Origin of the sequence: Micromonospora sp. KC721 (assembly GCF_004348355.1) — a bacterium.
In the GTDB taxonomy this organism is placed as follows: domain Bacteria; phylum Actinomycetota; class Actinomycetes; order Mycobacteriales; family Micromonosporaceae; genus Micromonospora.
Genome location: NZ_SMJY01000013.1, coordinates 1 through 56,171, shown reverse-complemented (window position 1 = coordinate 56,171; position 56,171 = coordinate 1). Strand labels below are relative to the sequence as shown.

Below are 56,171 nucleotides of genomic sequence, written 5' to 3'. Positions count from 1 at the left end.
CGTGGGCTCGGAGATCTGTATAAGAGACAGGCGGCGGGCTTCGGCGGTCACGGCCGCGGCGAGTGGGTGCTCGCTGGGTGCCTCCGCCGCGGCGGCCAGGCGCAGCAGCGCGCCCTCGTCGTGGGTGGGGCCGATCGGATGGATGGCGGTGACCACGGGGGTGCCTTCGGTGAGGGTGCCGGTCTTGTCGAAGGCGACGGCGTCGATGTCGGCGAGGCGTTCCATCACGACCGCGGACCTGACCAGTACGCCGTGCCGGCCGGCGAGGGCGATCGCGGACAGCAGCGGCGGCATGGTGGCCAGCACCACCGCGCAGGGGGAGGCCACGATCATGAAGGTCATCGCCCGCAGCAGGGTGGGCTGCAGCGCCGCGCCGAGCATCAGTGGCACGGTGAACAGCGCGAGCGTGGCCACCACGACGCCCATCGAGTAGCGCTGCTCGACCTTCTCGATGAACAGCTGGGTGCGTGCCTTGGTGGCGGAGGCCTGCTCCACCTGGGCGACGATCCGGGCGAGCACCGTCTCTCCGGCGGGGCGGTGCACCCGGGCCAGCAGTGCCCCGGTGCCGTTGACGGTGCCGGCGAAGACCTCGTCGCCGGGCCGCCGGTCCACCGGTAGCGGTTCACCGGTGATGCTCGCCTGGTCGACCTCGCTGGTGCCGTCGACGACGACGGCGTCGGCGCCGATGCGCTCGCCGGGGCGTACCCGGATCAGGTCACCGACGCGCAGCCGTGCCGGATCCACCGTCTCCTCGTTCCCGTCCTGGCCGACCCGGGTGGCCCGGTCCGGGCTGAGGTCGAGCAGCGCGCGGACGGACTCGGCGGTGCGGGCTGTCGCGAACGCCTCCAGCGCCCCGGAGGTGGCGAAGATGACGATCAGCAGCGCTCCGTCGAAGACCTGGCCGATCCCGGCGGCGCCGAGGGCTGCGACGATCATCAGCAGGTCCACGTCCAGGGTGCGCTCGCGCAGTGCGCGCAGGCCGGACAGCGCCGGCTCCCAGCCGCCCGCCAGGTAACAGGCGAGGTACAGCGCCCACCACAGCGGCGCCGGGGCGCCGGCCAGCTGGGCGGCGCCGCCGAGGGCGAACAGCACCAGCGCCGCGGCGGCCCACCGCACTTCGGGCAGGGCCCAGAGGCGGTGGGTGAGGGGCTTGGCCGGTGGTGGGGCCGCCGAGGGAGTGCGCGTGGCTTCCCGGGTCATCGTCACGCCAGCAGCATACCTGCGCATCTTCGCATGCAGTAGATCAGGCAGGGATCCGTGGCCGGTAGAGTGAGAGCGTGCACACGTCGTTGCCGGATTTCCGCATGCCGCACGACGAGCAGGTCCAGCTCGCCGCCGAAGGCTTCCGGCTGCTCGCCGACCCGACCCGCATCAAGATCCTCTGGGCGCTGCTGCAGGGGGAGTCCTCGGTCGCCTGCCTGGCCGAACTGGTTGGTGCGGCACCGACCGCGGTGAGCCAGCACCTGGCGAAGCTGCGTCTCGCCGGGCTGGTACGGGGCCGACGGGAAGGGACCTTCGTCTACTACTCGGCCGCCGACGTGCATGTGCAGCGACTGCTGACCGAGGCACTCTTCCACGCCGACCACCACGACGGCGACACCGCCGGGCACGGCACCGCCGGGCACACCTTCGGCCCGGTCGGCGGCGAGGCAGCCACCGGTCGCTGACCACCCTCCCTGCCGCGTCTCACCACCCCATCCAACGACAACCAGGCCGGCGCGGCACCCGTGCATGCGGGGCCGCGCCGGCCGGATCCGTCCGCCCAGAGATACCCCCCACTCTCGGCGGATTCTGGTAATGGTAACGGCTTTCAGTTACGGCAGGGCGTCGCCCTCCAGCGTCGACGTGAAGCCCCCGGCCGCCGGTAGTTCACCAGGACGCCTTGCGGATGCCGGGGAGTTCGCCGCGCAGCGCCATCTCGCGGAACCGCAGCCGGGACAGCCCGAAGCGGCTCAGCACTCCGCGTGGCCGCCCGTCGACCACGTCGCGGTTGCGCAGCCGTACCGAGCTGGAATCCCGCGGCAGGCGGGCCAGTTGGCGGACGGCGTCGTCCCGGACGGCCGGATCGGTGTCCGGGCGGGCGATGGCCCGCTTCAGTCCGGCGCGGCGCTCGGCGTGCCGGGCGACGAGTTCGGCGCGGCGGGCCTGCCGGTTGCCCAGGCTCCTGCGGGCCATCTCAGCGTGCCTCGCGGAACTCGACGTGCCGGCGTACCACCGGGTCGTACTTGCGCAGCACCAGCCGGTCGGGGTCGTTGCGGCGGTTCTTGCGGGTGACGTACGTGTAGCCGGTGCCGGCGGTGCTGCGCAGCCGCACGATCGGGCGAACGTCGGTCTGGCGGGCCATCAGACCGTCACCCCACGGGCGCGCAGTTCGGCCACGACCTTCTCGATGCCCTTGCGGTCCACGGTCTTCAGCGCCTTGGCGGTCAGGGTCAGCCGGATCCACCGCCGCTCGGAGGGCAGCCAGTAGCGGTGGTTCTGCAGGTTGGGGTTCCACCGGCGGCGGGTGCGCCGGTGGGAGTGGGACACGGCGTTGCCGAAGCTCGGCTTCGCCCCGGTGACGTCACAGCGTCGGGACACGGGTCACTCCTTCACAACGAGCCTTGTGGTCGATCACGTGCCTATAATGACAACCGTTTTCAACTTGGTCGAGAGGACTGTGATGTCGACGTCACCGCTCGCACCGGCCGACGCCGGAGCCCCGGCGGCCGGCACCCGGCCGTCGCTGACCGTGCTCAGCGGCTTCTGGCCGGCCGCCACGTACGCCGTCGCTCGCGCGCTCCTCGCCGCCGACCCGGCACTGCTGCTGGTCCGCCACGATCTCGCCGAGGTCCGCGAGGGCACCGTGCACCGGGTGGTCCGCGACGCCGCCGGGGTGTGGGAGGACGAGCGGATCACCCTGGCGCACGGCTGCGTCTCCTGCACCCTGCGGGAGGACGTGCTGCCCACCCTCGCCCGGCTCGCCCGCGCGCACCCCGGTCGGGACCTGCTGCTGATGCTGCCCGAGGTGGTCGAACCCGAGGCCGTCGCCGCCGCCTGCGCGCACTGCCTCGTCGACGGCACGTCCCTGGCCGACCTGTTGCGGATCGACTCCTACGTCACCGTCGTGGCCGCCGAGCACCTGCTCGACGGCCTCGCCAGCACCGACGAGCTCCGGGCCCTCGGCATCCAGGCCGCCGACAACGACGACCGCGCCCTCGCCGACGTCGTCGTCCGGCAGATCGAGTACGCCGACACGCTGGTCCTCTGGGGAGACTCACCGGAAGGGGCGTACGACACCAGCCGCCTCGCGGTGCTGCTGGAACGGATGACCCCCTGGGCGACCCTGGTGTCCGTCCAGGGCGACCACGTCGACGCCGGGGAACTGACCCGCCAGCTACGCGGCACCGGCCGGCACCGCCCCGAAACCCCCGGCGTGCTGGCCCGCGGCCTGGAGGGCTACTCCCTCGGGGTGCACGAGCCGCACCCGGACTGCGGCGTGGTCTCGGTGGTCTTCCGTGCCCGGCGCCCGTTTCACCCCGGCCGGCTGCACAACGTCCTGGAAGAGGTCAACGCCGAGATCATCCGCTCCCGGGGCCACCTCTGGCTGGCCAGCCAACCCGAGACGGTGGTCGCCTGGGAGTTCGCCGGCGGCGGCCTCGGCCTCGGTTCCCTGGGCCGCTGGCTGGCCGTCCTGCCCGACCAGCACTGGGACCACGTCTCCGACCACCGTCGGCTCGCGGCGGCGCTCGACTGGGACCCCTACTACGGGGACCGCCACCAGCACCTCGCCTTCATCGGCCTGGACCTCGACCCCGCCGACCTGCACCGCACCCTCAGCCGCTGCCTGCTCACCGACGCCGAACTCGCCGACGGCGAGGAGACCTGGCGTACCTACCACGACCCGTTCGCCGGCTGCTTCCCGCTCGCCGGCCTGGACCCGACCGACACCGAAGGAGAACCCACGTGAAGCCCGGCATCCACCCCACCTACCGGCCCGTCGTCTACCGCGACCGCGCCGCCGACTTCGCCTTCCTCACCCGCTCCACCGCCACCAGCGACCAGACCGTCGAGTGGACCGACGGCAAGACGTACCCCGTGATCGACGTGCAGATCTCCTCGGCCAGCCATCCCTTCTGGACCGGCCGGCAGCGCCTGCTCGACACCGAGGGACGGGTGGAGAAGTTCCGCGCCAAGTACGCCCGACGCGGGCCACAGCGCTCACGCTGAGCCGGTTACTCATCGACCGGCCCGGCCCGTGGCCTGCCTCGCCGACACGGGCTGGCCGGTCGATGACCGGTGACCGACCACCACAACGCCGACCGGGCGCGACGAGGAGCCGGTTACCGCCCGTCCCCGGACGCCGGCAGGGCCAGTAGCGCGTGGCCGCCGTCCCGGCGGAGCGTCACGGCGGGACCGAACCCGGCCCGAGACGCCGCCTGCCGGTGCCAGCGGACCGGCGCCACGAACTCCGCGCTGGTCAGCCCGGCCAGGAGGGCGGCCCGTCGGCGCAGCAGTGGCTCCAGGACCGGATGCCCGACGAGCTGACGCCACCAGTCCGTCCACGGATCGCCGGCGCTGTCTCGCCGCTGCTGGGGCGCTTCCGCCGGGCGTGCAGCCGGCTGGTCGTCCGCTACGGGATCGGCCAGCAGGAGCAGTCCGTGCGGACGCAGCACCGTGCGTGCCTCGGCGTACCAGTCCCGGAGTCGCCGCTCCGGCAGGTAGTGCGCGGTCATGATGGCCAGGACCAGGTCGAACGGGCCGCCGGCGAGGGCCGTCCAGCCCGGTGAGCCGAGGTCCGCGGACACGGTGTGGACGCGGCCCGGCAGCGCGGCATCGGCGAGCGCCAGCAGCACCGGGTCGACGTCGAGCACGGTGACCTGCGCGTCGGGCCAACGGGCGAGGACGGCCTCGGCGGTGGTGCCCGGTCCGCCGCCGACATCGAGTACCCGCTGTGGCGGCCGGCCGGTCAGCGCCTGGACCGCGTCCAGCCCGGCCGTCAGGAGGGCGTCCCGGCCGGGCTGGTAGTGGCGCATCATCGCCTCCCAGTCCCGCCGCCATCCGGCCACGTCCTCGGGTACGAGGTGAGTGGACACGTCAGCGCCGACCCGGGACGGCGACCGGTTCGGGGTGCGCGTGCTCGTCACCGTCACCGAAGTCCCATTCCGGGAACGGGTCGGGCAGCGCCCGCCAGCCGTCCTCACCGACGGCGATCTCGGCCTCGGTGAGCAGGCAGTCCTCCAACGCCGCGCGTAGGCCGCCGGCGTCCAGCCCCACTCCGATCAGGACGAGTTCCTGCTGGCGGTCGCCGAAGACCGGATGCCAGCGGGAGGCCAACTCGGCCCGGTCGACGGGATCCTCCGGCCACTCACCGGAGACCGCGACCGGTACGCCGGCCGGGTCGCAGCGCCCGGACGGGCCAGCCTGCGACCAGAGCGCCTGCACGTCCGGGCGGCTGGCCAACCAGAGGAAGCCCTTGGAGCGCAGAACGCCGAACCGGTCCAGCCCGTCGGTGAGCAGATCCCACAGCCGCTGCGGGTGCAACGGCCGGTGATCGCGGAAGACGATGCTGGAGATGCCGTACTCCTCGGTCTCGGGCACGTGCTCGCCGTTGAGTTCGGCCACCCAGCCGGGGGCGGTCTCGGCACGTTCCAGGTCGAAGCGGCCGGTGTGCAGGATCTCCGCCGGCGGCACCCGTCCGTGCACCGTGCGGACCTGCCGGGCCGCCGGGTTGAGCCGGGTCAGCAGCGCCTCCAGCACACCCAACTCCTCCGTGGTGACCAGGTCGGTCTTGTTGACCACCAGTACGTCGGCGAACTCGATCTGGTCGACCAGCAGGTCGGAGATGCTGCGGTCGTCCCCCTCGTACGCGGCCAGTCCGCGCGCCTCGAGCGTCTCGCCCGCCTCGATGCGGGCCAGCAGCCCGGCCGCGTCGACCACCGTCACGGTGGTGTCCAGCCGGGCCAGATCGTCGAGGACCTGCCCGTCCTCGACGCCGAAGGCGAACGTGGCGGCCACCGGCATCGGCTCGGAGATGCCGCTGGACTCGATGAGCAGGTAGTCGAAGCGGCCCAGCCGGGCGAGCCGGGCCACCTCGTCGAGCAGATCGTCGCGCAGCGTGCAGCAGATACAGCCGTTGGTCAACTCGACCAGCCGTTCCTCGGTCCGCGACAGCGCTCCCCCGTCGCGGACCAGCGCCGCGTCGATGTTGACCTCGCTCATGTCGTTGACGATCACCGCGACCCGCAACCCGTCCCGGTTGGCCAGGACGTGGTTGAGCAGGCTGGTCTTGCCGGCGCCGAGAAAGCCGGACAGCACGGTGACCGGCAGCCGGCCGGTCACGGCTGGTCCACCACCTGGCGGCCCTTGTAGAGCCCGCAGTGGGCGCAGGCCCGGTGCGGCACCACCATCTCCTTTCGCGGGCACGGGCAGGGGGTCAACTGCGGCACACTCGCCTTCCACTGCGCCCGCCGGTGCCGGGTGTTCGACCGGGAGGTCTTCCGCTTGGGTACGGCCACGAGAGGTTCTCCTTCGACGACGGACCCACAGACTATCGGAAGTGATTTTCGTTTCCAGCAAGGGCCACCGGCCGGGCGGCAGGAGCAGCGCGCGTACGGGCGGGCCGCCACCCGGCGGCCCGCCCCCGTCAACGGCGGAGGCGCAGCACGACCAGGGCGACGACGTACGCCACCCCGGCTGTCGCGCCGAGTGCGGCGAACGGCTGCCCGTCCTGCCCGCGCGCGACCTCGATGACGAAGCCGACGAGCACGGCGGCGATCAGCGTCATCCCGGCGAAGGTGCTGGCATCGCCGTCGATGCGGTTGATCCGCTCGTCGCGCCGGTCGAGCAGGCCGGCGACGGTCTCGCTCGTCCGGGCGAGGACGGTCGCCGGCTCTTGACCATCAGGAAAGGAGCGTGGATCAGCAGGGCGATCACCTGCCCGAGGGACCCGCCGGCCTCCCGGATGACGTTCAGCAACTGCTCGGAGACGGTGTCCAGGTGGGTCGTCTGCCGCCGGGCCTCCATACGCTGGGCCACCAACCCGTAGTAACCGAACACGCTCGGGAAGAGCCAGTACGGTGCGACCTGCACGAGCCTGGTCTCCGACAGGCTGTCGAACAGGACGGTGTAGATCACCGTGGCGGACCCGAGGCCGAGCACGAGCAGGGCGATGTAGAAGGCGCGCTGCATCCCGTTGACCGGCGCCGACTGTTCCGGCACCGGCTCGTGCGGGCAGCCGCAGCGGGGGCACGCGATCGCCTCGACCGAGATCCGCCACTGGCAGGCCCGACACGGGCGGAACAGGCCCGGCGGGCCGGCGTCGTCCGCGGCGACATCCTGAACCGGTTGTTGGGCGGTGCCGTCCTGCGCCGGTTCCGCGGCGGCGTCCCGCGCCGGTTGGGCGGGGTCATCCGACGCCGGTTCGGCGACGGGCCGGCGACGGATCGGCAGGAGCAACGCGATGCCACCGCCGGCGCCGAGGACGGCGACGGTCAGGAGCCAGTTCCGGGTTCTCTCCGCGCTCTGCTGACGGTCCAAGGTGTATTTCGCGTATTCGGCGAAATCCTCCCGGTCCTTCGGGTCGGCGGCGGAGGCGGCCTCCTCGAGCTGCCACGCCCGGACACCCGCCTCGTGGTTCGCTTCCCTCCAGGCGGTGATCCCGAGCATCAGCAGCGGGAAGCTCAGGGTCAGCAGCACCAGGCCAGACATCCGACGCGACATGGGTCCCCCAGAAGTCGACCCTTGCCAGTCTGTCAGGGAGGTTCCAGCCCGACGCCGCCCGACCGTCCGGTCACGGTGACGTCAATCGGACCGTGCCGCAAGCGATCCTGGGCGGTCTCATGGTCGGTACCGGTAACCCATGCCGGGCTCGGTGATGAGGTGACGGGGGCGGGCGGGGTCGGTTTCGAGCTTGCGGCGCAGTTGCGCCAGGTACTGGCGTAGGTAGTTGGTCTCGTTCTGGTACTCGGGCCCCCAGACATCGCGCAGAAGTTGCCGCTGGGTGATCAGCTTGCCGGGGTTGCGCAGCAGTTGTTCCAGTACGCCCCACTGGGTGGGAGTCAGTTTGACGTCGGCGCCGTCGTCGCGGGTGACGGTGCGGGCGGCGAGGTCGACGGTGTGACGGCCGATTCGCGCCGTCGGCCCGGACACCTCGCCGCCCTGACCGTGGCGACGGGTGACGGCGCGGATGCGGGCCAGGAGTTCGTCGATGCCGAAGGGTTTGGTGACGTAGTCGTCGGCACCGGCGTCGAGCGCCGTCACCTTGTCGTCGCTGCCGGCGCGTCCGGAGAGCACGACGATCGGGACCGTGGTCCAGCCACGCAGCCCTCGGATGACGTCCACGCCGTGCAGGTCCGGCAGGCCGAGGTCGAGCACGACCAGGTCAGGTGGGCGGCTGGCCGCGGTCTTGAGCGCGGCGGTGCCGGTGGCGGCTAGGTCGACGTCGTAACCGCGGGCACGCAGGTTGATGCGCAGGGCCCGCAGGATCTGTGGTTCGTCGTCGACGACGAGGATGCGGGTCATTCCTGCGGGCCCTCCGTCGGCTCGGTCGGCGTGGCGGCGGGCAGCCGCAGGACCATGGTGAGTCCTCCGCCGGGGGTGGTCTCGGGGGTGATGCTGCCGTGCATGGCCTCGACGAGCCCGCGGGACAGGGCGAGACCGAGACCGACACCGGTGGTGTTGTCCCGGTCCCCGAGCCGCTGGAACGGCTGGAAGACGTGTTCCCACTGGTCTTCGGGGATGCCGGGCCCACGGTCGATGACCCGCAGCTCGACCTGGCCGGCGTGCGCGCTGGCGGTGATGGCCGGTGGCTGGTCGGGTGGGCTGTGGCGCAGGGCATTGGCGACCACGTTGACCAGGACCCGCTCCAGTAGGCCCGGGTCGGCGCTGGCGGTGGGCAGGTCGGCGGGGATGTCGGTGGCCACGTGGGCCGCGGCCGGGCCCAGTTCGTCGAGCGCGCGGGGTACGACGTCCTCCAGCCCGAGTGCCACCGGGTGCACGCCGAGGGCACCGGCCTGCAGGCGGCTCATGTCGAGCAGGTTGGCGACGAGCCGACCGAGCCGGTCGAGGGACTCGTCCGCGGTGGCGAGCAGTTCGTGCTGGTCGGCGGTGTCGAACTCGACGTCGTGGCTGCGCAGGCTGGAGATGGCGGCCTTGGCGGAGGCGAGTGGCGTACGCAGGTCGTGGCTGACGGCGGCGAGCAGTGCGGTACGCATCCGGTTGGCTTCGGCGAGGGGCCGCGCGGTGGCGGCTTCCGCGGCGAGGCGTTCCTGGCGCAGCGCCAGGGCGGCCTGGGCGGCGAACGCCTCGACGATGCGCCGGTCGGAGGCGTGCAGCGGACGGCCGGCGAGGACGACGGTGAGCCGATCGTCGACCGGCACCGCGGTCTCTCCCTCGTCCGGGCGGTTCGGTGGTCGCTCGCCCACGGCGGCCACCGCCTGCCAGACGGTGTCACGGCCGAGGTCGGGGCGGCCGGCTACCTCGTCGGCGCTCTCCAGGACACTCACCGCGCGCAGCCCGAACGTCTCCCGCAGCCGGTTCAGCAACGCGGGCAGGGGCCGCTCGCCGCGCAGCACGCTGCCGGCGACGGTGGCGAGGGTCTGGGCGTCGGCGGACGCGCGGGCCGCCTCCCGGGTACGCCGGGCGGCGACGTCGACGACACCGCTGACGGCGATGGCCACGCCGACGAAGACACCCAGGGCGAGCAGATTGTCAGCCTCGGCGATGGTCAGGGTGTGGAAGGGCGGGGTGAAGAACCAGTTGAGCAGGAGTGACCCGCCGAGCGCGGCGAGCAGCGCCGGCCACAGCCCACCGGTCAGGGCGATCCCGACGACGGCGGCGAGAAAGATCAGGATGTCGTTGGTGAGGGTGAGGTCGGGCAGGACCCTGAGCAGCGCGGTCAGGGCGGGCATGCCCAGGATGGTGAGCACGAAGCCGAGCAGCCGGCGCCGCCGGGACAGCGCCGCCGGGACAGGGGACCGCCGGCCCCGCCCGGCCTCCGGATGCGTGACCAGGTGGACGTCGATGGCGCCGGATAGCGCGGTGGTGGTGACGCCGACCCCGCGGGACAGGATCTGGGCGAACCGCCCGCGTCGGCTGGCGCCGAGGACGAGCTGGGTGGCGTTGACGCCGCGGGCGAAGTCGAGCAGCGCGGCGGGGATGTCGGTGCCGAGCACCTGGTGGTAGGTGCCGCCGAGGCTCTCCACCAACAGCCGCTGCCGGGCGAGTTGGGCCGGGTCGGCACCGGCCAGACCGTCGCTGCGGGCCACGTGTACGGCCAGCAGGTCGGCGCCCTTGCTCCGGTCGGCGATACGGGCGGCGCGCCGGATCAGCGTGTCGCCCTCTGGGCCGCCGGTGAGCGCGACGACGACCCGTTCCCGGGTCTCCCAGGTGGCGGATATGCCCTGCTGGGCGCGGTAGGCGTCGAGCTGGTCGTCGACCTTGTCGGCGAGCCAGAGCAGAGCCAGCTCACGCAGGGCGGTGAGGTTGCCGACCCGGAAGTAGTTGCCGAGCGCGGCGTCGATCCTGTCCGGGCGGTAGATGTTGCCGTGGGCCATCCGCCGACGCAGCGCCTCGGGCGTCATGTCGACGAGTTCGACCTGTTCGGCGGCGCGGACGACGGCGTCCGGGACGGTTTCCCGCTGGGTGGTGCCAGTGATCTGGGCGACGACGTCGTTGAGGGACTCCAGGTGCTGGATGTTGACCGTGGTGAGCACGGTGATGCCGGCGTCGAGCAGCTCCTGGACGTCCTGCCAGCGCTTGCCGTTTCGGGAGCCGGGCACGTTGGTGTGGGCCAGCTCGTCGACGACGGCCACCTCGGGCCGCCGGGTGAGCACCGCGTCGAGGTCCATCTCGGTGAACTCGGCGCTCCGGTACGTCATCGTCTTCCGGGGCACCTGCTCCAGATCGCCGATCATCGCCGCCGTGTGGGGGCGGCCGTGGGTCTCGACGAAGGCGATCGCCACGTCGGTGCCCCGTCCGGCCCGCCGGTGAGCCTCCTCGAGCATCGCGTAGGTCTTGCCGACGCCGGGTGCGGCGCCGAGATAGATGCGCAGCTCTCCCCGCGCCACCCGCGTCCTCTCCTCCGCCGAAGTGCCTCTTGTCATCATTCCGCCCAGGACGGGGGCCGCCTCAGCGAACGGGAAACCGCTGGTCGAGTGCCAGGTTGAGGTCCAGCACGCGCACCGCCGGCGAGCCCAGGAAACCGAGCAGCCGGCCGGTGGTGTGCTCCCGGACCAGGCGGCGGACCGCCGCCGGGTCCACGCCGCGCTCGCGCGCCACGCGGGCGACCTGGATGTCCGCGTACGCCGGGGAGATGTGCGGGTCGAGGCCGCTGCCGCTGGCGGTGACCGCGTCGGCCGGCACGGCGGGCTCGGCCGGGGCGTCGCCCCGGATCGGGACAACCAGCCCGCCGGCGGACACGTAGTCCTCACCGGGGCGGGCCAACTCGACCGGCACCCCCTGGTAGCTGCCGAGGAACGGGGTGGCCGGGGCGACCTGGTTGACGCTGACGACCCGGGTGACCGGGCCGGTCAGCCCGTCGCGGCGGAACACCGCGAGCACCGCCCCCACCCCGTCGGCGGTGCAGTACGGGCGCCGGCCGTCGACGCCGTCGAGTCCCCCCACCGCCTTGCTGCGCGCGCACACCCGGGTGAGCAGGCTCGGCCTCGACGCCGCCGGGTCGGCGGCGATGGTGTCGACCACGCTCTCCGGGCCGAGGTTGCTGGCGCCGGTGGCGGTCGGGTCGTAGCCGTCGCCGGCTGCCGACGGGCGGGACTGGAAGTAGCGCGCAACGGGGTTGCCGTCGGCGTCGGTGAAGGACTGGCCGATCAGCGTGCTGCCGACGGCGCGGCCGTCGACCGTCACGAGCGATCCGCCCGTGTTGCCGGCGAGGCCGGGCATCCGGCCGACCGCGACCATGGCCAGCGGGTACGCCAGCCCGAGCAGCACGGTGAGGACGAGCAGGGCGCGCAGGGCGGCCAGGTGTCGGGCGAGCCAGCTGGGAAGACGCATCAGGACACCCCCGGGACGAACTGGACGAGCAGGTCGATGAGCTTGATGCCGACGAACGGCACCACCATGCCACCGAGGCCGTAGACCAGCAGGTTGCGGCGCAGCAGCTTCGAGGCGGATGCCGGGCGGTACCGGACGCCGCGCAGGGCCAGCGGGATCAGCGCGACGATGACGAGTGCGTTGAAGATGACCGCGGACAGGATCGCCGACTCCGGGGTGGCCAGCCGCATGACGTTGAGGGCGTTCAGTCCGGGGTAGATGCCGGCGAACATGGCCGGGATGATCGCGAAGTATTTCGCGATGTCGTTCGAGATCGAGAAGGTGGTCAGCGCGCCGCGCGTGATCAGCAACTGCTTGCCGATCTCCACGATCTCGATCAACTTGGTCGGGTCGGAGTCGAGGTCGACCATGTTGCCGGCCTCCTTCGCCGCCGACGTGCCGGTGTTCATCGCGACGCCGACGTCGGCCTGGGCGAGCGCCGGCGCGTCGTTGGTGCCGTCGCCGGTCATCGCGACCAGCCGGCCGCCCTCCTGCTCCTTCCTGATCAGGGCGAGCTTGTCCTCCGGGGTGGCCTCGGCGAGGAAGTCGTCCACACCGGCCTCGTCGGCGATCGCCCGGGCGGTACGCGGATTGTCACCGGTGATCATCACGGTGCGGATGCCCATCCGGCGCATCTCGTCGAACCGCTCCCGCATACCGGCCTTGACCACGTCCTTGAGATGGATGACGCCGAGCGCACGCGCCGGCTGGCCGTCGACGTGCTCGGCGACCACCAGCGGGGTTCCGCCGATGCCGCTGATCTCGTCGACGATCTGACCGACCTGCTCGGTGGGGTCGCCGCCGTTCTCGCGTACCCATCTCATCACCGCGGCGGCGGCACCCTTGCGGATCCGCCGCGCCGGCCCGGCGTCCTTGGGGGTCAGGTCGACGCCGCTCATCCGGGTCTGCGCGGTGAACGGCACGAACGTGGCGTGCGGGACGAGGCCCGGTTCGCGCTCGCGCAGCCCGAACTCGTTCTTGGCCAGCACCACGACCGAACGTCCCTCCGGTGTCTCGTCGGCGAGGCTGGACAACCGCGCGGCGTCGGCGACGGTCGCCCGCTGCACGCCTTCGACCGGCACGAAATCGGCGGCCTGCCGGTTGCCGAGCGTGATGGTGCCGGTCTTGTCCAGCAGCAGCGTGTTGACGTCGCCGGCGGCCTCGACGGCCCGGCCACTCATCGCCAGCACGTTGCGCTGCACCAGGCGGTCCATGCCGGCGATGCCGATCGCCGACAGCAGCGCCCCGATGGTCGTGGGGATCAGGCAGACCAGCAGGGAGACCAGCACGATCCCGCTGATCCCGGTGGCGGTGATCGCCTGGCTGTCCGGCGCGGCTCCCTGGTAGCCCTTCGAGAAGATAGCCAGGGGCTGAAGCGTGACCACCGCCAGCAGGAAGACGATCGTGAGCGCGGCGAGCAGGATGTTCAGCGCGATCTCGTTCGGGGTCTTCTGCCGGTTGGCACCCTCGACCAGGTGGATCATCCGGTCGACGAAGCTCTCGCCCGGCTTCTGCGTGATCATCACGACGATCCGGTCGGAGAGCACCTTCGTACCGCCGGTGACCGCGCTGCGGTCCCCGCCCGACTCCCGGATCACCGGGGCGGACTCGCCGGTGATGGCGGACTCGTCGACGCTGGCGATGCCCTCGACCACGTCCCCGTCACCGGGGATGACCTGGCCGGCCTCCACCACGACGACGTCGCCCCGCGCCAGATGCGCGGCCGGGACCTCTTCGGCGCGGTACATGTCGGGGGCAGCACCCGGCGTCCAGCCGAGCAACCGGGTGGCGACGGTGTCCTGCTTCGCCTTCCGCAACGTGGCGGCCTGCGCCTTACCCCGGCCCTCGGCGACGGCCTCGGCGAGGTTGGCGAAGAGCACCGTCAGCCACAGCCAGGCGGTGATGGCGACCGCGAACACCGACGGGTCGGTCACCGCGAGCACCGTGGTGAAGACCGCGCCAACCTCCACGATCAGCATGACCGGGTTGCGCCACAGGCTGCGCGGGTCGAGCTTGCCGAGGGCATCCGGGAGGGACCGGATCAACTGTCCGGGGTCGAGCAGGCCACCGGCGCGGTCGCCGTGGGTGGCCGGCGTACCGGCGGTCGCCGCGTCGGCGGCGCCGTGCGGCGCCGGCGTGGTCATGTCGCGCTGTTTCATGGTGCTCACAGCCCTTCGGCCAGCGGGCCGAGCGCGAGTGCCGGCAGGAACGTCAGCGCCACGAGGATCACCGTGACACCGACGACCATCCCGACGAAGAGCGTCCGGTCGGTCGGCAGGGTTCCCTCGGAGGTGGGGGTAGGCTGCTGGCGGGCCAGCGAGCCGGCCAGCGCGAGCACGAAGACGATCGGCAGGAACCGGCCGAGTAACATGCAGACGCCCAGCGCGATGTTCCACCACGGCGTACCGACCGCCAGGCCGGCGAACGCGGAACCGTTGTTGTTGCTCGCCGACGTGAACGCGTACAGCACCTCGGAGAGCGCGTGCGGGCCGACGTTGAGCGCGGTCACGTCGTTGCCGGTGGCGAACGCCGCCGCCGTGCCGACCAGCGCGAGGGCCGGGGACACCAGGAAGAACAGCGACGCGAGCTTGACCTCCCGGGAGCCGATCTTCTTGCCGACGTACTCCGGGGTCCGGCCAACCATCAGCCCGGCGACGAACACGGTGACGACGGCCAGGACGAGCATGCCGTAGAGCCCGGCGCCGACACCGCCGGGCGCCACCTCGCCGAGCATCATGTTGACCATGGTCATCATGCCGCCCAGCGGGGTGTACGAGTCGTGGGCCGAGTTCACCGAGCCGGTGGAGGTGAGCGTGGTGGCGGCGGCGAAGGTGGCCGAGCCGGGAACGCCGAACCGGACCTCCTTGCCCTCCAGCGCGGCACCCACCGCCTGCGGCACGGTGCCGTCGCCGGCCAACTCGAACGCGTTCGTCAGGGTGATGCTGGCGATGGCCAGCACGGCCATGACGGCGACGACGGCGTGCCCCTGCCGGACCTGGCCGACCATCCGGCCGAAGACCCGGGGCAGGCTGAACGGGATCACCAACAGTAGGAAGATCTCCAGCCAGTTCGTCCAGGCAGCCGGGTTCTCGAACGGGTGGGCGCTGTTGGCGTTGTAGAAGCCGCCCCCGTTGGTGCCAAGATCCTTGATCGCCTCCTGGCTGGCCACCGGCCCACCGGTGATGATCTGGCTGCCTCCGGTCAAGGTGCCGACGTCGGTGCCCGTAGACAGGTTCTGCACCACGCCGCCGATCATCAGCACGATCGCGGCGAGCAGCGACAGCGGCAGCAGGATCCGCAGGGTGATCCGGACCAGGTCGACCCAGAAGTTGCCCAGGTCGCCGGTGCGGCGGCGGGCGAAGCCGCGGACCAGCGCGACGGCGACGGCGATGCCGACGGCGGCGGAGACGAAGTTCTGCACCGCCAGCCCGGCCATCTGCACCAGATGGCCCATGGTCGACTCGCCCGCGTACCACTGCCAGTTGGTGTTGGTCACGAACGACACGGCGGTGTTCCACGCGCCGTGGGCGACCACCGGCCCGAATCCGAGCGAGAGCCACAGGTGGTTCTGCAGCCGTAGGAAGGCGTACAGGAACAGGACCGAGACGGCGGAGAAGGCGAGCAGGCTGCGGGCGTACACACCCCAGGACTGCTCGACCGTCGGGTCGACCCCGACCAGCCGGTAGACGCCCCGCTCGACGCGGGAGTGCCGGGTGCCGTCGACCACCCGGTACAGGTAGTCACCGAAGGGCCGGTGGACGGCGACCAGCGCCACCGCGAGCGAGAGGACGAACAGCGCCCCGGCTGCCGTGCCGGACATCAGAACCGCTCCGGAAACAGCAGGGCGACCACCAGAAACACGGCCAGGCCGACGGCCAGTACCAGGCCGACGGCGTTGACGGGGTTCACAGCTTCTCCACACCCCTCACCACGAGGGCGAGCACCGCGAACAGTCCCACCGTCACCAGCACGAACACCACGTCAGACACGGCTGACTCTCCCTCACCGGACTCGTTCGCGCGGCCGCGTCCCGAGCCGCGCGGGGCAATCACACGCCGCTCGTCGGGTCACGGACAGGGTTCGTGACGCGGCCATGACGGCCAACGCCGGATTTTTGACGCCGTTTTCACACGGACCTCGCGGCTTGCGGCAGGTGGGGGTGTCCGGCTCGACGGACACCGCGACGTGCCGCCCGGCACGGGTCCGCGCGGCCGGTTTCGTCCCACCCCCTCGTTAGCCTCGCGCCGAGTCCATTGCGGTCGGGGTTCGGAGGCGGATGGTGCACGAGGTTCCTGACGAGTCCCTGGTTCCTGACCCGGTCGTGGCAGAGTTGGCGACAGTGGTCACGGCAACGCTTCCGCTGCTCGCCAGCCGCGTCCCGGCCGGGCCCGCAGCCTTGCTGGGGCGGCTGGGCACACCTCACGAGGCAGTCCCTACTTCACCAAGGCTCGGCCACACCCTCCGGACACCCCGCCACGGGCAGGTGCCGACGGATCCGGAGGTGCTGGTCGCGCTCCTCGCGGTGGAGCGGTTCACCGGCCGTGGTATCACCCCCGACGATTTCGCCCAGATCCAGGCCGCCGGGGTCGGTTTCCGCATCACCGACCCCGGCTGACCCGCACCGAGCGGGCCTCACCGGATGTCGTGGGTCTGCAGCCAGAGTTCCAGCAGGCCGAGCTGCCACAGCTTGTTGCTGCCGGCTGCTGCCCGCGCCGCCTCCGGGTCGGTGAGCAGTTCCTGCACGTACCCGGGCTGGAACAGCCCCCGCTCCCTGGCCGCCGGCGCCCGCAGCGCCTCGATGATGAGGTCCCGAACCGCCCCGTCCGCGTTGCGCAGCGCGGGCACCGGGAAGTACCCCTTGGGCCGGTCGATCACCTCGGCGGGCAGCACCTCGCGGGCCACGTCCTTGAGCACCCCCTTGCCACCCTGGGCCACCTTGTGCTCCGGTGGGCAGGCCGCTGCGAGCGCCACCAGGTCCTGGTCGAGAAAGGGGGTACGGACCTCCAGCCCCCAGGCCATGCTCATGCTGTCCACCCGCTTCACCGGATCGTCCGGGAGCATCCGGTGGGTGTCCAGGCGCAGCACCGCGTCCAGCGCGGTCTCCGCGCCGGGCGCGGCCAGCTCCGCGACGAGCAGTTCGTGGCTGACGTCGGTTTCGCAGACGTACCCGGGGCCGACCACCTGGATCAGTTCGGTGTGGTCTCGGTCGAAGAAGGCCGCCGCGAACGCCTCCACCGCACCGTCGCGGGGCACCGAGGCCAGCGGCTGGTGGTAGCCGTACCCGGCGAACACCTCGTCGGCGCCCTGCCCCGACTGGGCCACCTTGACCTGCCTGGCCACCTGCTCACTGAGCAGGTGGAAGGCCACCACGTCATGGCTGCCCATCGGTTCGGTCATCGCGCCCACCGCCGCCCGTACCGCCGGCACCAGGTCGTCGTTCGCCAACCGGATGCGCTGGTGGTCGGTGTCGTACGCGCGGGCGACCAGGTCCGAGTAGCCGAACTCGTCGCCGGCCTCCCCGCCCCGGCTGTCGAACCCGATGCTGAACGTCCGCAGGTGGTGCTGACCGGCCTCGGCGAGCAACGCGACGATGAGGCTGGAGTCCAGCCCGCCGGAGAGCAGAACCCCGACGGGTACGTCCGCGACCAGTCGCCGCCGTACCGCCGTGCGCAGCGCACCACCGACCGCCGCCTGCCAGTCCCGGGCGTCCATGCCGGTGTGGGCGGGCTGCCGGGCGTACTCCGGCTGCCAGTAGACGCGCTCCCGGCTGCGCCCGTCCTCGTCGATCACCCGCAGCGTCGCCGGGGGCAGCTTGCGCACGCCACGCAGCACGGTCCGGGGCGCCGGCACGATCGAGTGCCACGACAGGTAGTGGTGCAGCGCCACCGGATCGATGCCGGTGTCGACGTCCCCACCGCGCAGCAGCGCCGGCAGGGTCGAGGCGAACCGCAGTCGTCCCGGTGTCTCGGCCAGGTAGAGGGGCTTGATGCCGAGCCGGTCGCGGGCCAGCACGAGCCGCCGTCGCCGCCGGTCCACCAAACCGATGGCGAACATGCCGACCAGGTGGTCGACGAACGCCTCACCCCACTGCGCGTACGCCACCAGGATGACCTCGGTGTCGCTGGTGGAACGGAAGGTGTGCCCGGCGGCCAGCAGTTCCTCGCGCAGCTCCGGATAGTTGTAGACGCAGCCGTTGAAGACCAGTGCGAGACCCAGGTCCTCCCGGACCATCGGCTGCGCGCCGGCGTCGGACAGGTCGATGATGGTGAGCCGGCGGTGTCCGAGTGCTATCCACCCGTCGCTCCACGTACCCTCGCCGTCGGGTCCCCGCGAGCGCATCGCGTCGCTCATCCTGGCCACCGCGTCGGCGTCCGGCGGCGAACCGTCGAACCGCGCTTCCCCGCTGATGCCACACACCAGTGGCCACCCTTTCCGTCCTCGGGTCCGGTGATTCGGTCACCACGCGCCGCTGCGATCCGGACCCCGCCGACGACCACCGACACGGTCCGCCGCCGGGGGGCTACCCGCTGAGGCGAGGCGCACACCTGAACTCCGTGACGGCGTTTCCCCGCGCTGGGCGGCACGGCCGTCACCCTGCGTTGACCGATCCGGCCCTAAAGCGGGGCTGTGGATCGTACGGTGAGGGCATGACGCCGTCGGGTGACGGCCCAGTCGTCGACGAGCAGGCGTGGTCGACGAGCCTCAACCCGGAAGGGCCGGCCCTCGATCGGGAGACCGCCGGCACCACTGGCCGGGGCCAGCTCTGGAAGCAGGTGCCGATGACGTCCCATCCGCCGCGCGCCACCACCACGGACACCGCTTCCAGGCTGATGACCTTGGGGGTGGAGGAGGAGTTCCTGCTGCTGCACCCGGTCACCGGGGAGAGTCTCCCGGCCGCCGACCGGGTCCGCGCCGCACTGTCGACCGCGGCGCGTGAGCAGAGCCGGCAGGAGTTCCGGCACAGCATGGTCGAAATGGTCACGCCGGTCTGCGCCGACCTCGGTGAACTCCGGGCCCACCTGTTGGAGTTGCGCGGGCGTGCCGCCGACGCGGCCCGGGCCGTCGGGGCCCGGCTGGTCGCGGTCGGGGCCACGCCCGTACACGAGCGGCACCGTTCGGTGCCGGACGAGCCGCGGTACCACGCCATGTCCCGCCGTTTCGGCCCGGTCGCCCACGACCCGGCGGTGTGCGGCTGCCACGTGCACGTCGGCGTACCGGACCGGGAGCTGGCCGTGCAGATCTGCAACCACCTGCGCCCCTGGCTTCCGGTGGTGCAGGCCATCACCGCCAACTCGCCCCTGCACGACGGCCATGACACCGGGCACGCCAGTTGGCGGTCCATGCAGCTGGAACGCTGGCCCAGCATCGGACCCACCCCGCACTTCGAGTCCGCCACCGACTACGACGCCACCGTCGGAGAGTTGATCAAATCCGGCATCCTGCTCGACGCCGCGATGGTCTACTGGTACGCGCGCCCGTCGGCCGCCTATCCCACCGTGGAGGTCCGGGTGGGCGACGTCTGCCCGACGGTGGACGACACCGTGCTGGTCGCCGGGCTGGTCCGGGCGCTGGTGGCGACGCTCGCCGACGACGTGCGTGCCGGGGTGCCGGCTCGTCGGATCAGGGACTGCCTGGTCTCCGCCGCGCACTGGCGGGCCGCCCACGACGGTCTCGCCGGCGATCTGATCGACCTGCGCTCCGGCCGCGCCCGACCCGCCTGGGACCTGGTCGATGAGCTGCTCGCCACGGTCGCCCCGGCCCTGGACCGCCACGGCGACCTCGACCGGGTACGCGAACAGCTCACCCGGCTGCGTCGCGACGGCAACGGCGCACAACGGCAGCGCCGCGTCCTGTCCCGCACCGACGGTGACGTACGCGCCGTCCTCGACTACCTCACCGCCCAGACGGTCGGCGGCTGACTGGCCCCGGTTCCCGGGCCTACGTCGTCTGCCGGTGCGGCCAACCGAGGAGTCGGGCGCCGAGCACGGCGGCGTGCAGGGTGAAGCGTTGGGTGGGTTCGTTGGGGTGGTAACCGGTCAGGCTGTGGATGCGGTCGAGACGGTAGGTGACCGCCCGGACGGACAGGTGCATCTGGCGCGCGGTGGCGGTGTGGTTTCCCTGGTTCTCGAAGAGCACAGCCAGGGTGTCCAGGTAGGGCTCGACGCCGCCGCGGGCGGTGGTGAGCGGGCCGAGGACGGTGGTGACCAGGTCGGTGATGGCTTCCCGGTCGCGCAGCAGGACGGGAAACACCAGCAGGTCGGCGGCGTTGAGCACGGGTGCGGTGAAGCCGAGTTTGGCGGCGTGGTCGAGGGCGTTGCGTGCCTCCTCGAGGGAGGTGGCCAGGCCGTGCACCCCGGGGTGGGGACGGCCGACGGCCACCTGCCAGCCCTCGGCACCCAGCTCGGTGAGGAGCAGGTGGGCCAGTTCGGCACCGATGCCGCGCAGCCCTCCGGCGCTGATGCACACCAGATCGCCCTCGCGGAGGGTGGTGAGGATGTTGCCCTCACCGAACCGGGCGGCGAGCGCCGCGTCGACGCGGTGCGTGATGTCGGCGGTGAGGTGGGCGGCACGGGCGACCAGCACGGTGTGCGTGGCGGACAGTCGGATGCCGTAGCGGTGGGCCCGCTCGACCAGGCTGCCGGGCTCGGCCCGACCGGTCAGCAGTTCGGTGACGAACGCGGCACGCTCGGCGTCGTGGCGTACCAGCTCGGCGCGGTTCTGCTGGAGGTAGCCGTCGAGGACGGCCCGCAACACCCCGCGCGCGGCGTCCAGCAGCGTCGCCGTCCGGCGGTGCACGGCGTCCGTGGTGTCGGTGGAGTCGAGGGGCGGCGTATGCCAGCAGACCGTGGCGGCGGCGAAAACGCCGTCGACGAGGTCGTCCAGGTGCAGGCCCTCGTCGGCGGCCCGCGCTCCCAGCCGGGCGGCGGTTCGCCCGCGCCACTCGCCGGCCGGGGCGCGTAGCAGTTCTTCGCAGTCGTCGGCCAGCCAACTGTGGTCGCTCATCGGTAGGTCCTTGTCCGCGTTCCGATGACCCCCGGGTGGAGGCGGGGACGAGAGCCGGTTGCCGAACCCGGTGGCGCCGACCGTGATCGGCGGTCACCAGGTTCCGCGTCAGACACCGACGTCGCGACGGTCGAACGCCCACACTCCGGTGAGGGCCGTTGCGGCACCGACGGCCACGAGGGTGAGCAGCTCGACCGGGTGCCAACCGGTGTGCAGGGGATCGGTGCCGATGAAGTAGTGGAACGGCGACAGCCAGCGTATCCAGTGCCAGCCGTCGGACATGCCCGAGATGGCGTTGGCCATGTAGGCGGCGACGGCGAGCACGCCGGTGACCGCCAGGACGGTGCTCCGCCTTCCGGAGACGGCACCGGCGAGGAAGGCGATGCCGGTGAAGCACCACACCAGGGCGATCAGGCCGACACCGGCGGCGGCGACGTTGGACAGCGGGATGTCCATACCCGCCCGGGGGACGATGACGAGCAGCAGGAGCAACGGGATGGCCGCGACCAGGGTGACGGCGGTGCCGGTGGCGGCGAGACGCTGGCCGGCGAAGGCGGTACGGGACAGCGGGTTGGCCAGCAGGAGTTCCATGCCGCCGTCCTCCTCCGGCCGGGCGATCGTCCGGGTGGTCAGGGTGATCGCGCACATCAGGACCAGCAGCGGACCCACCAGGCTGAAGATCGTCGCCTGGAGGTAACCGGCCGGCGAGAACATGTCGGCGATGCCGAGGAAGTCCAGCATGCCCTGGGGCAGCGTCTCCTGCTTCAGTTCGGCCGCTCCCCGGAACTGGCTGTAGAACGACGTGTAGATGATGGTGAAAACGGCGACGCCGGTGGCCCAGCCGAGCACGGCACGGCGGTCGTCGCGCCAGGTCTTACGCACCAGCGCGGGAAGCATCGCCGGCTCCTTCCGAGTGGTAGTAGAACGACAGGAACGTCTCTTCCAGGTCGGGCTCGGCCGACAGCATGTCCACGACCTCGTGCCGCGCCGCCGCCTTGATCAACGGGTCGAGGCGGCCGTTCACCGTGCACCGGAGCACCGGCCCGGACACCGTCACCTCACCGACGCCGGACAGGACGTCGAACTCCGCCGGGTCCACCGGATCACTGAAGTGGATCTCCACCGACCGGACGGCCCGCTTGCCGAGCGACTCCACACGTTCGACGGCGACCAGCCGGCCGTCCCGGACGATGGCCACCCGGTCGGCGGTGTGCTGCACCTCCGCCAGGACGTGCGAGGACATGAAGACGGTCTGCCCGGCATCGCGGGCCTCCCGGACCATGGCCAAAAACTCCTGCTGCATGAGCGGATCCAGGCCACTGGTGGGCTCGTCCAGGATCAACAGCGCCGGCCGGTGCATGAACGCCTGGACCAGACCGACCTTCTGCTTGTTGCCCTTGCTCATCGTGCGTACCGGGCGGGACAGGTCCAGGTCGAGCCGCTCGGCCAGGTCGGTCACCTGGGACCAGGCCACGCCGCCGCGGGCCGCGCCGAAGAAGCGCAGCAGGTCTCCGGCCGTCTCCCGGCCGGGAAACGCCAGCTCACCCGGGAGGTAGCCGATCTGCCGGTGCAACGCGGCCTTGTCGCGACGCGGGTCGAGCCCGAGGACGGTCGCGCGGCCGGAGGTCGGACGCAGGAAATCCAGCAGCAGACGGATGGTGGTGGTCTTCCCGGCACCGTTCGGGCCGAGGAAACCCAGCACCTCACCGGCACCGACCTGAAGCGTGAGACTGTCGATGCCGCGACGCTGGCCGTAGAACTTCGTCAAGTCCTCGGTGAGCACGGCAAAGTTGCTTGTCATGCCCATATCGTGGCGCTCACGCCCATCCGCCATCCAGGGCGGCACCCGGCCGACATCGGCCGACATTCTTGCCGGCGTCCGGCAATCAACCCCTGACCGATCACCTACCCGGCGGCGGGCCGGTGGTGGCCTCCCAGAGCCCGGGAGGCCACCGCCGGCCCGCCTGCCGTCAACCCTTCCCCTCGGACGGCTTGCGCACCGCGTCGCGGATCCGGTCGATGACCGCCAGCGCCGGGCCCATGGCCAGGTTGGCCGTGGCGGACTGGGCGCCGGGGTGAGGCCGGGTGGGGGCGGTCGCCTCCGCGGCCCGCACCGCGGCGGCCAGCCCGCGTAGCTGCTCGGCGGGCACGTGCTGGCGCAGCCGGGGGAACTCGTGGCGCTCCTCGTACCGGGCGTGGGTGAGCACGGCGTCGCGCAGCAGGATGATGCCGGTTTCGAAACCCTCGGCGTCCACCCCACCCGCGACCAAGGTCCGCAGTGTCTCCTTGGCCTGGCGTTCCTCGGCCAGTCGCTCGTCCACCATGGCGTCGCCGCCGCTGCCGGGCAGGCCGCGGGCCAGCGGATGGACCACCTCCTCCTCGGCGGTCTCGTGCGCCGCGAGCAGTTTGACCAGGTCGTCGAAGGCTTCCCGGCGGATGTCGCCGGTACCGCCGATGACGAGCAGGAACAGCTGTTCGATCCGCGCGTGCTGGGCGAGCAGCAGGTCGACCACGTCTTCCTCGTACCTGGTCCGGGCGCCGGTGTCAGTCATGGCTGCCTCCCCGGGCGCGCAGACCCGCCACCGGGTGCGGGCCCTCGGTCTCGATCCGGTACTCGTCGCCGAAGCGGTCCCGGTGCAGGTCGATGACCTGCTCGCTGGGCGGCTGCTGGCCGTCGTGCACCTGCTGCTGCATCCACTCGAAGCGCTCGTGTGCCTCCCGCACGTACCCCTCGCCGAGCTTGGTGAGGTCGATCTGGGTCGCCAGCAGGTGGCGCAGGTACTCCTTGTTGGGTTCGAAGGTCAGTGGCTCGGGCAGGCCCGCGCTGCCGACGATCTCCTCCGGCTCCCGGCCGTCGTGCCGGCGCAGCAGGTCGGCGGCCTGTTGGAGGTGCGCCAGTTCCATCTGCAGGTGCAGCTCCCACACCGCCTTGATCCGCGGGTCGCTCTCCTGCTGGTGGAAGGAGTAGTAGAGCCAGCATTCGTTGTACTCGTGGGTGAGCAGCCGCTCCCACCAGGTCTCACCCGGGTCGACCAGCGACTCGTAGTGGGTGACGTGTTCCTGCTCGATCAGGCTGATCTCCTGGTAGAGCTGGCGGGCGATCGGCTCCATGTACTGCGGGCCGACGTTCATGTAGTAGAACATCACCTGCTGCTCGGCGGAGAGGATCGTCAGCGCGTTCAACTTCGACCGCGGGTCGACGCTGTTGCGGTCGTACGGGGTACGGACCTCGTCGAACGGGTGTCGGTGCTCCTGCACGGTGGGCCGCCCCGGCATGACCTCGGTGAGCCCGTCGACGATCTTCTCGGCCTTGCGCCGCTCCACCATCTCGTACAGGTTGGCGTAGCGGTACAGGTGGTCGAAGTCCTCCAGGACGCCGAACTCGTACGCCTGCCTCAGGTACGGGTCGGGTTCGTGGCGGGCGACCCAGGCGGTAAGGTCCACCGCGACCTGTTCATAACCCAGGGTCGTCTCCAGCACGCTGGCCACGCCGGGCAGCAGCCAGTTCACCACCCGCTGCTGCTGGCTCTCGACGTACCGGACGTACGCCAACTGGCGGCGGACCTCCTGGTCGGAGCAGTTGCGGGCGAACTGGTGCTGGAAGTTGATCGCCTCCACCTCGATGCCGTTCATGGTGATGATCCGGCAGCGGGTGTAGGGGTCGACCGCCTCCGGGTCGATCGGCTCCACGTTCAGCTCGCGCCAGTTGCGGATCTGGCTCTCGAGGGGAAGCCCCTTGTGGTCCAGTGGATTGAACATCGCCTCTCCGTTCGCTTCGGGGGTTTCCGCGGGGGCACCCGTGCCGCCCGGTACCGGCCGTCCTCGCCGGGGAATCTGCGAGCCTCAGTCCTGTCCGTGACGTTATGCCCCGTCTCCGCTTCTACCCGCAGCGATGCGTCCTACACGGAAAGCATCGGACCCTGCGGCAGGAAGTCACCGGCACCTGCCCTGCGCGCGGGTACCGGCCTGGGGCCTGGGGCCAGGGGCGGTGAGCAACCCGGCCACACCCGGACAGGGCCGCGATCTCAGCGCATTTTCAGTGCGCGATCAGCGACGCACGCTACGTTCCCCCGGCCCATCGGGCGTGTCGCGGCGTCACCCGCGCTCCGTCCACGACGGTACGGACCGGGTTGCCTGGTCGACGAGGTCCTGACGTCAGCTTCCGCACGCTGAGTGCGACGCCACGCCCGCCCGGTGCGCCCGTTTTGCCCATCCCCGGCAGCGAGGAGCAGCGTGAGACACATCCTGGCAATGGGTACGGCCGCGGTCACCCTGGCCGCGGCCGTACTCGTCGGCGGCCCGTCGCAGGCCGCGCCCCCCGACGGCACCGGACGCCGCGTCGGTGACGGTTCGGCCCGACCGGCACCGACGGCACCCGCCCCGACCCACGACACCGATCAGTACGTGCCCCAGCGCCCGCAGCCGTACCGACCGGTGACGCCGGACCGCAAGGCCGCGCGACCGAAGGCGACCCCGCCGGACTTCGGACCACACGAGAAGATCGTCCGCGCGTACCACCGCGGCCAGCTGTCGCTCGACGAGACCGTGCGGTACGGCACGATGGTCGGTTCCCCCGCCTCGGTACCCGCGCACCTGCGTCCCACCGGCGCCATCAAGGACCCGACAAGGTACCTGACGTACCTGTCGATGCTGTCGGCCAAGGCGACGCCGGCTGCCTCCCGCACCCTGACCCCGACGCTCACCGCACCCGCACCCGCCGCCGGGCCCACCGGGTACGACGACTGCGCGGCCGAGGACTACGAGTATCTCGACGTCAACTACAAGTGCCGGGCCAGCGCCGGCGAGTTCCTCATCCTGTACAACGTCGCCGGCAGCGGCCAGCCCGGCATTCCGCCGGTGTACAACCCGAACGGGCGGCCGGAGGCCGTGCAGCACATGCTGAACTCGCTGTCGATCGCGGTCGGCGAGTACCGGGAGATGGGGTACCCCCTGCCGGTTCGCGCCGACAAGCCGTACGTGCTCGTGTACGGCGTGGACAAGCTCGGCCGGGCGGAGGTCACCGCGCCGATGGTGTTGCCGTTGGGCATGAACCAGCAGCCCACCATCCTGGTGCCGACCAGCGAGACCGAGTGGGACTACATGCCCCGGCACGAGCTGTTCCACGTCATGCAGTACCAGTACTGGGACCGCTCCGACGTCGTCGCGGACTGGCTCTGGGACTTCGTGGGCGGCAAGGAGTTCGGCTCGATGAACTGGTGGATGGAGGCCACCGCGGAGTGGGCGACCCACCAGACCTACGCCCGCACCGGCGGGTGGAGCCCGCTCGGTGAGGACGACAACTACGCCCGCAACGTGGACGACGTGCTCTCCAAGCCCGGGCAGGCGTTGAACTCCTGGGGTGGCCTCGGCGGCGGCCCACAGTACGGCTCGTTCCTGCTGCCCGCGTACCTCACCGAACGGACCGATGGCGCGTTCGTGCGGCACACCTGGGAGAGCGTGCGGGACCACGACCACCTGCCGATCGAGGCGATCCGCAACGCGGTGGCGGGCTACGGCATGGACTTCAAGCACATGCTGCTGGGCTACCACATCGCCAACTACCGGCTGGCGAAGGCGAACAATCCCTCCCTGCCGACCCCGCCGGGCAGCTGGGATATCTACGGCTACCAGGACCCCGACGCCAGCCTGTGGCGATCGGAGCTGTACGGCGTCACCGCGACCGACGACGACGGTCTGGGAGATGCCCGGCCGGCGCGCAAGAAGCACACCGTCGCGGCCGGTACGCACACCGAGTACCAGGACATCCTGCGCAAGGGTGGGGCGGTCTACCACGACTTCTGGGCAAAGGCGCAGTCCGGCGACCCGAGCTGCGGCTACTGCTCCACCCTGCTGGTGGACACCACCAAGGACAAGAACCGCAGCTCCGCCATCATCATCTGGTCGCCCAAGGGCAGCCCCGGCTCACTGGCCGAGTACCCGACCATCCAGACGGTGAAGTACCCCGACGCCGGCGGCCTCATCACGGTGTCGAACTTCGCGTACCCGATGGTGGCCACGCTGGTGACCACCTGGACCGAACTGGACGTCCACTCCCAGGACGCCGCCGAGTCCCCCAAGACGTTCAGCACCTACATGGAGACCACACTGCCGATCAAGGAACGGCAGTGCTCGTTGCGGGCGCCCAACGTCACCAGCCTGCACCTGAACGCCGCCCCCGAGGCGACGTTCAACAACTACGCGGCCAGCACCCCGGACGGCTGGACCGGCGGCGACTCCACCTACTCGGTGAAGCTGCCGGACGGCCGCATCATCTGGCTGTTCTCCGACACCTGGCTCGGCCCGCTCAACGACAACGGCACCCGGCCGACGACAGCGCCGCTGGTCAACAACACGTTCGTGGTGCAGAACGGCAACAACCTCACGACGTACCACGGTGGAACGGCCGGAGCGCCCAGGGCCATCATGGGTCCCACCTCCACGACCACCTGGTTCTGGATCGGCGACGGGCACCTCTCCGGCGGTAAGTTGCAGGCGGTGTACCAGGAGTACCTGAAGTTCGGCCCCGGGTCGTGGGACTTCCGGTTCAACCGCAACGTGGTGGCGGACTTCGACCTGGGCAACCTGCGCACCCCCGTCCGCGTCCGCGACCTGCCGTCGGCCAGTGGAGTGGCATGGGGTTCGGCGCTGCTGCCGGCCAGCCGCAGCGGTGACGGCTACACCTACATCTACGGCGTCGACGACTCGCCGACGCACAAGCAGATGCGCATCGCCCGGGTCCAGGGCGACGACCTCGGGTCCGGCACCTGGCAGTACTACACGCCGTGGGGCTGGTCGTTCCGGGAGCAGAACGCCCGCAACACGCTCACCGGCATCGCGAACGAGTACAGCGTGACGCCGTGGAACGGCCAGTACCTGCTGCTCAGCCAGGACAGCACCGAGGCGTTCAGCGGCCAGATCATGGCGTACACGTCGTGCTCGCCGTTCGGGCCGTTCACCAACCGCACCCCGATCTACCGGATGCCCGAACCGGGTCCGTACGGCAGCTACTGGGACGGTGACATCATCGCGTACAACGCGCACGTCCACGCGTCACTGAGTTCCGGCAACACCTTCGTCGCCTCGTACAACGTGAACAGCATGGACACCAGAGTGAGCCCCGAAGGGGACCACTACCGGGACCCGGGGATCTACCGCCCACGGTTCTTCCGGTTCACCCTCGGATAGCTTGACCGGGCGGTGTGGCGGTGCGGATCCCGCGCCGCCACACCGCCGTCACGGCGGGAGTCATCCCGGGCCGAGCTGACGCAGCCGCTCGGCCAGTTCCGCGGCTGCGGCGGCGTCCAGGCCGTGCAGCAGGGCCAGCGCCCGCCGCCACGCACGCCCGCACCCGGCCGCCTCGCCGGCGGCAAGGCGGCTCTCCCCGAGGTTGACCAACGTACGCGCCTTGCCCATCCGGTCGCCGCACTCCTGCGACATCTCGATGCTGCGCTCGTAGCACCCGATGGCGAGGTGGTATTCGCCGCGCTGGTGGTGGATGTACCCCATGCTGTCCCAGCCGGCCGCCTCTCCGTGCCGGTCCGCGCTGGCCCGCAGCAACGCCAACCCCGCCCGGCAGTGCGTGAGTGCCGCGCCGTACTCGCCGAGCTGGGCGTGCTCCCAGCCGAGCGCGGCGAGGGTCCGTGCCTCCCCGACGTCATCGCGTTCGGCGCGGAACAGGTCCAGGGCGAGTTCCAGGTGACGCACCGCGTCCCGGTGGCGTTTCTGCCGGTCGAGCATTCGGGCCACGTCCAGTTGGACGTGCGCCTGCCCGATCCGGTCGTCGACCGCCCGGTAACGGTCCAGCGCGTGCTGGTAGTGGGTTTCGGCGTCGCCGTGTCGGCCCAGCCGGTCGTAGCCGTCGGCCAGGTACCGGTGTGCCACCGCCTGCGCCGCGGTGTCGGCGGCCTTCGTCGCCATCGTCACCGCCGTACGCTGCGCCCGCACCTGGTCGTGGCGGTGCCACTGCCGGCTCAGCCACGGCTTGATCGTCCAGGCGAGCTGCCAGGCGTGGGCGGCGAGCCCTTCGGCGGCGGCCCGGTCGATCGCGGCCAGCACCGCCGGCCGTTCGGCGGTGAACCAGGCCAGGGCCTGCCTGCGGTCGGCCGGCTGGTCGACGGGTACGTCGTCGACGCAGGGCTCGAACCGGATCGGCGCCCGGTTCGGCTCCACCAGGATGTCGGCGCGCCGGGCACTGTGCAGGTAGTGGTCGATGAGCCGGCGTACCGCCCGGCGGCGGTCCTCCGCCGGATCGGTGGCGTACGCCAGTTCTTCGGCGTACGCCCGGAGCAGGTCGTGGAACCGGTAGCGGCCGGGGACGTGTTCCTCGATGAGGTGTACCCGGACCAGCTCACCGAGCAGCGCCCGCGCCCGTGGCACGGGCAGCCCCGTGAGGCTGGCCGCCCCGGACAGGCTGATGTCCGGGCCGAGGTGCAGGCCGAGCCGCCGGAACACCAGCGCGGTCTGGGTGCCGAGCGCCCGGTAGGACCAGGAGAAGACCGTCCGTACGTCGGTGGCCGAGTCACCGTTGGCCAGGGCGTCGAGGCGATCACTGCTCTGCTTCAGCTCGGCCGCGAGCGCGTTCAGGGTCAGGCGGGGACTGGTGGCGGCGCGGGCAGCGACCACGGCCAGCGCCAGGGGCAGCCGCCCGCACGATTCGACGATCTCCGCGGCCGCCCGTGGTTCGCCGGCGACCCGCCCGCTGCCCAGGCGCCTGGCCAGGAACTCCCGTGCCTCTGCCGCCGAGGGACGCCCGAGCGGGAGCGGCATCGCGCCGTGCCCGGCCACCAGTCCGGGCAGTTGGTCGCGGCTGTTCACCAGGACGAGGCAGCCCGGCACTCCGGGCAACAACGGGCGGACCTGCGCGGCGTCCCGCGCGTTGTCCAGCACGATCAGCACGCGGCGCGGTGCGACAACCGTACGGAGCAGGGCGGACTGTTCGTCCAGGGCCGCCGGCAGCCGGCTTGCCGGCACGCCCAGGCCGACCAGCAGCCGGCGCAGCGCATCGGCCGGTTCCATCGCGGCCCCCGAGGTGTCGAAGCCGCGCAGATTCACGAAGAGCTGCCCGTCCGGGAAGTGGTCGGTGACCCGGTGGGCCCAGTGCACGGTGAGCGCCGTCTTGCCTGCGCCGGGAGCACCACTGACCACGGCGATCGCGACACCGGCGTGCCGCGACTCCAGCAACGCGTCGAGCGCGGCCAGTTCTCTGGTACGGCCGGTGAAGTGGGGCACCGGCGCGGGCAACTGCCGGGAGCAGGAACCGTCCGGCGCCGACGGCCCGGCCGGGGTGCCGTCGGCCAGCACCGCCCGGTGGACGCGGTGCAGTTCGTCACCGGGTTCGACGCCGAGATCCCTGGTCAGCCGGAGCCGGGTTTCCCGGAACACCGCCAGGGCTTCGGTACGTCTGCCGGCGCGGTGCAGCGCGGTCATCCACAGCGCGACGGCGGTCTCCCGCATCGGGTGCTCGGCGACGACGGCGGCCAGCCGGGCCACCGCATCGGCAACCCGCCCCGCACCGAGCTCGATCCGGGACAGCTCCTCGATGGCGGTGACCCGCTCCTGTTCGAGGATCTGCCCGATGGTCGCCCCGAGCCACTCGCCCGCGACGTCGGCGAATGCGGGACCGCGCCACAGGTTCACGGCCGTTCGCAGCAGCTCGTCGGGGACGGCGTCCGCGACCGTCGCCTGCCGCACCAGCCGTCGGAACCGGTGCGCGTCCACCGACTCGCGCGGCACGGACAGCTGGTAGCCGTGCCCCGCCCTGGCCAGCTCGACTGCCGGGACGCCACGGACGAGCCGACGGAGTCGGGACACGTGCCCCTGGATGGCGTTACGCGCCGAGGCGGGCGGGTTGTCGCCCCACAGCGCGGTGACCAACTGGTCGAGGGTGACCACGTGCCCCGGGGCCAACAGGAGCATCGCCAGGATGGTGCGTTGCTGGGCGTTCGTCGGGCAGAGCCGCTGGCCGTCGCGCCACACCCCGACCGGTCCCAGCACCCGAAACTCGACATCGTCCACTGTCCACCGTTCCCCCGCACCCGAGCAACCGCCGCGAGCAGGTCAGCCTAGTGTCCACCGCCGACAGGACGCCGCCGAGGACGGCACGATCAGCGCGATTTCAGTGCCCTTTCACGGGTCGCCGATACGGTCCCCGACGATCCACGCCAGCCATTGATCCCGGGAGCAGTGCTATGACTTTCCGTACCCTTCGTCGTGCCGGCGTGCTGACCGCCTGCCTCACCACCCTGGCTGCCGCGAACCTGTTCGCCGCCGCGCCCGCGCAGGCCGCGGTGTCCTGCTCGGGCACCGTGACCTACAGCAAGACGGTGCCGAGCAGCAACCCCGTCGGCGAGTTGGTCATCTACTACAACACCAGCAACGGCGGCACCAACAGCGCCTGCTTCTACCACCGGGGTGCCGCCTACGGGAAGTCCGCGCTGACCGGGGTGCAGATCGGGCGCTGCGCGCAGCAGTCGGGGCAGGGACGGCCCTGCGATTTCACCGCGCTCTCCTCCCCGGACGAGGGCACCTACTCCTACCAGGCCGGACCGGTCGGGGTCACCGGCACCGCCAACTACTGCGTCTCGGCGAAGGGTTGGATCGCGTGGGGTGGCCGCGTCTACACCGTTGACAGCCTCACCCGGGGTTGTTGAGCCACCACCCGCACTCGACATGGGCACGCGGCGTTCCTGTTTGCGGTGGGTGGTGTCCGGCGCGTGTTGCCGCGGCATGCCGCACCCAGGATCAGCCGTGCCGCCCGATGGTGGCGTGCGCGGGTAGCCCGCTCGGCCGTCACCGCACTCTCCCGTGCCACTGCCACTGCTCCCGGCGACCGGCGCGGGCCAGCGCGATCCGACCGGTGCACCACAGCAGGGTGTCGACGGCGGCGTGACCGGCCGGGGCGTCCGGAAACAGTCGCTCGACCGCGGGGCCGCACAACCCATCCGGTGGCACCCAGTCGAGTCCGAGGGCGCGGGCGATGTCATGGGTGTGCACGACCAACTCGACTATCCCCATGGCGGCGAAGCCGGGACCGTCGGAGTGCCCCCACGGGTGCCAGGCGCGAACATCGGGAGTCGCCTCACGAACGGCCCGGGCGAGGACGGTTCCGGCGATCCGGAGGCCCTCCAGGCACGCGGGGATCGGTGCGCGCGGGTCGAGCGAGGCGAAGAGCGTGATGTACCGGTCGGCTGGCTGGGCGATGAGCAGTCCGGCGTACCCGACGACGCCGAGGGCCATGTGGTCCAGCGTCTGTCGACAGGTCCACTCCAGGCCGGCGGCGTTGCGGGACCAGTCCTGGTCGATCGCCTTCTCCAGCACCTGAGTACATTCGCTGGCGGCCGACGAGACCAGGCTGGACCAGGAGCCGTTCATGCCCGGGGGGCCGGCGTGAAGTGCTCGACGATGCGCGCATAGCTGTCGAGGGCATGACCGTTGGCGACCGCCTCTTCGACGAGCCTCTTGGTGTACTCGGCTGCCGTGGCGTCGATGCCCCGGGCCCGGCTCTCCTCGATCAGGTGCTCGACCGGGGAAAGGTGGGTCTCCAGCGTCGCGTCGCTTGCCGTGTAGTCGCCGGTGTCGATCTGTTCGGCGTAGGGCGTGAGGAACGAGGCGACGCCGGTGAGCCACTGCCTGGCCAACGGCAGGAAGGTGGTCGCCGGGACGTTCTCGCTGCCCACCAGCGCGGCAGCGTGCATGAAACCGTTGAAGGTGCTCCACATGATGCCGAGCAGCGCCACGTCGTACACCGACGCGAGGCCCACGTCGGCACCCAGGTGGATGGTGCCACCACCAAGGGCCGTCAGCGCCGGTCGGTGTGCCGCGAATGTCTCCGACGGACCGCCGTAGAGAATGACCGCCTCCGCCGTGCCGATGCCCGGTGGAGTCATCATGATGGCCCCGTCGAGGTATCCGGCGCCGCGTTCGGCGGCCCAGCCGGCCATCGCCCGCGCCTGCGCCGACGTGCCGGAGGTCAGGTTGACCAGCAACCGGCCGGTGAGGGCATCGCTCACCGGACCGAGGATCTCGTACGCAGCCTGGTAGTCGCGTACGCAGACCACCACCAGCGGACTGGCCGAGACGGCGGCGGCGACGCTGTCCGCGCCGGCCGCGCCGGCGGCCACGAGTTCCTCGGCCCGACCAGCCGTACGGTTCCACACCGTCGTCGGGTGCTCGCCGGCCAGAAAGGCCCGGGCCAGCGCCCGGCCCATCATGCCGAGGCCGATCACCGTCACCGGCACGCGTCCGTCGCCCATCCTCATGTCCCCACTTCGTACGGGGCCGCTTTCCGGCCCGGCGGGAACAACGCTCGCATCGGATCACCTTGCCGGACAGTGGCAGGCCTGACGACATTCGCCAGTTTCCTGCCACTACTCTGGCGATCATGAACCGGCACACGGTGGCGGCATCCGTCATCGACGACGCACCCCTGACCCCGTGGGACGTGTACGAGCTGGGCATCGCGTGCGCGATCTTCGGCGGCTCGCACAGCGACCTGGCCGACCCCTGGTACGACTTCCGGCTGTGCGGGATCCGACCGGGCAGCGCGCACAACGGGCCGGGCCTCGTGGTGAACACCCACCACGGCATGGCCGATCTCGCCCACGCCGACACCGTGATCGTGCCGTCGGTGCCGGACGACTGCGTGACCGGCGACCGACCGTTACCGCCCGAACTGATCGAGGCGCTCCGTCGCGCCGGCACCGCCGGCGCACGGATCGTCTCGCTGTGCAACGGCGCCTTCGCCCTGGCCGCCGCCGGCCTACTCGACGGCCGTCGGGCCACCGCTCACTGGGCCCACACGGAGTTGCTGGCGGAACGCTATCCGGCGGTCCACGTCGACGACTCCGTGCTGTACGTCGACGAGGGGCAGATCCTCACCAGCGCCGGGCTCAGCGCTGGGCTCGACCTCTGCCTGCACCTCGTACGGCGCGACCTCGGCGCGCACGTCGCGAACCAGCTGGCCCGCCGCATGGTGGTCCTCGCCCATCGGCCCGGCGGACAGGCGCAGTTCATCGAGCGCCCGGTCATGCCCAGCGACGACGACAGCCTGACCCCGGTGTTGCACTGGGCCATGGAGAAACTCGACCGGCCGCTGTCGGTGGATGCCCTGGCCGTGCGGGCACGGATGAGCCCCCGCACCTTCCACCGCCGGCTGCTCGCCGCAACCGGACTCACGCCGATGAAGTGGCTGCTCACCCAGCGCGTCGCGCGGGCGCAGGCGCTGCTGGAAACCACCGACCTACCAATCGACGAGGTCAGTCGGCGAGCCGGGCTGGGTACCGCGAACAATCTGCGCCGGCATTTCTCTCTCCACGTCGGGCTGTCGCCGACGGATTACCGGCGGGGATTCGCCGCCGTCGGGGAGCGTCAACCGATGCCTGTCGGCACAGCGGCGTTCCCTGCCAGCTGAACCAGGGCGAGCGGAAGCGGCCCTGGTGAGCGCAGCTGTCGGCTGCCGCCGTCAGGTCGGGATGAGCCGTGTGTCCGCGGTGGCGACGCCGGCCGGCCGGGCCGAGCGGCGGTGGGCGAGAAGCCGGGCGGTGGCCGTCGGTAGCAGGGCGACCGCCGCGGCGACGGCGATGGTGAGGACGCCCAGCAGGGTGGTCCGCCACGGCCAGGTGTCTCCGGTCAGACGCAGGTGCCGCGCCGGGTACTCGGTGAACTTGGCCGTGGCGCGGGCCGTCGCCTGGTCGGTGTGCTCGGCCAGGTCACGCAGGACCGGGTCGAGGGAGAACTCTCCGGGAGCCTGGTCGGCGTGCGGGAGGGTCACGGCGAGGCGACGCTCGGCCGCCCAGCGGGCCAGCACGGGGTCCGGCTGGTCGACGCCCGGCACCACCAGGCGGTCCACCGGTCCGGCGGCGTCAACCGGCTCGGCGAGCAGGAGGGCTCCATGGCGCGTGGTCACCGTACGGCCGGCGGCGACCGGGATGGTGCGGGCGGCGAACGAGGTGCCGGCGTACGCCTCGAACACCGAGGCCACGTCCAACTCCCCGACACCGTCGATCAGGCCGATGCCGACGGTCGGGCGCCACCACGGGAAGGCGACGTTGAGCGCGTACGGCAGATCGGACAGCGCCAGCCGCTGCTCGGGAATCCGGGTCGACGCGTCGAGTGACCAGCCCGGGTACGCCAACTCCCGGCCGATCCGCTCCGCGTCGGCGGGCCCGGCCAGCAGCTCCACCATGCGCAGCGCCCCGACCAGTCCGGAGGTGACACCGGCGGTGGTGACGATCCGGCCGGCCTGCACATAGCGCTCCCCGGCCACCCACTCCACCTGCCGGTACCGGCTGCGCAGCGACCCGAGGCGCTGCCAGAACGAGGTGGCCTGACGCCCGTCGAGCAGGCCGGTGGCGGCCAGCACCTCGGTGCCGGCGCAGACCCCGAGGACGTACGCGCCCCGGTCGGCCCGGCGGGTCAGCCAGTCGCGCATCGGTGCCTCCCGGCTGCCGGTCGGATCGACCACCGCCGGGACCACCACCACGTCCGGTCGCGGGGCCGTTCCCGCGTCGACGTCGGCGAAGGTGTGCTCGGGAACGATCCGTAGCCCACCGGAGAGCGGCGTCGGCGTACGTCGTTCGCCGACCGTGTAGACGAAGAACCGCGACGAGCGGGCGAACACCTCGTACGGCATCAGCACATCACTGACCACCGAGCCGGTGGTCCCGGCGACCACCGCCACGACGGTCCTGCCCGGCGGGGCGGTGCGCGGCGTCGGCCAGTCGGACCGCGACACCGCGGTGGCCGGGCCGGCAAAACTGTCGCGCATCGTGGCGGCCACCCCGGCGGCGGCGGTCGCACCCACGGTGGCCAGGGACAGGACGAGGCCGAGCAGGGTCAGGGCAGCACGACGCAGGAAACGGGGCATGCGGGAACTCCGGACGGGAGGCAGGGCGGGACAGGTGGTCAGGCGGGACGGGCCGCCGAGGGCGGCACGCCGTGGCGGGCGGCGTACAGCCGACGGAAATGGCGGGCATCGCGGAAGCCGCACCGGGCGGCCACCGCCTCGATGGTCAGATCGGTCTCGGCGAGCAGGTTGGCGGCCAACTCCAGGCGCAGGCGCTGCTGGTACTCCAGCGGGGTGCACCCGATCGTCGCGGTGAACGCCCGGGTCAGGCCGCGCGGGGACAGGTGCGCCAACCGGGCCAACTCGTCGAGGGTGTGCGGGGCGTCGAGGTGCTGGGCGATGTGGTCCTGCACCCGGTGCACCGCCGGATGCAGGTGGGCGCGGTGTGCCAGGAAAGGGCTGATCTGCCCCTGGGCACCGTCCCGGCGCAGGTACACCACGAGTTGGCGGGCCACCGCGGCGGCCAGCGCCGGCCCGTGGTCGCGTTCGACCAGGGACAGCGCCAGGTCGATGCCGGCGGCGATGCCGGCGCTGGTGCTCACCGGCCCGTCGTGCACGTACAGGACGGCTTCCTTCACCTTGGCGTCCGGGTAGCGCCGGCGCATCGCGTCGATCAGGGACCAGTGGGTGGTGCATCTGCGTCCGGCCAGCAGTCCCGCCTCGGCCAGCACCGCCGCGCCGGTACAGACCGAGGCGACGCGGGCGCCGTCGCGTACCGCGCTGCGCAACCAGGGCAGCACCGCCGCCGGTACGAGCGGATGTTCCGGCGTGGGCGGTCGTAGCCGCGGGCCCGGCACCAGAATCAGGTCTCCGGCGGCGGTGGCGGGCAACGGGTCGAGGCCGGCCAGCCGCAGCCCCTGGGCCGAGAGCAGCTCGCCCGGGTCCGCCGACACGAACTCCAACCGATAGTCGGCACCCTGGTACGCCGCCGTGTCGAAGACCTGCACCGGACCGCCCAGGTCGAGCAGGTTCACCTCGGGCAGCACCAGTACGACCACCCGTCCGGTGCTCCTGTCCTCGCTGCTCACGGCCCTTACGCTAGGTCAGCGACGACTTCCCGCCGAGGGCCACCGAGGTCGTCCATCGGACGGATCAGGCACTCGGCCACGGGCCGCTGCGCCGCTCACCGTCGCGGGGCTGGCGGCTGTCGGGGCGGATACCTGCCACAGAGCATTGACTTCGATCTGCGCGGTGACTCACCGCTGCCCGGAATCGACGTTTCGTCGGGATGCGCCCGGGTAGCCCGTCGTCACGACGACACCGGAGCAACGGGAGGCACCGCATGGGATACCGGGCGCGCGACGGTGAGCTACCGGTCGACCCGGAGCACGCCGAGGACGAGGCCGGCCAGGCGCGGCTGGTCCAGGTGAAAGCGGACACGACGGTGCCGACGTCGGACGGCGCGGAGCCGGACCTGGTCACCGAGGACGACGGCTCCGGTGTGGCTGGTGGTTCCTCGGGTGGCAGCGGCGGCGGCTCCGGTATGCCGGGGCACCCGGACGCCGCTCGCTGACGCGGTCCGACCAGCGCGGCGACGAGCCCGCCGACGCCGCCATGGGCCGTGTAGCGCTTGCGTCACAGCCCGTGCAATCTGATCTTCGTTCGTCGAACTCCCTTGACCTCAACCCTCCTTCACATCGGAGGGTAGGTGCTGTACCCGCACAACGTGTCGAGGGAGACTCCGATGATTTTGGTGACCGGCGCAACCGGCAAGACGGGCCGCCAGGCAGTGGCGCAACTGCTGGCGGCGGGCATGGACGTCCGCGCCCTGGTCCGTGACCCGCAGGCGGCCGCGCTACCGGAGCAGGCCGAGGTGGTCCGTGGCGACCTGACAGATGCGGCTTCCGTCGAGGCGGCCATGGAGGGGGTGGACGGGGTCTTCCTCATCTGGCCGCTGCTGACGGCGGACGCCGCGCCCGCGGTGATCGCGGCTGCGGAGAAGCACGCCCGCCGCATCGTCTACCTGTCCGCGTGGGGGGTGCCGGACGACGACACCGTGGAGCCGGAGCCCGGCATCCTCGCCTTCCACACCGCGATCGAGCGTGCGATCCGCGCCTCGACCCTGCAGTGGACGTTGCTGCGTGCGGGCGGCTTCGCGTCCAACACCCTCGCGTGGGCGGAGCAGATCAAACAAGGGGACGTCGTCCGCGCCTCGCATGCCCGGGCGACGCGGTCGCTGGTACACGAGGCGGATCTCGCGGCGGTGGCGGTGACTGCGCTCACGACGGCCGGCCTGGAGGGCAAGGCCCCGCACCTGACCGGTCCACAGGCGCTGACCCAGGCGGAGCAGGTCCGTACGATCGGTGACGTCCTCGGCCGCCGGATCGTCTTCGAAGAACTGGACGAAGATGCGGCGGCGGCCGCCCTGGAGGCACAGGGCCTGCCCCCGGAATACGCCCGCGCCATCGTCGAGGCCCACGGGCAGATGGAGTCGGAGCCGGAGCAGGTGTCTCCGGCGGTGGCCGAGATCACCGGTCGGCCCGCACGCACCTATCGTGAGTGGGTCGCGGACCACGTGGCGGACTTCGGCTGACTCACCTTCCTCAGCCGGCCGGCGGCTACCCGCTGGTCGGCCGGCCGAGGTAGGTGATCGGACCCGGATCGGGCACCGGAATCTCCTGGAAGCCCAACCGGTCGTAGAAGCCCCGGGCCCGCACGTTCGCGGTCACCATGCCGACGTGCAGCGCCCCCGCCCCGGCCTGCGCGGCGGCGGCGAGGAAGGTCTCGACCAGGCGGCGACCATGGCCCGCGCCCTGAGCCTCCGGCAGCAGGTCGATGTGCAGGTGCGCCGGATGGTCGGCCAGTTGCGGCAGCAGCATCCGCTCCGGCCGGTGGTGCTGGGCGATCATCTCCTCGTCCGGCGTGCGGGGCGGCCGGGTGGGTGCCGGATACCGGTGCGCCAGCCGCGGAATCCACTGCTCACGGTAGGCGCGTACGAAGGCGGGCGTGTCCGCCGTGCCGATGACGTACCCGACGACCCGCTCCCCCTGGGCCAGCACGAAGGCCAGCTCCGGTTCGAGATGCAGGTAGGGGCCGGCGAACAGGTCGGGCATCAGGTCGTCGCTGGCGTACTTCCCGCGGGCGTCGCCGCCCGCGTCGGCGGTACGGACGCAGATGTCGTACACCGCGTCGTGGTCCTCGTGCCGGTACCGCCGGATGACCTGTTGCCCCAGTGGCGTGCTGTCCATGCCCGGACGGTAAGCGTTGGAACCGCTTCCAGCGCAAGCGGCGGTACGCGGTGGCTGGTCAGTCGGTCCGGCGACCTCGGTGGCTCCGGCGGCGACCAACGGGCGGTGGCGGAGGGGGACGGGTCCACGCGTCGGTGTCGTCAGGGGCGGGCGGCGAGCCGTACGGGCACCGCGACGAGATTGGTCCGCGACCCGTCCACCGGCGACACCTCGTACACCTCGACTGTGCCGGCCTGCTCGCGGTCCAGACCGTAGTCCACCAGTACCCGGTAGTCGCCCCGGCAGCCAGTGCCGCAGGTGGCGGTGGTGAACGTCGTGGCGATCTCGCGGCCGGCGGCGTCCAGGACGCGCACGCTGACGGTGGCCTCGAACACGTCCGCCGTCCCGGCCACCGTGACCGGGCCGGCTACCCGGGCGCCGATGCCGGGAGAGGTCACCACGATCGGTGGGAGCAGGTCCGCGTAGTCGGCGCGGTCCACCGGAGCGGCGGAGCCGAAGCGGACCCGCCGCACCGTGGGGAACTGGGTGAGCGTCCAGACGATCTGCGCTTCCCGCAGCCGCACGGCGGCCGGCCCGCCGGTCGTCGGCACCGCCGCGAGCACCGCCGTCCCGTCGGCGATCCGGGTGACCTCGACGCCGGTGGGCACCAGCGTGGCCAGCCCGGCGGCTGCCTCCACCGCCGTCGGCCCGGCCGCCAGCTCGGCCAGCGCCAGGCGGGAGGTGGTCAGGATTGTCGGACGGGTACGCCTGGTTGGGACGATCCGCCCGTCCCGGGTGTACCACAGCTCGACGGTGACCGTACCGGTCGGCGGCGTGGTGGGGGCCGGTGGCGTGCTGGTCCCGGTCGGGCGCGGCGGTCCGGCCGGTGCGCTGGTCGGCGGCGGCGCGACGGTGGTGGGCGGGCTCGGCGTGGCGACCGGGGCCGCCGTCGGCGCCGGCCCGAGGGAGCCCGACCGGGGCGACCCGCATCCGCCGAGCAGGAGCAGGACGGCCACGCCCAGCCTGACCGCCGCGCGTCTCACGGCGCACCCCCCGGTGTGCCGGGCTGTTCGCCGCCGGCTTCCCCGGCGGCGGTCGGCGGGCCCGCCGCCGGCAGCGCGAACCGGAACCGGGTGCCGGCGCCGGGTGTGCTGTCCACGCTCAACCGGCCGCCGAGCAGGCGGGCGTTCTCCCGGGCGATCGCCAGGCCGAGCCCGCTGCCGGGGCCGGAGCGGGCGGGGTCGACCTTGTAGAAGCGGTCGAAGATCCGGGGCAGGTGCTCGGCGGGAATGCCCGGGCCCTCGTCGGTGATCTCGAAGACGACATCCGGACCGGCGTGGTGGGCGCGGGCGCGCACCACGCCGCCGCCGTGCTCGACCGCGTTGGCGAGTAGGTTGCCGAGGACCCGTTCCAGCCGGCGGGGGTCGGTCCGCAACGCGACGCGGGCCACGTCGACGGCCACCCGCCCGGTCCAGGCCCGGGCCCGCAGGATCGACCGCAGCAGCGCCGCGGCGTCGACCGTGGTCACGGCGAGCGGTTCCCGGCCGGCGTCCAGGCGGGAGATCTCCATCAGGTCCTCCACCAGCCGACGAAGCCGAATCACGTCGGTGACCAGCAGTTCCCCGGCCCGGCGGGCGTCGGCGGGCAGGTCATCCAGGTGGTCGCGCAGCAGCGAGGCCGCGGCCACCAGAGCGGTGACGGGGGTACGCAGCTCGTGCGCCACGTCGGCGGTGAACCGCCGCTCCCGGGCCTGCGCCCGGGACAGCGCCTCGATCTTGGTTTGGAGCGCCTCGGCCATCTCGTTGAACGAGGCGGCCCAGACGCTGAACTCGTCCCGGCCCCGGACCGGCAGCCGGGTGGCGAGCAGCCCTTCGGTGAGCGCCCGGGCTGCCCGGCTGGCCCGGCCCACCGGTTCCAACGTGCGGCGCGCGAGGGTGTGCCCCACGGCGGCGGCGAGCAGCACGACGAGTACCCACCCGGCCAGCAGCGCGGTGCGGAGCTGGTCGAGTTCGGCGGCGATGTCGTCCTCGACGGTGACCACGTACAGCTCGGCGGTCGAGCCGGGGATGCGACCGCCGACCACGAGCAGCCGGGGCCGGGCCTGCGGGGCGGAGCGTTGGTAGCCGAGCTGCCCGGCTGCCACGGTCGCCCGCAGCGTCCCGCCCAGCGGGGGCGCGTACCCGGGGTGCGACGGGTACGTCCCGTCGTCGACGAGCACCACGTGCCGACCGCTGCCCTCGAAGCTCGTCAGCAGCTCACCGCGGCGCTGCGCGGTGAGCGGCACGAACTGCCCGGCGAGCACCAACCGGTAACGGGCGTCCGCCGCGGACTGCTGCACCGAGGCGTCGAACCGGGCCTGCCGCAGCAGCGCGTACGACCCGCCGGCGAGCAGCCCGGCGGAGACCCCGGCGACCAGCACGATCGCCACGGTCAGCCGCCGGCGCAGGCGGCCGGGGACGACGGGGTCAGCTGTCGGGTGCCCTTTGCCCTGCTGCCACCCACGCACCGGGCACCTCCCTCACGCCGGTGACAGCTTGTAGCCGGCACCCCGCACCGTCCGGATCAGCCGGGGGTGGGCCGGGTCGTCCTCGACCTTGGCGCGCAGGCGCTGCACCGCCACGTCCACCAGCCGGGAGTCGCCGAGGAAGTCGTGCTGCCACACCCGCTCCAGCAGCAGTTCGCGGGTGAAGACCTGCCCCGGCCGGCGGGCCAGCTCCAGCAGCAGCCGGAACTCGGTGGCGGTCAGCGCCAGATCCCGCCCGTGCTTGCGGGCCACGAAGCTGGCCGGGTCGATCTCCAACGCACCGACCTCGATGGTGGTCGGTGCCGGCGGGTCGGTGGCCCGGCGCAGCACCGACCGGACCCGGGCGACCAACTCCGGCAGGTCGAACGGCTTGCGCAGGTAGTCGTCGGCGCCGCACTCGAGCCCGACGACCACGTCGATGGTGTCCGTCCGGGCGGTCAGCATGAGGATCGGCACCCGGCTGGTCCGCCGGATCTCCCGGCACACCTCGAACCCGTCCAGGCCCGGCAGCATCACGTCCAGGACAATCAGGTCGACCGGTCGGGCCCGCCACGTGGTCAGCCCGGACCGGCCGTCGACGGCGGTGTCGACCCGGAAGCCGGCACGGCGCAGGCCGAGGGCGGTGACCTCACGGATGGAGGCGTCGTCCTCGACGATGAGCACCCGGCCTTCCATGCGGTGAGCGTAGCCCCGTTGGAGGCCCTGCTGACCTGCCGAAACGGCTGGTGTGACGGGCCCGGACGACGCCGGGCCCGCCCGGTTGTCACTCCTGCCACTGGTGGGCGACGTCGAGCACGATCCGGCTGTGCGCGCCGGGGCCGGACAGGACGGCCACCCGGAACGGCAGCCGCGCCCGCACCCCCACCGCGAAGGTGGTGTAGCCCTCGAAGCTGCCACCGAACACCACGTCGCGCAGCGTCCGGTGGCGCAGCACGTTGGCCGCGTGCTCGCCGACCCGGTAGGGGACGGTGGCGGCGTGACCGTCGTCGTACGCCGGGGCCTGCAACGAGACCCGCAACAGCTCGTCCCCGGCGGTGTACGGCGACAGCGGCAGTCCTTCACCCTCCGTCCATGTCTCGCCGTAGGTGACGGTGTAGCCGCTCACCGGACCGGCGAACTCGAAGACCACCCGGTCGAAGCAGTCGTGCCGGCCCGTCCGTACCTCCACCAGTGGGGCGCTGCTCAGCGAGCCGGCCGCCTTCGCCCCACTGCCCCAGGTGATCCCGCAGTACGGCGACCCGGTCGCCGCCGCGCCGGTGCTCGCGGCCGTGCCGGCACCCGCACCGGCGACCAGCCCGGCGGCCACGAGCACCAACACCGTGAGTCCGCTCCTGATCCGCATCTGTCTCCTCCTTGTCCGGCCCGTCTCGGTGCCGGCCTCCGTCATCGCGGCACCTCGGGTCCACGATGGAAGCGGTTCACGGCAGCGACTTCACCGGGGCGTAACAGCCGGGTAACAGCGCCGGTCGTCGGCGTCGGGTCCCGATCCGGCGCGGGCGGCGGGCTGCCTCGGCTGGGACGTATCGTGAGGCGGCCTTCACGACTTCTTCACCGCCACCGCGGCCCCCGCCGGCCAGAATGAGACATGAACGCCCGAATCCTGATCGCCGAGGACGATCCGAAGCAGGCCCGTCTGATCCAGCTCTATCTGGAGCGGGAAGGACACAGCACGCTGGTGGTCGGCGACGGCCGGTCCGCACTTGAGCAGTGCCAGGCCCGCCGCCCCGACCTGGTCGTGCTCGACATCATGATGCCCAGGATCGGCGGGCTGGACGTGTGCCGGAGGCTGCGGGCGGAGTCGGACATGCCGATCCTCCTGCTCACCGCCCGGACCACCGAGGACGATATCCTGCTCGGCCTCGACGTCGGTGCCGACGACTACATGACCAAGCCGTACAGCCCGCGCGAGTTGGTGGCCCGGGTACGGGCGCTGCTGCGGCGCGCCAGGGTGGTCGGCGCGGGCGACCGGAAGGTGCTCGCCGTAGGCGATCTGGAGGTCGATCCGGGCCGGTTCGAGGTGCGGGTGGCCGGGCGGCCGGTGACCCTGACGGCCAAGGAGTTCGGCATCCTGGAGGTGCTCGCCGCGGACCCGGGACGGGTCTTCACCCGGGCCCAGATCATCGACAAGGCATTCGGGTTCGACCACTTCGTGCTGGAGCGCACGGTGGACGTGCACGTGGTGAACCTACGTCGCAAGATCGAGGCGGATGTCACCCGTCCCCGGTACGTGCAGACCGTCTACGGACGCGGATACCGGCTGGCCGAGCAGGTGCCGTCCCGATGAGTTTCCGCCTGCGGGTGCTCGCGCTGGTGGCGCTCGTCGCGGTGACCGCCACCGCCGCGACCGCGTGGCTGGTGCTGCGACAGGCGTCGCAGCAGATCACCGAGTCGGCGACTGCCGACCAGAACATCACCTCGTTGATCACCGACAAGCTTCGCGGGTACGGGATGCGGCACGGCACCTGGGAGGGCGTCACCAGGGTAGTGGAACAGTTGCACCAGCAGACGGGGCAGCGGATCCGGCTCATCACCGAGGGCGGCGAGGTGCTGGTGGACACCGACCACCTCCAGGGGAGAGGTGCTCGCGAGGTGACCGGCCCGCCGATCTCGGTGAACCCCCGGCCAACGCTGGACCTGCCGGAGACGGAAGCACCGCTCGGCGTCGTCCACGAGATCGCGGCCCAGATCGGCCACTACCGGCAAGGAGTCCACTACGCCGCCTGCCTGACCCGGATGGGCGTCGAGGTCGTCATGACGGACGGCCCGTACGGCGTGCCGCACTACCCGACCAGCACCGCCGACAGTCCCCACTGCGTGGCCACCCCGTCCAGTCACGTACAACGCGCGGACCAGGAGACGGTGTCGGCGTGTGTTGGGCCCGAGGCCTCGCCCAGAGTGTTCCGCAGCCCGGCCCCGGAACGACCGAGGGCTGATGAGCCGGCCGACGGGGAACTGTTCACGCGCTGCCTCCGGCAGGCTTTCAGCCAGCGCGTCGCCGAGTTCGCCCCGCAGACGCTGGAGGTCTACGTCGGTGCGCGCGACGAGGCCGCGGCCCCACCGCTGGCGGTGGGGCCGGTGTTGCTCGCCACCGGCCTGGTCGCGGTGCTCGCGATCGCGGGTTCACTGCTGGTCAGCCGGCGGGTGTTGCGCCCGATCGAAGCGCTCACCAGCGCCTCCCGCCGACTCGGGGCCGGTGACCTCACCGAGCGGGTGCCCGTGGTGGGCCAGGACGAACTGGCGGTGCTCGCCCGCTCCTTCAACCGGATGGCCGATTCGCTGCAACGAGGCGAGGAGCGGCAGCGTCGGCTGATCGCGGACGTGGCGCACGAGCTGCGTACCCCGCTGGCCAACGTTCGCGGATATCTGGAGGCACTCAAGGACGGGGTGGTGGACCCGGGGCCGGCGCTGTTCGCCTCCCTGCACGAGGAGGCGGTACTGCAGCAACGGATCGTGGACGACCTGCAGGACCTGGCCCTGGCCGAGGCGGGTGCCCTGGTCTACCACCACTCGGTGGTGGACCTCGCCGAGCTGCTGGAGACCTGCCGGATCGCCCACCAGGCGGTCGCCGACGCCGCCGGGGTGCTCCTGCTGGCGTCGGCCGCCGGCCCGACCCTCGTGAACGCGGACCCGGACCGGCTGCGGCAGGTGTTGGGGAACCTCGTCACGAACGCCCTCCGGGCGACCGCCGCTGGCTCGGTCACCCTGACCGCCACCCAGGCCGGAGCGCAGGCGGCGATCACCGTGGCCGACACCGGCACCGGGATCACGCCCGAACACCTGCCGTACGTCTTCGACCGGTTCTGGCGGGCGGATGCGGCGCGGGGCCGGAGCACGGGTGGCAGCGGTCTGGGACTCGCGATCGTCCGGCAGATCGTGGCCGACCACGGTGGCACCGTCTCCGTCGCGAGCGAACTGGGAGTCGGCACGACGTTCGAGATCCGTCTGCCGCTGCTCCCGCAACTCCGCTGAGCGCACGCCATCCGCACCTGTTCTCGACAGCTTCTTCACCCACCGCGAACTACTGGGGTGTCGGGTGGGATGGGTACGTCGACGGGGAGATTCCGCTGCGTCGGGAACTCACGCAGCGAGGACTGCTCGACCGCTCCGTTCCCTGGCTGCGCTGAGCCGACGGCGTCCGCCGGTTCCTGGGATGGTTGACACCCGGAAGTGCGGGTATCCGCCGCCGTGGCCGATTGGAAGCGCATCTTCACCCCGGACAGCCCGCCGCTGGAGATCGTCGTCCGGGGCAGCGTCATCTATCTGGCGCTGTTCTTCCTGCTGCGGGTGCTGCTCAAGCGGGAGAGCGGCACCACCGGTGTGACGGATCTGCTGGTCATCGTGCTGATCGCCGACGCCGCCCAGAACGGCATGGCCGACGACTACACCTCGGTCACCGACGGGGTGCTCCTGGTGGTGGTGATCATCGGTTGGTCGTACCTGCTCGACGCGCTGGCCTACCGCTGGCCCGCCGCCGCCCGGCTCATCCGGCCACGCCCTCTCCTGCTCGTCCGCGACGGGCAGATCCTGCGCCGCAACATGCGCCGGGAACTCGTCACCGACGGGGAGTTGTACGGGAAACTCCGTCAGCAGGGCGTCGACGACCTTGCCGACGTATGCGAGGTCCGAATGGAATCCGACGGCCGGTTCAGCGTCATCACCCGAGGCCGCGACAGGCCTCACCAGCCGGACGAGCAGGATGCCGGCTGAGGCGTCGTCGGCCTGACGGAAAGCCGTCGGAACGGTGGTCGGTAATCGGTTCGCTCCGTCGTGGAAATGGCACAGCGTGGGAAGCCCCGGCCATGGCCGGGGCTTCCTTCGCACCTGTGACTTACGCGGGGGAGATGCTTTCCGCGTAGTCGTAGAGGCTCTTGATGTCGTTGTCGAAGTACGGGCCGTCGAACTGTCCGTTGCCCGGGTTGTCACCGTGGCTCACGACGCTGTTGATGTACCCGTAGCCGGTCTGGTCGTTGTATTCCTGCAGCCAGGGGCCGCCGCTGGATCCGTAGGTCATGTTGCAGTACATCCGGATCTGCTGACCGCCGGCGTGCCAGGTGTTGCCCTGGCAGTAGTACTGGCTCTCGCCGCCGCCCAGGTTGGACGGGTAGCCGAGCGCGGTGACGTAGACGTTGTAGCCGTAGTTCCAGCGCAGGCCGTTGCCGCCGACCGTCTCGACGACCTTCGCACCGTAGATACCGCCGTTGTTCATGATGGCGATACCCATGTCCTCGTCGAAGCTGCCACTGCTGGCCCATGCGGTACGGGTCGCGAGGCTGTAGGCCACGAACGTGCCGAACGGCCGGGCCCCGTTGCGGTACCGGGGGACGAACTGCCAGTTCGTGTACCACTGACCGCCGCGCCCCTGGTGCACGCAGTGGCCGGCGGTCATGACCAGTCGCCGCTTGCCGCTGGCGACGGTGCTGGCCGAGCAGGAGGCGAGACCGCCACCGGGGGTGTTGAAGTACACCTTGCCGACGGTCTGCGACTCGTTGAGCTGGACACGGAGGTCGTCGGTGCTGGCAAGACGCGACGCCATGGGCGCGACCGCGCCCGCCTTACCGTCGGGCCGCGGCGCACGGCTCTGCGACTGCGCGGAGCCCGCGGGCTTCGCGAAGGTCAGGTCCACGGCCTTCGCCATCCGCTCCGGCGTCCAGTAGGCGGCGACCTCCTTGGCGACCGCCTCACTGGTGATCGCGCGACCGTCACTGGTGCGGGCGACGGTGGTGGTGTTGCCGTTCCGGTCGCTTCCGGAGGGCGCCGCCTGGGCGGCGGGCGCAGCGGTCACGACCAGCGCGAGCGTGAGGCCGGCCATTGCGGACCATTGCAGGACGGGTTTCAAGAGATACCCCCTTGTCGGTGGTGCTCCATTCGGGCCCCCGCATCGTATTCAGAGTTTTTGATTGATCGGAATCCCCGGGCAATGACAGATCACCGACATTTTTCTCCGGCGGTCGAGCAGGCCACCCAAAGGGGGATATGACCAGCCAGAACGACCCATCGGAGCGATCCGAACAAACTCCGCCTTAATAACTTCTATCGATGGGTTCCCTGCTCTTCGATCCGCTCAACTGGCTTCGGCGGCAGCGACTGACACCACCAAGAAACAATTGACTCAATTAATTGCGACGCCAGCGTGTCGACTTCGTTCCGCACATCACCTGCGGGTCAGGAAAAATGGGAATACCGCACTGCCGCCACGAATCGGTACGCCCGGGCAGGTTGCCCCGGCTCGACCGGTTTGCGGGCACCCGACAGCCGCCACAAGGCGGTGCGGCGTCGGCCTTGCGCTCGCGCGCCGCCGTCGGCCTCTGCTGCCGCTGACCGAGCACGGCGTGAGCCGGCCGGGGCGGCCGGATGTGGCGACGGCACAGTGACCCGCCGGCACGGCTGCGCCAGCGAGCGGAGGCACGCGGCTCCACCATGACGCGTCCCAACCGGCCGACCTGCCATCGGTATCGGCGGCACGCTTCCGCGAACGTCAGGGGGCGGCCGACCTGACGTTCGCGGCGGTGCACGGTTCGTCGGTTCGTCGGTGGGGGCGGCAGGACAGCGGACGCCAGGGCGGGGCGGTGTGCGCCACCAGACCGTCAGCCGCGCACCGCCCCACCCCTGTTGCCTCGTCAGCTCCTGGTCTGACCGTCCCGCCCGACCACGTCGATGACCGCGGTGACCGGTCCCACCGCGGTCGTACCGGTGATCCTCACCTCGCCCGGCGCGTCGGTCGCCCCTTCCGGCAACGCCTGCCAGCGGACAGGGCTGGTGGTCACCGTGCCGTTCGCGGTGGTGAGCACGCGGACGGCGGGCGGCAGCACCGGTCTGGTGCGTACCCGGGTGGCCGTGTAGACGGTGTCCTCGACGATGTGCTTGGCCTGGCTGGCGTTGAACACGTTGATCGACGCGTGCGGTTCCCAGGTGTTCGTCATGCCGGGAACGGCCCGGAACATCGTCTGCCAGCCCGCCGGCTCCCAGACCAACACGCCGGTGCCCTGGTTGTTCACCACATCGTTGGCAGCCTGGAAGACCCGCTGGATCGCGTCGGCCTGGCCCTGGACGGTGCGTGGGAAGGGGGAGTTCGGCATCGGCGAACCGTCGCCGCCCGACGCGGGGTAGGAGGTCTCCGCGACCTCGATCTCGTAGTCGGGGTACGTCGTCGCCATCGTGTGCAGGTTGCGCTCCAGTGCCTCGGGCGTACCGTGCCACTCGGGGTAGTACGAGATGGCCAGCACGTCCGGGTTCTGCCCCTTCGCCTTCACCCGGGTGAGGTACTGGTGCCAGAACTCCATGGTCTTGGCAAGCCGGTTGGTGCCGACGATCACGTGAATCTCGACCTTGGACTGCGGTGACGCGTCGCGGACGGCCCTGATCCCGGATGCGGCCAGAGTGGTGAACCGGTCCCACGCCTCGTCGTAGAGCCGCTGCTCGACCGGGTCCGTCGACCCCCAGTACCGCCACAGCAGGCCACCGCCCGGCTTCGACTGGTAGATGTCGGCCTGGTTGACGAAGTACGGCGGGGCGGTCGTGCCGATCAGCGCCGCCTCGTCGCCGTACATGAAGCCGTTGATGATCTCGTTACCGACGGCGACCTTGTCCGGCGTGGTGCCCTGCTCGATCAGCCGACGGAGGTAGTCGGCGGTGAAGTCGTACACGGCCTGCGTCAGGTCGTCGAACTCCAGTTGGGCCCAGGCGCGCGGCTTCGGCTGCTTGCTCGGATCCGCCCACGAGTCCGCGTAGTGGAAGTCGATTCCGAGACCCATGTCTCGTTCCTTGATCGACCGGGCCGACGCCAGGGAGCGCTCCGGCCCCTGACGCGGGACGGATGTCAGCTCGCCGTTGCTCTCGTTCCGCGGCTCGTTGAAGATGCGCAGGCGGGTGTATTCCATGCCCCGGTCCTTGGCCACGTCGAGCAGGTGCGGCCCGGCGCCCCGGTCGGTGGCCAGCGGGTCGACCCAGTACTGCCGGGCCTGGTAGTCGTCCACCCAGGACTGGTCGGCACCGAGAATGAGATCGTCACGCAGGTAGTTGAAGACCTGGATCTCGCTGATCCCGACCCTGGCGCGGCCCGACACCCCGGTGACCGTGAGTCGGACGAAGCGCGTTCCCGGGCGGGTGAACAGGTGCACCGCCCCACGCGACGCGCCCCGGGTGCGGGACCGGTCGGCGATGGTCTTCCACCGTTGGCCGTCGGACGACGCCTCGACGACGTACCGGTACACCGCGCCGCGGTCCGGGAACAGAACCTTGACCTTGCGCAGGTTGTCGTACGTGCCGCCGAGATCGACGGTCAGCTGGTGGGCGCTGGCGCGGTCCGCGTACCAGGACGTCGTCGGGTCGCCGTCGATGGCCAGTCGAGCGGTGGATGCACCGCTGCTCGCCGTGGCCGAGGCCCAGAACTTGGCGGCGATGTTGCTCTCGATCGGCTTGATGTCCGCGGTTCCGAAGATCGCCTGCGCCGGGGTGGGCGCCGCGAACATCGCCGTGCTCACCAGCGTCGCCAGGGCGATCGCGCCCACGGCGATGCGGGCGGGGTGCCTGATCCTCATGCCTTTCCCTTCCTGCCGGTCACCAACAGCTGACGCCTACTTCGCCGGTCGCGTCTCCTGACCCCCACCGCCGACCAGGACTGGGAGCGCTCCCAATTCGGACAGCAATGCGCCCTCGCACATCCTCGGATCTTGATAGGCGTCGATTTGCACGCTACGCGATCGGTGGCAGTTAAACGATTCAACACGCCGGGATTGCGGCCCCCTGACAGAGTCCCGCAGACTCATCCTGCGCATCGCCGACGACATCACGTAGAGGCTCACATGATGACCCCGGACCTCGGCGGTCCTGCCCGCCGGCGGCGGGGCGACCGGCTGCCACGCCGTGCCGGCCCTGGCCGAACGGCCCGCCAGCCGGCCGCCGCACGTCCGGCCGCCTGCGTCACAGCACCGTCATGTTTGGTACGCCGGCCTAGCGGAAACATCGATCCGGACGACACGTAACAAGGAGGAATCCATGAGCGTCACCGGCATCATCAGCGCACTCATCGTCGGTCTCATCATCGGTGCGCTCGGTCGCCTGGTCGTACCCGGCAAGCAGAACATCCCGATCTGGCTGACCATGCTCATCGGTGTCGGCGCAGCGCTGCTGGGCACCGTGATCGCTCGAGCCGCAGGCGTCAGCACGTCCGGCTTCAGCTTCGTGGAACTGCTCATCCAGGTGGTGCTCGCCGCGGCCGGCGTGGCCCTCGTCGCCGGAACGGTGGGGCGGCGCGACCGCCGCGCCCTGCGATAGACGACGCGCGTGAGCGGCGGCTGGACCCGACATCCGGGTTCAGCCGCCGCTTCGTCTCAGCCGGCTACGCGCGACCTCCCCCGTCCGACATCTCGGCAGCGCATCGGCACCGGAAGGAGATGTCCGCCAGACGACAGCTCGCAACCCGTGTCACCCCCGGGGCGTCAGTCGGTCATGACACCGCCCGGATAGGTCCGGGCCCGACAGGGGGAGATGACGATGACCTACTCTGCTCGACACCGGATGCTCACGGCGGCCGTCGCCGGTCTGCTGTCCGCCTCCTTCGCCGTCGCCGCCTCCGGGGCGGCGACCGCCGCGCCGAGATCCGCCAGCGCCTGCAACCTCATCAGCCTGCCGTTCCCCGCCGACGCCTACCGGGGCGAGGCGGATGCCGTCGACCCGACCGGGCGGTTCGTCGCCGGTACCGGCCTGCGGATCGAGGAGGACGGCAACCAGTTGCTGCTGCTGGTCTGGGACCGGGGACGACTCACCACGATCGAGTCATCGCTGGCCGGCTCGGTGGCCGACGTCAACGCCCGGGGCGTCGTGGTCGGCAACGGCGCGATCACCGGACGGAGCCGGCCGTGGGCCTACCGGAACGGGACCCTGGAACTGCTGCCGGCCCCGCCCGGATACGTCATGGCGGAGGCTATCAACAAGGCCGGTGACATCGTCGGCTTTGTCCAGGAGGTCGACACCGGCCGGACCTCGCCGCTGCGCTGGCCGGCGGCCCGACCCGGCACGTACGAGATGCTGGATGCTCCGGCCGACGCCGCGGCAGCGGGGATCACCCAGGACGGCACCATCGTCGGTTACGCCGGGGAGTTCGGTGCGTGGACCAGCTGGGTGCGCCGCCCCGACGGCCGGGTCGAAACCCTGACCGTGCCGGGCGCACGGTGGACCCAGGTCCACACGGCGCAGGGGCACTGGGCGATCGGCCTGGTCGACCTCGGCGGCCAGAGCTCCGTGCGGGTGCGGTGGGACCTGCGGAACGGCTCGTGGTCACGGATCCCCGACAAGCTGGCCTGGGTGACTGACGTCAACGCCCGCGGGACGGTCATCGGCGATGAGGTCGTCGCCCGGGGCACTGCCACGCGCATCCTGCCCGGCAGTGGTGAGGGCGTGAACGTCGGCGCCAACGCCATCGCGGACACCAGCGTCATTGAGCGTCATTGTCGGATTCCGCAACGACCGCCGCGAAGGCGGCCGGGTCACGCCGGTGCGGTGGGCCGGCTGCTGACGTCCCGCCGTCACACCGCCACCGGCTGAGGCGAACGAAGGGGTACCCCGATCGACCGGGGCACCCCTTCCGTCGCCTCAGCCGCGAACCGGCGCACCGACCCCCGAACCGAGCACCCTGACCCGATCGGTGTCCGCCGCGGCCACACCGGCGGTCCTCGTCGGGGTGGCCGTACCCGGGTAGAGCCAGAACGTGCCCACCACGTCGGCGACGACATGGGTGGTGCCGGAGTGGTTGTGCACGTGGAACCCGTCCTGCGGGCCGATGACCCCCATCACCGCGTTCGACACGGTCTGCCCGGCGACCGGGTTGAGGTTGCTGGTTGACGGCCTGGGCATGTCGTAGTCCGCGGGCCAGACCGTGAGCACCGTGTTGTTGGTGGGCGACACGGCGGTGACGTTCATCGCCAGCACCTCGGTCGCGTCGGTGACAATGCTCGGCGGCGCGGTGACCGTGCGCGTCGCGTTCGGCCCGAGCGCGCCCGGAATGCCCTGGGCGCTACGGCTGTCAGCGATCCGGGTCGGGCTCATCGGCGTGAACCGCAGTCCGTCCGGCACGGTGCCGTCGTCGATCACACCGACCAGATCCACGACCATGTGCGTGGTCTGCGAGGTGTAGACGCCGAACTGGGGTACGCCGTAGCCGCTACCGCAGCCTTCGTAGCACGGACTGGTCTCCACGAAGGCCAGGTTGGGCACGACCTTGCCGGCCGCGTAGTTGACGGTGGACGAGGTGGGCACGTCACCCACTGTGGACCAGGCGCTCAGGAAGCCCGCCTTCCTGGGCGAGACCGCGGTGATGTTGAGGACCAACGCCCGGATGTTGGAGTTGTACTGCCCGAAGTTCACCCAGCTCCGGATGTAGTAACCGGCCGGGAGCACACCTCCGTCCGTGCGGGTGTCGAAGAGCCGGAACGGCTTGACCCAGTGGTACTGCCCGCCCATGCCCCGACCGGACAGCGAGTTGTTCGCCGCGTAGAAGCCGACCACGTCCACCACCACGTCGGTGTAGCCGGCATGGTTGTAGACCGACACCTTGCCACCGGAGCCCAGCTTGACGGTGACGTTGTTCGAGCCCAGCCAGTTCCTCGGGAAGTTGATCGACGAGGCGGTCGGCCGGCTCACCCCGGCCGGGTAGAGGGTGAGGAAGCTGCTGGCGGTGGGATTGGTGACGGTCACGTTCAGCACGACGGAGCCGACACCGTTGCTCGGCACACCGCCTCGACCGGCGACCTGGAGGTCCACCTTCCGGCCCGTGCCGATCTTCGCCTTCGGCGCACCGAGGCCGGACCGGGTGTCCATCAGCCGCTTCGGCGACAACGGGTAGTAGGTGCCGGTGACTCCCCGGAAACCCTCCACCGAGAGCTGGACGCGGCGGGTGCCCGAGGAACTGTCGTCAGCCAGCAGCAGGCTGCCCGTCTGCAGCTCCGCCTTCGTGGGTTGCGTCGCGACGGAGACCGTGCAGGTCTCGCCGGGGGCGAGGGTCCTGCCCGTGCACTGGGAACTCAGCACGCTGAACGCGGCGGGGGTGGGGCCGCCGATGCTGGCCGCGCCGAAGGTGATCGGCTTCGTGCCGACCGAGCGGAAGGTGACCGTCTTCGCCGCGCTCCGGACCGCGAGCTCCTGGTAGCCGAAACCAACCGGGTTCGGCGTGCCGTGGGCCACCCCGTAGTCCAGCCCCGAGTTCCAGCGCAGCTCGCCGCTGATCACACCCCTGGAGCCGGCGGCGTCTACGCAGCTGTACTCGTAGGAGGCGGCGAACCGGTCGACCAGACCGTTCTCGGCGTTGCGACCGACCTCGCGAACGGTGACCGATCCCGAGGAATGCCCGCAGCCGCGGTGGTCCGAGTTGAGGTCCAGACTGGCCGTCGTCGCGTCGGCGAACCGGGCCGCCGGGTAGCTCTGGCCCTCCTGCCACGTCTGACCGGTGGGCGGGCCAATGCTGAGGTCGACGTAGGAGCCTGACTGCGAGGCTCTGACCGCCAGCCGGTCCTGCCCACTCGGCGTGACGGACACGGTCGCATTGGTGGTGTCGTAGACACCGGACTGCGAGAGGGGGTATCCCCCGGTGTGGTCCCCGACATCGACGGTGAGAACCGTGTACGGCGCGGCCGGCACGGCGAGCGCCACCCCCGGCAATGCGGCGGTGGCGCATGTCCCGACGACGAGCGCGCTCAGCAGACTGCGAATTCTGCGCATGAAGACCCCGTGAGGAAAGGAAAAGGAAGCGGGGCCAGCGTAAGGCGATGATCGATGTCCAGCAACCCCGATCGGAAAGCGAACAGGGCATCGGCGACTGCTCGGGCTCCTTCTGCTCGGGCACGACCAGGCCGGTCTCGTAGCCGGACCAGGCCGTAGACGATCGTGAGCGCGGGAGCGAGGACAAGACAACCGGGGGCTTTCTGCATGCGGTCGGCGTTGTCCGCCCGCGGCTTCGCGACATGGCCGATCTTCACCGGTCTCTGCCCGCTACTCGTGCCGGTTGGACCGGCACGAGTAGCGGGATGGCGAGGTCCTATCAGGCGACGGCGGTTCCCTCGAGCTCGACCATCAGGGTGGGGATCGCCAGCCGTGTCACTCCGAGCATCGTGGTGGTCGGTGCCACCCCCGCCGCGCCCAGCCGCGAGGCCAGCACGCCGTAGTGCGGGAACAGCAGATCGACGTCGGTGGTGTAGACGTTGAGTCGGACGAGGTTCGCGAGGGACATGTCGGCCTCGGCGAGCACCGCCTCCAGGTTGTCGAGGCTCAGCGCCAGCTGGGCGGCCATGTCCCCGGCATGCTCAGGCTTGCCGTCGCTGCTCATCGCGGTCTGCCCGGAGCAGTACAGGGTCCGGGTGTGCCCGGAAACGACCTCCCCCTGGTTGAATCCCATCTCCACCGACCACGTCCACGGGTTTACCGCCACTCGTTCCACTGCCACAACCAGCTCCATTCGGTCCGTCGAAAGTACGTACGCCCACCGGCTCGGCACAGCCGTTCCTGGCGCCGTGTGGATAAGCCTCCCGGCAAATCACGACATCCTTGGTCGTGTATTCCGATAGAGTTCCCGCGTGCGCGCCGACCGGTTGGTCTCGCTGGTGCTGCTGCTGCGCCAGCGCGGTCGGCTGACTGCGGACACGCTGGCCCGCGAACTGGAGGTGTCCACCCGCACCGTGCTGCGCGACATCGAGGCGCTGTCCGCGGCCGGCGTTCCGGTCTACGCCGAACGCGGCCGGCACGGCGGTTTCGGGTTGTTGCCCGGTTTCCGGACCGAGCTCACCGGACTGAACCACGACGAGGCCCTTGCCCTGCTCACCGCCGGCTCGGGGCGCGGCGAGCAGGTGTTCGGCCTTGGCTCGGCGCTCGCTTCGGCCATGCGCAAGGTCGTCGACGCGCTGCCCGAGAGCCATCGGGCCACCGCCAGCGACGCGGTCCAGCGATTTCTCGTCGAGCCGGAGACCGATCTGCTCTCCCGCCGGCTGGCCAACAAGGAGGTCCCCGACACAACGATGATCGAGGTTCGACGGGCGGTGCTCGCCGGGCGCAAGCTGCGCATCCACTACGCCGCCACCGGCCAGCCACCACAGTGGCGCACGGTGGACCCGATCGGCCTGGTCACCGTACGCGACCGGGGCTACCTGCTGGCCACGAGATCTGGCGCGGACCGCACCTACCGGCTGTCGCGAATGTTGGCAGCCGAGGAACTCCCTGAACCGGCACAGCGACCGACCCGGATCGATCTGGACCGGGCGTGGCGGGAACGCTGCGCGCAGTTTCTGTCCAGCGACCACATCGCCGTGCTGGTACGGGTGAACCCGAGGCGGCGGGAGGAACTGCTGAACACCGCGGTGGCCGTCCGCGCCGAGGAACCTGACGCGGACGGCTGGCTGCGACTGGAGGTGACGTTCCAGGATCTACGACACGCCGAGTGGGCGCTGTGGCAGCTCAGCACCGGCGCGGAAGCCCTGTCCCCACGGTCGTTGCGCACCCTGCTGCACAACCGCGCCGCCACGATGGTCAACCGCTACGCAGAGCCATCCTGAGAGTTGTCGCCTGCTGCGGGCAGCCGCCGACGCGACGGTGGGGCCGGACGGGTGGGTGCCCTCCCTCCCAC

Annotated in this window: 52 protein-coding genes; 16 read left to right on the top strand and 36 right to left on the bottom strand. The window is 71.3% G+C overall.

Features of this window, described 5'->3' with window-relative positions:
• The coding region (locus E1182_RS04415; RefSeq protein WP_132261335.1) for an HAD-IC family P-type ATPase at positions 1 to 1,200 on the bottom strand (1,200 nt) is incomplete at its 3' end.
• 77 nt (positions 1,201 to 1,277) lie between these two features.
• Here E1182_RS04415 and E1182_RS04410 point away from each other — a divergent pair.
• Entirely contained in the window at positions 1,278 to 1,667 is a 390-nt protein-coding gene (locus tag E1182_RS04410) for a metalloregulator ArsR/SmtB family transcription factor (RefSeq protein WP_207913892.1), read from the top strand.
• A 202-nt stretch (positions 1,668 to 1,869) separates the two neighbouring features.
• On the opposite strand, the gene rpsN is transcribed toward E1182_RS04410, so the two are convergent.
• The 3 genes from rpsN to rpmB are packed head-to-tail and all read right to left on the bottom strand — an operon-like array spanning position 1,870 to position 2,580.
• Complete coding sequence (rpsN, locus tag E1182_RS04405; RefSeq protein ID WP_132261329.1) at positions 1,870 to 2,175, bottom strand: 30S ribosomal protein S14; 306 nt, start codon at positions 2,173 to 2,175, stop codon at positions 1,870 to 1,872.
• 1 nt (position 2,176) lies between these two features.
• Positions 2,177 to 2,344: a 50S ribosomal protein L33 gene (gene rpmG, locus E1182_RS04400; RefSeq protein ID WP_013287204.1), complete on the bottom strand. Its 168-nt coding sequence runs from the start codon at positions 2,342 to 2,344 to the stop codon at positions 2,177 to 2,179.
• Positions 2,344 to 2,580, bottom strand: a complete 237-nt coding sequence (gene rpmB, locus E1182_RS04395; protein ID WP_132261328.1) for a 50S ribosomal protein L28 — start codon at positions 2,578 to 2,580, stop codon at positions 2,344 to 2,346. The genes rpmG and rpmB overlap by 1 nt, the downstream gene beginning before the upstream one ends.
• 79 nt (positions 2,581 to 2,659) lie before the next feature.
• On the opposite strand from rpmB, the gene E1182_RS04390 reads away from it, so the two are divergent.
• Entirely contained in the window at positions 2,660 to 3,949 is a 1,290-nt protein-coding gene (locus tag E1182_RS04390) for a GTP-binding protein (protein WP_132261334.1), read from the top strand.
• Positions 3,946 to 4,209, top strand: coding sequence for a type B 50S ribosomal protein L31 (locus E1182_RS04385; RefSeq protein WP_132261327.1), 264 nt, complete (start codon positions 3,946 to 3,948; stop codon positions 4,207 to 4,209). The genes E1182_RS04390 and E1182_RS04385 overlap by 4 nt, the downstream gene beginning before the upstream one ends.
• Before the next feature lie 113 nt (positions 4,210 to 4,322).
• On the opposite strand, the gene E1182_RS04380 is transcribed toward E1182_RS04385, so the two are convergent.
• The 12 genes from E1182_RS04380 to E1182_RS30860 all read right to left on the bottom strand — a co-directional run bounded on the left by E1182_RS04380 (position 4,323) and on the right by E1182_RS30860 (position 16,082).
• On the bottom strand, positions 4,323 to 5,075 hold the full coding sequence (locus E1182_RS04380) for a class I SAM-dependent methyltransferase (RefSeq protein ID WP_243706029.1): 753 nt from the start codon (positions 5,073 to 5,075) through the stop codon (positions 4,323 to 4,325).
• Between the two features lies 1 nt (position 5,076).
• Entirely contained in the window at positions 5,077 to 6,321 is a 1,245-nt protein-coding gene (locus E1182_RS04375) for a GTP-binding protein (protein ID WP_132261326.1), read from the bottom strand.
• Entirely contained in the window at positions 6,318 to 6,497 is a 180-nt protein-coding gene (gene rpmF, locus E1182_RS04370; RefSeq protein ID WP_132181545.1) for a 50S ribosomal protein L32, read from the bottom strand. The genes E1182_RS04375 and rpmF overlap by 4 nt, the downstream gene beginning before the upstream one ends.
• A gap of 128 nt (positions 6,498 to 6,625) precedes the next feature.
• Positions 6,626 to 6,766 carry a hypothetical protein gene (locus tag E1182_RS30865; protein WP_165942507.1) on the bottom strand — a complete coding sequence of 47 codons (141 nt, stop codon included), beginning with the start codon at positions 6,764 to 6,766 and terminating at the stop codon, positions 6,626 to 6,628.
• Positions 6,763 to 7,689 carry a hypothetical protein gene (locus tag E1182_RS04365; RefSeq protein WP_132261325.1) on the bottom strand — a complete coding sequence of 309 codons (927 nt, stop codon included), beginning with the start codon at positions 7,687 to 7,689 and terminating at the stop codon, positions 6,763 to 6,765. Before E1182_RS04365 ends, E1182_RS30865 begins: the two co-directional genes overlap by 4 nt.
• Positions 7,690 to 7,818: 129 nt before the next feature.
• Positions 7,819 to 8,502 carry a response regulator gene (locus tag E1182_RS04360; protein ID WP_132261324.1) on the bottom strand — a complete coding sequence of 228 codons (684 nt, stop codon included), beginning with the start codon at positions 8,500 to 8,502 and terminating at the stop codon, positions 7,819 to 7,821.
• Positions 8,499 to 11,048: a DUF4118 domain-containing protein gene (locus E1182_RS04355; RefSeq protein WP_132261323.1), complete on the bottom strand. Its 2,550-nt coding sequence runs from the start codon at positions 11,046 to 11,048 to the stop codon at positions 8,499 to 8,501. The genes E1182_RS04360 and E1182_RS04355 overlap by 4 nt, the downstream gene beginning before the upstream one ends.
• Before the next feature lie 61 nt (positions 11,049 to 11,109).
• The gene (locus E1182_RS04350; protein ID WP_132261322.1) at positions 11,110 to 11,991 is read right to left on the bottom strand and encodes a potassium-transporting ATPase subunit C; all 882 of its coding nucleotides are present in this window, start codon (positions 11,989 to 11,991) and stop codon (positions 11,110 to 11,112) included.
• Positions 11,991 to 14,174: a potassium-transporting ATPase subunit KdpB gene (gene kdpB, locus E1182_RS04345; RefSeq protein WP_132261321.1), complete on the bottom strand. Its 2,184-nt coding sequence runs from the start codon at positions 14,172 to 14,174 to the stop codon at positions 11,991 to 11,993. Before kdpB ends, E1182_RS04350 begins: the two co-directional genes overlap by 1 nt.
• Before the next feature lie 20 nt (positions 14,175 to 14,194).
• On the bottom strand, positions 14,195 to 15,850 hold the full coding sequence (gene kdpA / locus E1182_RS04340) for a potassium-transporting ATPase subunit KdpA (RefSeq protein WP_132261320.1): 1,656 nt from the start codon (positions 15,848 to 15,850) through the stop codon (positions 14,195 to 14,197).
• Positions 15,850 to 15,939 (bottom strand): K(+)-transporting ATPase subunit F, encoded by a 90-nt coding sequence (kdpF, locus tag E1182_RS04335; protein WP_132261319.1) that lies wholly within the window; start codon positions 15,937 to 15,939, stop codon positions 15,850 to 15,852. The genes kdpA and kdpF overlap by 1 nt, the downstream gene beginning before the upstream one ends.
• Positions 15,936 to 16,082: a hypothetical protein gene (locus E1182_RS30860; RefSeq protein WP_165942506.1), complete on the bottom strand. Its 147-nt coding sequence runs from the start codon at positions 16,080 to 16,082 to the stop codon at positions 15,936 to 15,938. Before E1182_RS30860 ends, kdpF begins: the two co-directional genes overlap by 4 nt.
• A gap of 431 nt (positions 16,083 to 16,513) precedes the next feature.
• On the opposite strand from E1182_RS30860, the gene E1182_RS32670 reads away from it, so the two are divergent.
• The gene (locus E1182_RS32670; protein ID WP_256370807.1) at positions 16,514 to 16,645 is read left to right on the top strand and encodes a hypothetical protein; all 132 of its coding nucleotides are present in this window, start codon (positions 16,514 to 16,516) and stop codon (positions 16,643 to 16,645) included.
• A 17-nt stretch (positions 16,646 to 16,662) separates the two neighbouring features.
• Here the strand turns inward: E1182_RS32670 and E1182_RS04330 are convergent, their stop codons facing one another.
• On the bottom strand, positions 16,663 to 18,447 hold the full coding sequence (locus E1182_RS04330; RefSeq protein WP_132261318.1) for an N-acetylglutaminylglutamine amidotransferase: 1,785 nt from the start codon (positions 18,445 to 18,447) through the stop codon (positions 16,663 to 16,665).
• A 362-nt stretch (positions 18,448 to 18,809) separates the two neighbouring features.
• Between E1182_RS04330 and E1182_RS04325 the strand changes: the two genes are divergently transcribed.
• Positions 18,810 to 19,949, top strand: a complete 1,140-nt coding sequence (locus tag E1182_RS04325; RefSeq protein ID WP_132261332.1) for a glutamate--cysteine ligase — start codon at positions 18,810 to 18,812, stop codon at positions 19,947 to 19,949.
• Between the two features lie 19 nt (positions 19,950 to 19,968).
• On the opposite strand, the gene E1182_RS04320 is transcribed toward E1182_RS04325, so the two are convergent.
• The 5 genes from E1182_RS04320 to E1182_RS04300 form a co-directional block, all read right to left on the bottom strand.
• Positions 19,969 to 21,033: a CdaR family transcriptional regulator gene (locus E1182_RS04320; RefSeq protein WP_132261317.1), complete on the bottom strand. Its 1,065-nt coding sequence runs from the start codon at positions 21,031 to 21,033 to the stop codon at positions 19,969 to 19,971.
• Between the two features lie 108 nt (positions 21,034 to 21,141).
• Complete coding sequence (locus E1182_RS04315; protein WP_132261316.1) at positions 21,142 to 21,930, bottom strand: ABC transporter permease subunit; 789 nt, start codon at positions 21,928 to 21,930, stop codon at positions 21,142 to 21,144.
• Positions 21,908 to 22,834 carry an ABC transporter ATP-binding protein gene (locus E1182_RS04310; RefSeq protein WP_132261315.1) on the bottom strand — a complete coding sequence of 309 codons (927 nt, stop codon included), beginning with the start codon at positions 22,832 to 22,834 and terminating at the stop codon, positions 21,908 to 21,910. Before E1182_RS04310 ends, E1182_RS04315 begins: the two co-directional genes overlap by 23 nt.
• Before the next feature lie 169 nt (positions 22,835 to 23,003).
• The gene (locus tag E1182_RS04305; RefSeq protein WP_132261314.1) at positions 23,004 to 23,585 is read right to left on the bottom strand and encodes a hemerythrin domain-containing protein; all 582 of its coding nucleotides are present in this window, start codon (positions 23,583 to 23,585) and stop codon (positions 23,004 to 23,006) included.
• Positions 23,578 to 24,792 (bottom strand): hypothetical protein, encoded by a 1,215-nt coding sequence (locus E1182_RS04300; protein ID WP_132261313.1) that lies wholly within the window; start codon positions 24,790 to 24,792, stop codon positions 23,578 to 23,580. The genes E1182_RS04305 and E1182_RS04300 overlap by 8 nt, the downstream gene beginning before the upstream one ends.
• 474 nt (positions 24,793 to 25,266) lie before the next feature.
• Between E1182_RS04300 and E1182_RS04295 the strand changes: the two genes are divergently transcribed.
• A complete protein-coding gene (locus E1182_RS04295; protein WP_132261312.1) occupies positions 25,267 to 28,218 on the top strand; it encodes a hypothetical protein in 2,952 nt (983 codons plus the stop codon).
• A gap of 60 nt (positions 28,219 to 28,278) precedes the next feature.
• Here E1182_RS04295 and E1182_RS04290 read toward each other — a convergent pair whose 3' ends face one another.
• Entirely contained in the window at positions 28,279 to 31,047 is a 2,769-nt protein-coding gene (locus E1182_RS04290; RefSeq protein WP_132261311.1) for a BTAD domain-containing putative transcriptional regulator, read from the bottom strand.
• A gap of 173 nt (positions 31,048 to 31,220) precedes the next feature.
• On the opposite strand from E1182_RS04290, the gene E1182_RS04285 reads away from it, so the two are divergent.
• Complete coding sequence (locus E1182_RS04285) at positions 31,221 to 31,682, top strand: hypothetical protein (protein ID WP_165942505.1); 462 nt, start codon at positions 31,221 to 31,223, stop codon at positions 31,680 to 31,682.
• 139 nt (positions 31,683 to 31,821) lie between these two features.
• Here the strand turns inward: E1182_RS04285 and E1182_RS04280 are convergent, their stop codons facing one another.
• Positions 31,822 to 32,403, bottom strand: a complete 582-nt coding sequence (locus E1182_RS04280) for a maleylpyruvate isomerase N-terminal domain-containing protein (RefSeq protein WP_132261310.1) — start codon at positions 32,401 to 32,403, stop codon at positions 31,822 to 31,824.
• Entirely contained in the window at positions 32,400 to 33,284 is an 885-nt protein-coding gene (locus E1182_RS04275; RefSeq protein ID WP_132261309.1) for an NAD(P)-dependent oxidoreductase, read from the bottom strand. The genes E1182_RS04280 and E1182_RS04275 overlap by 4 nt, the downstream gene beginning before the upstream one ends.
• A 128-nt stretch (positions 33,285 to 33,412) precedes the next feature.
• On the opposite strand from E1182_RS04275, the gene E1182_RS04270 reads away from it, so the two are divergent.
• Positions 33,413 to 34,441 carry a helix-turn-helix domain-containing protein gene (locus tag E1182_RS04270; protein WP_132261308.1) on the top strand — a complete coding sequence of 343 codons (1,029 nt, stop codon included), beginning with the start codon at positions 33,413 to 33,415 and terminating at the stop codon, positions 34,439 to 34,441.
• 51 nt (positions 34,442 to 34,492) lie between these two features.
• Here the strand turns inward: E1182_RS04270 and E1182_RS04265 are convergent, their stop codons facing one another.
• Together E1182_RS04265 and E1182_RS32800 are read right to left on the bottom strand one after the other, a co-directional pair.
• Entirely contained in the window at positions 34,493 to 35,896 is a 1,404-nt protein-coding gene (locus E1182_RS04265; protein ID WP_132261307.1) for a DJ-1/PfpI family protein, read from the bottom strand.
• A gap of 38 nt (positions 35,897 to 35,934) precedes the next feature.
• Positions 35,935 to 36,903: a GlxA family transcriptional regulator gene (locus E1182_RS32800; RefSeq protein WP_132261306.1), complete on the bottom strand. Its 969-nt coding sequence runs from the start codon at positions 36,901 to 36,903 to the stop codon at positions 35,935 to 35,937.
• 254 nt (positions 36,904 to 37,157) lie between these two features.
• Between E1182_RS32800 and E1182_RS04255 the strand changes: the two genes are divergently transcribed.
• Both E1182_RS04255 and E1182_RS04250 read left to right on the top strand, forming a co-directional pair.
• Positions 37,158 to 37,388 (top strand): preprotein translocase YidC, encoded by a 231-nt coding sequence (locus E1182_RS04255; RefSeq protein WP_132261305.1) that lies wholly within the window; start codon positions 37,158 to 37,160, stop codon positions 37,386 to 37,388.
• Positions 37,389 to 37,559: 171 nt separating this feature from the next.
• On the top strand, positions 37,560 to 38,408 hold the full coding sequence (locus E1182_RS04250; protein WP_132261304.1) for an SDR family oxidoreductase: 849 nt from the start codon (positions 37,560 to 37,562) through the stop codon (positions 38,406 to 38,408).
• A gap of 25 nt (positions 38,409 to 38,433) precedes the next feature.
• Here the strand turns inward: E1182_RS04250 and E1182_RS04245 are convergent, their stop codons facing one another.
• The 5 genes from E1182_RS04245 to E1182_RS04225 form a co-directional block, all read right to left on the bottom strand.
• The gene (locus E1182_RS04245) at positions 38,434 to 39,063 is read right to left on the bottom strand and encodes a GNAT family N-acetyltransferase (protein ID WP_132261303.1); all 630 of its coding nucleotides are present in this window, start codon (positions 39,061 to 39,063) and stop codon (positions 38,434 to 38,436) included.
• Between the two features lie 140 nt (positions 39,064 to 39,203).
• A complete protein-coding gene (locus E1182_RS04240) occupies positions 39,204 to 40,085 on the bottom strand; it encodes a Gmad2 immunoglobulin-like domain-containing protein (protein ID WP_132261302.1) in 882 nt (293 codons plus the stop codon).
• Complete coding sequence (locus E1182_RS04235; RefSeq protein ID WP_132261301.1) at positions 40,082 to 41,548, bottom strand: cell wall metabolism sensor histidine kinase WalK; 1,467 nt, start codon at positions 41,546 to 41,548, stop codon at positions 40,082 to 40,084. Before E1182_RS04235 ends, E1182_RS04240 begins: the two co-directional genes overlap by 4 nt.
• A gap of 12 nt (positions 41,549 to 41,560) precedes the next feature.
• Entirely contained in the window at positions 41,561 to 42,241 is a 681-nt protein-coding gene (locus E1182_RS04230) for a response regulator transcription factor (RefSeq protein WP_132261300.1), read from the bottom strand.
• A gap of 88 nt (positions 42,242 to 42,329) precedes the next feature.
• Positions 42,330 to 42,908: a hypothetical protein gene (locus E1182_RS04225; protein WP_132261299.1), complete on the bottom strand. Its 579-nt coding sequence runs from the start codon at positions 42,906 to 42,908 to the stop codon at positions 42,330 to 42,332.
• 243 nt (positions 42,909 to 43,151) lie between these two features.
• Between E1182_RS04225 and E1182_RS04220 the strand changes: the two genes are divergently transcribed.
• The 3 genes from E1182_RS04220 (at position 43,152) to E1182_RS04205 (ending at position 46,273) form a co-directional block, all read left to right on the top strand.
• Entirely contained in the window at positions 43,152 to 43,850 is a 699-nt protein-coding gene (locus tag E1182_RS04220; protein ID WP_132261298.1) for a response regulator transcription factor, read from the top strand.
• The gene (locus E1182_RS04215) at positions 43,847 to 45,535 is read left to right on the top strand and encodes a cell wall metabolism sensor histidine kinase WalK (RefSeq protein WP_132261297.1); all 1,689 of its coding nucleotides are present in this window, start codon (positions 43,847 to 43,849) and stop codon (positions 45,533 to 45,535) included. Before E1182_RS04220 ends, E1182_RS04215 begins: the two co-directional genes overlap by 4 nt.
• Before the next feature lie 216 nt (positions 45,536 to 45,751).
• Complete coding sequence (locus E1182_RS04205) at positions 45,752 to 46,273, top strand: DUF421 domain-containing protein (protein WP_132261296.1); 522 nt, start codon at positions 45,752 to 45,754, stop codon at positions 46,271 to 46,273.
• Between the two features lie 121 nt (positions 46,274 to 46,394).
• Here E1182_RS04205 and E1182_RS04200 read toward each other — a convergent pair whose 3' ends face one another.
• Both E1182_RS04200 and E1182_RS04195 read right to left on the bottom strand, forming a co-directional pair.
• The gene (locus E1182_RS04200; RefSeq protein ID WP_243706028.1) at positions 46,395 to 47,375 is read right to left on the bottom strand and encodes a serine protease; all 981 of its coding nucleotides are present in this window, start codon (positions 47,373 to 47,375) and stop codon (positions 46,395 to 46,397) included.
• Between the two features lie 808 nt (positions 47,376 to 48,183).
• Positions 48,184 to 50,103: a glycosyl hydrolase 53 family protein gene (locus E1182_RS04195; RefSeq protein ID WP_132261294.1), complete on the bottom strand. Its 1,920-nt coding sequence runs from the start codon at positions 50,101 to 50,103 to the stop codon at positions 48,184 to 48,186.
• A gap of 457 nt (positions 50,104 to 50,560) precedes the next feature.
• Here E1182_RS04195 and E1182_RS04190 point away from each other — a divergent pair, with 457 nt between their 5' ends.
• Both E1182_RS04190 and E1182_RS04185 read left to right on the top strand, forming a co-directional pair.
• Positions 50,561 to 50,839, top strand: coding sequence for a GlsB/YeaQ/YmgE family stress response membrane protein (locus E1182_RS04190; protein WP_132261293.1), 279 nt, complete (start codon positions 50,561 to 50,563; stop codon positions 50,837 to 50,839).
• A 219-nt stretch (positions 50,840 to 51,058) separates the two neighbouring features.
• Positions 51,059 to 52,108, top strand: a complete 1,050-nt coding sequence (locus E1182_RS04185) for a hypothetical protein (RefSeq protein WP_132261292.1) — start codon at positions 51,059 to 51,061, stop codon at positions 52,106 to 52,108.
• A gap of 48 nt (positions 52,109 to 52,156) precedes the next feature.
• Here E1182_RS04185 and E1182_RS04180 read toward each other — a convergent pair whose 3' ends face one another.
• On the bottom strand, positions 52,157 to 54,277 hold the full coding sequence (locus tag E1182_RS04180; RefSeq protein ID WP_132261291.1) for a choice-of-anchor D domain-containing protein: 2,121 nt from the start codon (positions 54,275 to 54,277) through the stop codon (positions 52,157 to 52,159).
• Between the two features lie 319 nt (positions 54,278 to 54,596).
• Positions 54,597 to 54,992 (bottom strand): RidA family protein, encoded by a 396-nt coding sequence (locus tag E1182_RS04175; protein ID WP_132261330.1) that lies wholly within the window; start codon positions 54,990 to 54,992, stop codon positions 54,597 to 54,599.
• Positions 54,993 to 55,128: 136 nt separating this feature from the next.
• Here E1182_RS04175 and E1182_RS04170 point away from each other — a divergent pair, with 136 nt between their 5' ends.
• Complete coding sequence (locus E1182_RS04170; protein WP_132261290.1) at positions 55,129 to 56,100, top strand: YafY family protein; 972 nt, start codon at positions 55,129 to 55,131, stop codon at positions 56,098 to 56,100.
• Positions 56,101 to 56,171 lie beyond the last annotated feature (71 nt).

Excerpts from the sequence above, each read along its gene's own strand:
- rpsN (WP_132261329.1), bottom strand. The coding sequence starts at position 2,175 with ATGGCCCGCAGGAGCCTGGGCAACCGGCAGGCCCGCCGCGCCGAACTC.
- rpmG (WP_013287204.1), bottom strand. The coding sequence starts at position 2,344 with ATGGCCCGCCAGACCGACGTTCGCCCGATCGTGCGGCTGCGCAGCACC.
- E1182_RS30865 (WP_165942507.1), bottom strand. The coding sequence starts at position 6,766 with ATGACGCTGATCGCCGCCGTGCTCGTCGGCTTCGTCATCGAGGTCGCG.
- E1182_RS04365 (WP_132261325.1), bottom strand. The coding sequence starts at position 7,689 with ATGTCTGGCCTGGTGCTGCTGACCCTGAGCTTCCCGCTGCTGATGCTC.
- E1182_RS04360 (WP_132261324.1), bottom strand. The coding sequence starts at position 8,502 with ATGACCCGCATCCTCGTCGTCGACGACGAACCACAGATCCTGCGGGCC.
- E1182_RS04350 (WP_132261322.1), bottom strand. The coding sequence starts at position 11,991 with ATGCGTCTTCCCAGCTGGCTCGCCCGACACCTGGCCGCCCTGCGCGCC.
- kdpB (WP_132261321.1), bottom strand. The coding sequence starts at position 14,174 with ATGACCACGCCGGCGCCGCACGGCGCCGCCGACGCGGCGACCGCCGGT.
- kdpA (WP_132261320.1), bottom strand. The coding sequence starts at position 15,850 with ATGTCCGGCACGGCAGCCGGGGCGCTGTTCGTCCTCTCGCTCGCGGTG.
- E1182_RS04325 (WP_132261332.1), top strand. The coding sequence starts at position 18,810 with ATGACGTCCCATCCGCCGCGCGCCACCACCACGGACACCGCTTCCAGG.
- E1182_RS04320 (WP_132261317.1), bottom strand. The coding sequence starts at position 21,033 with ATGAGCGACCACAGTTGGCTGGCCGACGACTGCGAAGAACTGCTACGC.
- E1182_RS04315 (WP_132261316.1), bottom strand. The coding sequence starts at position 21,930 with ATGCTTCCCGCGCTGGTGCGTAAGACCTGGCGCGACGACCGCCGTGCC.
- E1182_RS04310 (WP_132261315.1), bottom strand. The coding sequence starts at position 22,834 with ATGACAAGCAACTTTGCCGTGCTCACCGAGGACTTGACGAAGTTCTAC.
- E1182_RS04305 (WP_132261314.1), bottom strand. The coding sequence starts at position 23,585 with ATGACTGACACCGGCGCCCGGACCAGGTACGAGGAAGACGTGGTCGAC.
- E1182_RS04300 (WP_132261313.1), bottom strand. The coding sequence starts at position 24,792 with ATGTTCAATCCACTGGACCACAAGGGGCTTCCCCTCGAGAGCCAGATC.
- E1182_RS04285 (WP_165942505.1), top strand. The coding sequence starts at position 31,221 with ATGACTTTCCGTACCCTTCGTCGTGCCGGCGTGCTGACCGCCTGCCTC.
- E1182_RS04280 (WP_132261310.1), bottom strand. The coding sequence starts at position 32,403 with ATGAACGGCTCCTGGTCCAGCCTGGTCTCGTCGGCCGCCAGCGAATGT.
- E1182_RS04275 (WP_132261309.1), bottom strand. The coding sequence starts at position 33,284 with ATGGGCGACGGACGCGTGCCGGTGACGGTGATCGGCCTCGGCATGATG.
- E1182_RS04270 (WP_132261308.1), top strand. The coding sequence starts at position 33,413 with ATGAACCGGCACACGGTGGCGGCATCCGTCATCGACGACGCACCCCTG.
- E1182_RS04265 (WP_132261307.1), bottom strand. The coding sequence starts at position 35,896 with ATGCCCCGTTTCCTGCGTCGTGCTGCCCTGACCCTGCTCGGCCTCGTC.
- E1182_RS04255 (WP_132261305.1), top strand. The coding sequence starts at position 37,158 with ATGGGATACCGGGCGCGCGACGGTGAGCTACCGGTCGACCCGGAGCAC.
- E1182_RS04250 (WP_132261304.1), top strand. The coding sequence starts at position 37,560 with ATGATTTTGGTGACCGGCGCAACCGGCAAGACGGGCCGCCAGGCAGTG.
- E1182_RS04245 (WP_132261303.1), bottom strand. The coding sequence starts at position 39,063 with ATGGACAGCACGCCACTGGGGCAACAGGTCATCCGGCGGTACCGGCAC.
- E1182_RS04230 (WP_132261300.1), bottom strand. The coding sequence starts at position 42,241 with ATGGAAGGCCGGGTGCTCATCGTCGAGGACGACGCCTCCATCCGTGAG.
- E1182_RS04225 (WP_132261299.1), bottom strand. The coding sequence starts at position 42,908 with ATGCGGATCAGGAGCGGACTCACGGTGTTGGTGCTCGTGGCCGCCGGG.
- E1182_RS04220 (WP_132261298.1), top strand. The coding sequence starts at position 43,152 with ATGAACGCCCGAATCCTGATCGCCGAGGACGATCCGAAGCAGGCCCGT.
- E1182_RS04215 (WP_132261297.1), top strand. The coding sequence starts at position 43,847 with ATGAGTTTCCGCCTGCGGGTGCTCGCGCTGGTGGCGCTCGTCGCGGTG.
- E1182_RS04200 (WP_243706028.1), bottom strand. The coding sequence starts at position 47,375 with ATGGCCGGCCTCACGCTCGCGCTGGTCGTGACCGCTGCGCCCGCCGCC.
- E1182_RS04195 (WP_132261294.1), bottom strand. The coding sequence starts at position 50,103 with ATGAGGATCAGGCACCCCGCCCGCATCGCCGTGGGCGCGATCGCCCTG.
- E1182_RS04190 (WP_132261293.1), top strand. The coding sequence starts at position 50,561 with ATGAGCGTCACCGGCATCATCAGCGCACTCATCGTCGGTCTCATCATC.
- E1182_RS04185 (WP_132261292.1), top strand. The coding sequence starts at position 51,059 with ATGACCTACTCTGCTCGACACCGGATGCTCACGGCGGCCGTCGCCGGT.
- E1182_RS04180 (WP_132261291.1), bottom strand. The coding sequence starts at position 54,277 with ATGCGCAGAATTCGCAGTCTGCTGAGCGCGCTCGTCGTCGGGACATGC.